The sequence below is a fragment of the Caloramator quimbayensis genome (assembly GCF_900167605.1).
Lineage (GTDB): Bacteria > Bacillota > Clostridia > Clostridiales > Caloramatoraceae > Caloramator_B > Caloramator_B quimbayensis.
The window spans coordinates 1-57,671 of record NZ_FUYH01000005.1 but is presented as its reverse complement, the minus strand read 5'-3'; the positions used below and the strand labels follow the sequence as shown (position 1 = coordinate 57,671).

The window sequence follows — 57,671 nt, the reverse complement described above, 5'->3', positions numbered from 1 at the left end:
TTAATCATTTATTGTACCAATAAAAGCTGTTAACAAGAGAAATAGTTCCTGAAAATCCTAATACGATTGCCCATTGAATGAGATTTAAATTTTGTGTATAAAATATCCTTTGAAGATAAGTATTATATACTACTAATATAAGCATAATCATAGAAGATGCAACAGCAAAAACAAGATATATATTTGTAAAAAAACCTATTTTAAATATAGAATGTCTCTCCGACCTGCATTCAAATACATGAAACAGCTGAGACATAACAAGTGTACACAATGCAATAGTTCTCGCTAATTTTATATTTCCTTGAAATAAATATAAACTCATTGAAAATGCAGCTACTGTACAAAAGCCTATCAATACCCCTCTAATAATTATTTTTTTCCAAAGGCCTTCAGAAAAAATGCTTTCATTTTTCCCTCGCGGTCTTTTTTCCATAACATCCTTTTCTCCCATTTCAAGGCTTAGTGCTATAGCAGGCAGTCCATCCGTTGCAAGATTTACAAGAAGTATTTGAATAGGTAGCAGCGGAATTGGAAGATATAGAAGGGATGATAAAAACATAGTAAGTACTTCACCTGTATTGCATGATAAAAGATATCTTATAAACTTCCTTATGTTATCATAAATAACTCTTCCTTCTTTAACCGCAGCAACTATAGTTGCAAAATTATCATCCATAAGTATCATTGAAGAGGCTTCCTTTGTTACGTCAGTACCAGTAATCCCCATAGAAACTCCAATATCCGCCTCTTTAATCGCTGGGGCATCATTTACTCCATCCCCTGTCATTGCAACACAGAATCCTTTTCTTTTATAAGCTTTTACGATTCTAAATTTGTGAGAAGGATTAACCCTTGCAAATACCCTTATTTTATTAATCATAGCATCAAGCTTTTTATCATCCATTTTATCAAGTTCTTCCCCTGTAATTACAAGTCCATCTTTATCTAATATTTTAAGCTCCGATGCAATAGCTTTTGCAGTAAGTTTATGATCTCCCGTTATCATAACTGGCGTTATACCTGCTATTTTGCATTCAATAACTGCATCTAACACTTCTTTTCTTGGAGGATCTATCATTCCAGCAAGTCCAATGAAAATCAGATTATCTTCCTTTGTATCGTTATTTTGGATTTTTTTATAGGCAAAGGCTATTACTCTTAAAGCTTCCTGTGCCATGTTATCGTTAACAGCTGTTATTTTCTTTCGAATATCCTCATTTAATTCTTTAATCTGACCATTTATTAAAATGCTACTGCATTTTTTTAGTATGCTCTCTAAAGCACCTTTAGCATACATATATCTTACTTTATTATCAAAACATATTATAGACATCATTTTTCTATCTGAATCAAAGGGATTTTCTTTTAATATTTTATATTTTTTCTCAAGGTTTTCTCTATTAACTTTAGCTTTTAATGCCATTACCAAAAGAGCTATTTCTGTTGGATCCCCCGAATATTTTATTCTTTTTTTATTATCATAGGTAATACTTGCATCATTGCACAAAACGCTGCACTCCAAAAGTTTGTTAAAATCCTCATCCATTAAAGGGTTTAGATGGATTCCATTATATGTAATGCTTCCAATGCTGTCATATCCATCACCTGTTACACTTAAAAGCCTTTCAGATACATAAATTTTCTTTACAGTCATTTTGTTTTGAGTTAAAGTTCCTGTTTTATCAGAACATATTACATTAGTACATCCTAAGGTTTCAACAGCAGGAAGTTTTCTAACCAATGCATTTCTTTTCATCATCCTTTGAACTCCAAGAGCTAAAGATACTGTAACAATAGCTGGCAGGCCCTCAGGTATAGCTGCAACCGCAAGGCTTACCCCTACAAGAAACATCTTATAAGCATCTTCTCCTCTTAAAATCCCTGTTATAGTAACAACTGCACATACTATTAAGCATCCATATACCAGCCATTCTCCAAGCTTATCGAGCTTCTGCTGAAGAGGAGTTTTTTCTGCTTCAATTTGCTGAAGCATGTCTGCTATTTTACCCATCTCAGTATCCATTCCCGTTGTAATTACCCTTGCTTTTCCTTTTCCATGGGTAACGTTGCAGCCCATATATAAAAGGTTTTCAGATGAAGGCTTTTTCTCTCCATAATGAGGTCTTTTTTCTGCTGAAACTGATTCACCTGTTAATATTGATTCATCGCTCCTAATATTATTACCTTCAAGTATTACACAATCTGCAGGTATTCTGTCTCCTGCTTCAACTTCTACTAAATCTCCTATTACAACTTCTCTTGCCTTAACTATAATTTTCTTTCCATCCCTGATTACCTTAGCTGTTGGAGATGCAAGTTCTCTTAATGACTCGAGAGATTTTTCCGTTCTGTATTCCTGAATAAATCCAAGAACAGCGTCCATAATAATTATAATAAGTATAGTTACAGCATCTGCAGTTTCTCCCATAAAAGCTGATATTATTGTTGCCGATAGTAGCACCCAGACTATAAAATCATTAAACTGCAATATAAATATTTTAATTGGGGAAACTTTTTTTCTTTTAACTATCTCATTATAGCCGTACTTTAAAAGCCTTTTTTTAACCTCTTTTGATGATAACCCATTCATAATATTTGTATTTTCACTGCTTTTTGAATCAAACACTCCCAAATATATCAACTCCTTTTTCAACCTATAAATATTTATATTTCAAAATCTTAATTACTATCACCATCAAATCATATTAATTTATAAATAAATTAATTACATAAGTTTTCATAATATTTCATTTTCTAACGTGCATATTTACTTTTTTAAGGTTTATAATATATAATCTTAAATATACTAATGAGGAGGTGAGTGTATTGCAGGACTTAATCTATGTGACAGGACATAAAAATCCCGATTCAGATTCAGTATGTTCAGCAATTGCCTACGCTGAGCTTAAAAGAAAGCTTGGCTTTAATGCATCGGCAGCTGTTCTTGGAGAATTAAACAGAGAAACTGAATTCATACTCGATTATTTTAAAGTATCAAAACCTGAATTATTAAACACAGTAAAAACTCAAGTATGCGACCTGAATATAGATAAAGCTATCATAATATCACCTGATGTATCAATAAAAACTGCTTGGATGCTTATGAAAAAAAATAACGTTAAAACTCTTGCTGTTGTTGATGATAATGAGAGATTAACAGGTATTGTAACATTATCAGATATTACCAAGAAATATATGGATATACTTGAAAACAGCATAATTTCTACAAGTCAAACGCCTCTTAGAAATATAATTGAAACTTTAAATGCAAAATTGATTACAGGAAGCAATGAAGATTTTAAAACAACTGGAAAAGTAGTCGTAGCTGCAATGGCACCTGAACAGATGAAACCTTTTGTAGATGCAGGAGATATTGTTATTTCTGGTAACAGAAGCGATAATCAGCTTACAGCAATAGAATACGGTGCCAACTGCATAATAGTTACAGGGGGCTGTGAAGTCGATAATGAAGTCATTGAATCTGCAAAGAAAAAAAGATGTATAATAATGACTACTCCTAACGATACATTTGCTACTGCAAGGCTAATAAATCAAAGTATTCCTGTTAAACATATTATGACAACTAACAATATAATTAGTTTTGATGTTGATGATTTTATAGATGAAATAAAGGACAAGATGCTTCAGACAAGATATAGAAGCTATCCCGTTGTAGATGAAAATAATAAAATTATTGGCTTTGTTTCAAGATATCATTTAATCTCTCAGAATAGGAAAAAAGTAATACTTATGGATCATAACGAAAAATCTCAATCAGTAAATGGAATCGATGAGGCTGAGGTACTTGAAATAATTGACCATCACAGAGTTGGAGACATACAGACAGGAAAACCTATATACTTTAGGAACGAGCCTGTTGGCAGTACTGCCACTATAGTTGCTAATATATACTTTGAAAATGGAATAAGGCCAACAAAAAGCATAGCTGGAATTTTATGTGCTGCTATAATATCCGATACTTTAAATTTTAAATCACCTACATGTACCTTTGTAGATAAGCTTACTGCTGAAAGGCTTTCAGAAATGTCAAGCATAAACATAGATGAATTTTCACTTAAAATGTTCAAGGCTGGTACTTCTCTTCAAGGTAAAATGCCTGAGGAAATCTTTAATCAGGATTTTAAAGAATATAACCTTGGTAAATACAGAATAGGCATAAGCCAAGTAAATACAATGGATACCGAAAATATATCTGAAATAAAGGAATCTCTAATTAAATATATGAATCAGATATGTAAAGATAAAAACTACAATCTTGTTATAATGATACTAACCGATATTATCAAAGAAGGTTCAGAGCTTTTATTTGTTGGAGAAAATAAAGAACTTATTTCAAAAGCCTTCAATATTCAAGCAAGCGGTAACAGTGTATATCTTCCTGACATAGTATCAAGAAAAAAACAGGTAGTACCTCCTTTGTCAACAGCTGCTGCTGAATAAAAACAAAATGCGCTTGTTTTTACTTTTTCAAGCGCATTTTTCTAATTCACATTAAAACTTTTACTATCAGTATCCATAAAATCTCCCCAAAAAATATTTAAAATTATAAATTTGACACCTTTACTGAAACAGGCTGTTCAAATATTCCACGTTTAACTTCAGTTGCAGTAATATGGCTTGCCTTTAGCTTTTCTGTAAGATAATTACATGCATCCCATGGGTTGATTTTATCTCCGCAGGTAAACACATCAACTGCTGCGTAGCCTAATTCCGGCCAAGTGTGTATAGTAAGATGTGATTCTGAAATAACCACAACTCCACTAACCCCCATAGGACTAAACTTGTGAAAAGCAACCTCTCTAATTTCCGCTCCTGATGAAAGCGCTGAATCGACCATAACTTTTTCAATAAGTTCTCTGTCGTTTAATATTTCGGAATCACATCCGTAGATTTCAGCAAGAATATGACGACCCAATGCGTTCATTCTAACTCTCAACCTCCCTTTAATCAGTGTTTTATTATATATATCAAATAAATTGTATCAAATTTGCCCAAAATGTCAAGTAAATTTATTAAAATCCAAAAAAAAATTAAAATAGAAATGAAACATGACATTTTTTCTTAAAATATCTCCATATTTTATATCAATATTATGCTCACTTAATGTTATAATATGCTTTTTATAAATAAAAAAACTCAATATTAAAAAATAATTTTACTTTTTAATATTGAGCTTAATTATTATATTAAGTTAAGATAAAATTCATATACTATTCTACATCTTTTAAAGATAAGCTGACCCTTTTAGATTCTAAATCTATACCTGTTACCTTTGCTTTTACAATTTGGCCTATTTTAACAGCATCCTGAGGTTTATTAATCCTTCTGTCGGAAAGGTTTGATATATGAATAAGCCCGTCTACGCCTGGAATTATTTCTGCAAAGGCTCCAAATTCAGCAAATCTAACTATCTTTACATCTATTACGTCCTCTGCTTTATATTTTTCAATAAACTCCTGCCAAGGCTCTTTTCCTGCTCTTTTAATGCTTCCAGTAACTTTCTTTTCTTCTGCGTTAACCTTAATTATTATAAGTTCAACTGTATCGCTTTCCTTTAATACGTCCTTAGGCGTTTTTATTCTCTTCCATGAAATCTCAGAAACAGGAACAAAAACATCTACATCTCCTACATTGACGAATGCTCCCACATCAATCATTGATTTTACTGTTCCTTTAAAAACCTGTCCTTCTTTTACCCTTTCAAAAAATTCACTTGCCCTTTTTTCTCTTTCCTGCTTTAACAAATCTCTTCTTGATACAACAAGCTCAACAGTATTTTTTCTTTCCTTTACATCTATAACCTTAACCGAAAGTTTTTTGCCTACATAGGACTTAATATCCTCATCCTTTACTAATCCTATCTGTGAAACAGGCATAAAAGCCTTTACATCTCCATATTGGCATTCAAGTCCTCCCTTGTTCTCTCTTATAACAGCAACATCTATATATTGACCCTTTTCTTTATATTCATAAAGTTTATCTATAAATTCCTGCTTTTCAAGGGGCTTTCTGCTTACTAAAACATTACCCTCTCCATCGTTCATCTTTATAACCTGAAGTTCAAAAGTATCTCCAACTTTGAACTTTTCTTTTAAATTAACTGGAAAGTTTGAAGCTTCTTCAACAGGGAGAACTGCGTCTGATTTATAACCTATATCGAAGAAAACCTCCTTATCATTTACAAGAAGTACTGTGCCGTTAACAATGCTGTCCTCATATACTTCTTCATATCCTGTAAAATATTCATCCATTTCATTTGGTTCATTTTTAACTATATTTTGCTTATCCACTTTTTTCTTCTCCTTTTCAATATTTATTTGTTGTTTATTATTAAAATTATTAATTTTATCAACAGCTTCTTTAATTACATAATCTGGAGTTGAAGCACCTGCAGTTATTCCTATACTGTTTACATCTTTAAAAAGATTCAAATCTATATCCTCAGCAGTCTCTGCAAAGATAGTAAGAGGGCAATTTTCTCTGCAGATTTCATAAAGCTTTTTAGTGTTTGAGCTTTCCTTTCCGCCTATTACAATCATTGCATCTACTTTCTTTGAAAGCTCTTTCGCCTCCTGCTGCCTTACCTGAGTTGCACTGCATATGGTATTAAAGATTAAAATTTCCTTTGAGATTTTAATTAAACTGCATACAATCTCCTGCCATTTTTCTTCATTAAAAGTAGTCTGAGCTACTATACAAACCTTTTCAAAGTTTTTTTGAATATTTATATCATCTAATGAATTTATAATGATTGCGCTGTTTTCACACCATCCATTAACTCCCTTAACTTCAGGATGTTCCTTATCTCCTATTATTATAATTTTATAACCTAAATCGTGCTTCTCTTGAACTATTTTATGTATATTTTTTACATAGGGACATGTTGCATCTACTATTTCTGCATTTAAAGCCATAAGCCTATTATAATCTTCCTTTGATATTCCATGGGATCTTATTATGACTTTACTTTGCTCATTTATTTCAGATATATCCTCTGCAACATCTACTCCCTTTGCTTTTAAATTCTCAATAACCTGACTGTTGTGTATAATTGGCCCTAACGTTACAGCTCTTTCACCCTTTAGAGCAACATCTTCGGCTTTTTGAACTGCATTTTGAACACCGAAGCAAAAGCCTGCACTTTTTGCAATTGTAATTTGCATATTATTCCCCCTTAAGTTCGTACAGTTTTTGTATGACCATTTGACTCAGCTCAAAATAGTCATCATTTGTCATCTTTTCTTTTTTATATTTTGTAAAATCAATAGGTTGTCCATATTGAACCTTAATCTTTGAAAACAACCTATAGCTTCCTGTAATAAGCGTTGGGATAACTGCCTTTCCAGATTTAATAGAAAGCATTGCTACTCCAGGATTTGCCTGACCAAATTTTCCTGTTTTCACTCTTGTTCCCTCAGGGAAAAGACCAACTATCTTTTTATCCTTTAAAAGTTTTAAAGTCATCTTTATAGCATTTAAATCAGCCTCTCCTCTTTTTACTGGATAAGCTCCTAATCCCTTTAATATTATCCTTACAAATGGGTTTTTAAAAAGTTCTTTTTTTGCCATGTATCTTACCTGCCTCGGGCATGTTATTCCAACTACAACAGGGTCTCCAAAGGCAAAATGATTAGGGCATATAATAACCCCTTCATCCTTAGGAATGTTTTCAGTTCCAACTACCTCAACTCTATAAATTAAATGAAATAAAATCCACATTAAATATTTGGCAAAATTATAAAAAATCATGCTTTCACTCCCACTTTTTTCACAATAGAAATAATTTCATTTACAACATCATCAATAGATTTAGATGTAGTATCAATTTCGACAGCATCATCAGCTTTTTTTAATGGATTTACTTCCCTTGTTGAATCTATTCTATCTCTGTTTTCAATATCCCTGCATATATCTTCAAATGTAACATCGTTACCCTTTTCAATCATTTCCTTATATCTTCTTTTAGCCCTTTCATCAACCGATGCAGTGAGAAATATTTTAATATTTGCATCTTTAAGTACGTTAGTTCCTATATCTCTTCCATCCATTATAACACTTTTTAATGAAGCCATATTTCTTTGAAGCTCAACTAACTTTCCCCTGACAAAAGGCATAGCCGCAACATCAGAAACTTTACTGCTAACCTCTATTTTTCTTATATCCTCCGAAACATCTTCTTCATCAAGATAAATTCTGCCATTTATAAAATCAATATGAGTTTCATTTAGGAGTTTTTTTATAGAATCGATATCCTCTAAACCTATACCTTTTCTTATTATTTTAAGAGTTATCGCTCTGTACATCGCTCCTGTATCTATATATTCAATATTTAATCTTTCAGCAACTATTTTTGAAATCGTGCTTTTTCCTGCTCCCGCAGGTCCATCAACGGCTATTACTATATTTTTCATAATACCCTCCATAAAATCACAATAATATATATTCAATGCAATTTAAAAAATTCCTTCATGTAAAATATAAAACTATAAATCCTTTCTTAAATCTTTTGCACCGTTTATATATATATGTTTAGCTTCTTCCTGCTTTATATCTTTATCTACGAACATTAAAACCCTTATACATTTTTCAAGACTTTTTTCTACATACATCTCCTGAAGGCACATAAGGCCTGCCCTTACTATTCCCATATTTCTCGCAGCCTCTGCAGGATAGGCAGAGGTTATATCCCTCGTACAGGAAAAAATTATAGAAATTATATTTTCTATTTTAATATCATTGGCATCAATAATTTTTTTAAGAAGGTCCTCTGTACAGCTTAAAACATCTTCTTTATTATCGTTTTCAATAGTTGTTGCTCCTCTTATGCAGTACATAACACACCTCCTAAGAATAAAATCCGGCACAATAACCTGTTGAAAAGGCTATCTGAAGATTAAACCCTCCGGTAAGTGCATCAACATCAAGTATCTCCCCAGCGAAGTACAGCCCCTTAACTATTTTAGATTCCATTGTTGAAGGATCAACTTCCTTAACGTCAACTCCTCCAGCTGTAATAATTGCCTCGTCAATAGGCCTTGTTCCAATTATAGTAATTTTAAATTCTTTTAACAATTTTACAAGATTTTTTCTCTCATCTTTAGTTATTGAGTTTACCTGTTTTTCTGGATTAATGCCTGAAAGATTTATAATAATTGGAATCAATTTAGATGGCAGAAGCTCATTTAATGAGTTCTTGAACTGCTTATTTTTAAAGTTTTCAAAGTCCCTTATTATCCTTTTATCTAATTCATTATGGTCTAAAGCTGGTTTTAAATCAATTAATATTTCAACTTTTTGAGGCAGTATATCTATAACCTTTCTGCTTGCAGACAAAATTATAGGTCCTGAAACTCCGAAATGAGTAAATAACATCTCTCCAAAGTCCTTATAAATAACTTTGTTTTTGTGTTTTACAGTAACTTCTACGTTTTTTAAAGAAAGTCCCATAAGTTCCTTAACCCATTCTTCTTCAGTTACAAGAGGAACAAGGGACGGTCTTATTTCCGTAATGTTATGGCCAAGCTTTTTAGCAAAATAATATCCATCTCCTGTTGATCCAGTTAAAGGATATGATTTTCCTCCTGTTGCAAGTATTACCGAATCGCACTTTATCTTTTCGCTGCCGTTTATTTCAACACCCCATACAGCACCTTTAAACTCAATTATATCAGTGACTTTAGTGCCCAGCATTATTTTTACGCCATTTTCATTAAGATACTTTTCAAAGCATTTAATAATATCGCTGGACTTATCAGACTGCGGGAAAACTCTTCCCCCTCTTTCAACTTTAAGCCTAACTCCGCTGTCTTCAACCATTTTCATCAAATCATAATTTGTAAAGGTATACAATGAGCTGTACATAAATCTCGAATTTGTAGTTATATTCTTGATAATTTCTTCAATGTCTTTATCAGTAGTCAGATTACATCTTCCTTTACCTGTAATAAAAAGTTTTTTGCCTAATTTTTCATTTTTCTCAATAAGAGTAACATCCTTACCTTTCATTGCTGCAATTATAGCTGCCATCATTCCAGCAGCTCCTCCGCCAATAACAACAACACGTTTCATAATTATATCTCCTTTAAATGGCATGTATCATTCATTAAAAGTATGTCATAACTGTCCCCATTATATTCAATTATATTTAAAGCCGTATTATCCTGCCTTATTTTATGCAGATTTGAAAGTTCCATCCCCAAAATATGTGCGATCATTACCTTAATCGTTATTCCATGAGATACAATCAATATATTTTTATCTTCGTTTTCTTCTATTATTTTATTTAGTTTTCCAATTGCCCTTATAATTATATCCGATACCCTTTCCGCATTTGGAATAATTGCAAGATGAGGGGTTTTTCTCCAAACGTTATATATATCATTATATTTTTCTTTTATCTCATCAAATCTTAGGCCTTCCCAATCTCCAAGATTTATTTCTCTAAACTCCCTGCATTTATTTACATTTCTATTATGTTCCTTTGAAATAATGCTCGCAGTCTTATATGCTCTAATCAAATCGCTTGAATAAACCAAATCTATTTTCTCTTTTTTTAGCCTTTTTGCTATTGCTTTTGCTTGCAGCAGTCCTTCCTCCGATAAAGGAATATCATTGCTGCATCCTTGAGAGCGCTGTTCTCTATTCCAAAGCGTTTCACCATGCCTTATTAAATATATTTTAGACATAATATTCCCTCCGCCATTATTGTAATCAACAATAATAAGAATAACATAATTTAACGCTATAAAAAAGAAAAAAAGCTTTATTTTGCTTAAAAAAGCATAAATAAAAAGAACCCTCAAAGAGGATTCTTTTTATTTTATTTTTATTAATAATTTCCCTGTGCATGCATAGCTTCAGCAACTTTAATAAATCCTGCGATGTTAGCACCAGCAACAAGGTTATATCCAAATCCATATTCTTCCGAAGCTTTCTTACAGTTATTGTATATATTAACCATTATCTGATGAAGCTTAGCATCTACTTCCTCTGCAGTCCATGAAAGTCTCATGCTGTTTTGTGACATTTCAAGAGCTGATGTTGCAACTCCTCCAGCATTTGCAGCCTTTGCAGGTCCAACAATAACTCCATTTTCAAGGAAGTATTGAACTGCTTCATTTGTACATGGCATGTTAGCTGCTTCACATACGAATTTAACTCCGTTTGCAACGATTTTCTTAGCATGTTCTAATGTAATATCGTTTTGAACAGCGCATGGTATTACTATATCAACCTTAACATCCCATGGTTTTTCTCCTGGGAAGAATTGAACGCCGTATTTATCAGCATAGTCTTTTACTCTTGCACCTTTGTTAATGTTGAGCATTTCAACAAGGTAATCTACCTTTTCACCTACAACTCCATCTGGATCATAGATGTATCCGTCTGGTCCTGAAAGGGTAACAACTTTTCCTCCAAGCTGTTCAACTTTCTTACAAACTCCCCAAGCAACATTACCAAAACCTGAAACTGCAACTGTCTTACCTTCAAAGCTCTGTCCTTCATGCTTTAACATTTCCTGACAGTAGTATGAAACTCCAAAACCTGTAGCTTCTGGTCTTATTAAGCTTCCTCCATAGGATAAGCCTTTTCCTGTTAATACTCCGTTTTCAAAGGCTCCTCTTATTCTTCTGTATTGTCCATATAAGTATCCTATTTCTCTTGCTCCAACGCCGATATCTCCTGCAGGAACGTCAACATCTGGACCTATATGTCTGTAGAGCTCTGTCATAAAGCTCTGGCAGAATCTCATTATTTCACCATCTGATTTTCCTCTTGGGTCAAAATCAGATCCTCCCTTACCTCCGCCTATTGGAAGGCCAGTAAGAGAATTCTTTAATATCTGTTCAAATCCGAGGAATTTTATAATTCCAATATAAACTGATGGATGGAATCTTAATCCTCCCTTATATGGTCCAATAGCTCCATTGAATTGAACTCTGAATCCACGGTTAACTTGAACTTTTCCTTCATCATCTACCCATGGAACTCTAAACATTATCTGTCTTTCCGGTTCGCAGAATCTTTCAAGAAGATTTTCCTCAATATATTCTGGATGTTTTTCTAAAACTGGAGTCAATGAGTTTAATACTTCTTCAACTGCCTGTAAAAATTCTGGTTCGTTTGGATTTCTCTTCTTTACCTTTTCGATTACTTGACTAATGTACTCAGACGGGGTAAGATTTTCCTTTGCCATAAAAAAGCCTCCTTAAAATAAAATAAAACAAAAATTACATTGACAACTTCATTATGAATTAAATATTTTAATTTTTCAACAATAAAAACCTATATTATTCAAGTTTTAATTCGAATTATCATTAGTTTGTTTCATTTTTCTCTATTTTATAATATTTTTTCTATATATTGAATAGTCTGATAATTATTTAACAACATTCAAATTTATATATCGTTGCTTCCTCTGGACCTATATGTATAAATGTTGTATTCTTCCCAAATGTTTTCAAGGGTTTTGAAGGTTTCTGATATATTCTCTTTTTCTCTTAATCCTACTGCAACAATCAAAGCATTAATAACGCTAAGCGGTGCAACTAATGAATCTACAAAGGATGCCATATTGCTTTGAGCTATTAAGGTAAGATCTGAATTCGATGCAAGGGGAGATAAAAGGCTGTCAGTTACTGCAACGACCTTTGCATTCTTGCTCTTTGCGAATTTAAGAGCCTCAACTGTTCTGCTTGAATACCTTGGAAAGCCTATTCCTATAACCATATCTCCTTCCCCTACTCTTAAGAGCTGCTCGAATATATCGCTTACACCATTCGACACAACCCTGACATTGTCAAGAATTAGTCCAAGATAAAAGCCTAAAAAGTCAGCAAGAGCCTGTGAACTTCTAAAACCAACTATGTAAATTCTCTTTGCGTTAAATATTTCATTAACAACCCTATCAAAGGTATTATTATTTATTTTTTCAAGGGTTGCTCTTATATTTTCCATATCTGCCTTTAATACACTTTTTAAAGCGTTTTCTTCGCTTATAAAATCGCTTGAAATTTCAATTCTCTGTACCGATGTCAGCTTGTTTTTAATTAGCTCCTGAAGAGCAACTTGAAGCTTAGGATACCCGCTAAAACCAAGTTCGTTTGCAAACCTTACTACCGTAGATTCACTAACCCCTACTGTATTTCCAAGTTTAGCAGCCGTCATAAAGGCTGCCTTATCATAATGTTTTAAAATATACTCAGCTATGAGCTTTTGCCCCTTACTCATCCTTGGAAATCTTACTTGAATTAACTTCATTAGATCATACTTATTGTTGTCCATATTTTCACACCCCAAAATAAAAATAAAGAATACTGCAAGTTTTTATTTTAAATATTTCATTTTGCAGCTTCATTTTAACACTTTTTTCACAATTTTGCAACATTACCTTCAATTTTATTTTGAGGCTGGTACTTCTCCATCATAAATAGAAATAACATCTTTTCCATTTTTCCTCGTAAGACCGAATATTATGCCTTTTTGTTTTAAATTTTTATTTAAAAAATCTACTATCTTATACATGTTTTCATATTCACTGAATTCCATAAGAGCTATAAGATTTAGACTTTCATGATTCTTTTCCATATATATGCCTCCTATATAAACCATTTAGAAACTTCTTTAATTATCTTAAAATTAGTTAAATCATAATGAAGAGGAGTTATCGTTACATAGCCTCTTTTTATATTATAAACATCTGTGTTCTCATCATCAATATCCTTTGGTGTTCCCTGAAGTTTATATCCAATTTCACCCTCCTTTGTAGGCGATTCAATATAACAATTTTGATATATCCTGTTTCCTAATTCACAAACTTTTATACCCTTAATTTCATTTTTCTCAATTGGCGGAACATTTATGTTGAGTACAACATCATTAAGTCTGTCATTAGAAGATTGTTTTAAAATTTTGTTTGTATACTCTGCTGCTAAACGGTACTTATCCTCACTAAAATTTAATTCTATATTTTCATCATATCCTAAAGACACAGCTATAGAAGGTATTTTATAAATAGCACCCTCAATAGCTGCAGATACCGTCCCAGAATAAATTACATCGGTTCCAAGATTATAGCCTAAATTTATTCCTGATATTATTTTATCAAACTTATAAGATGATATCTTATCGATTGCTATCTTAACGCAATCAGCAGGAGTACCGTCAACACTGAATGCCTTTGATTTAATACCATCTATTTTAACTTCCTTTATAACTATGGGTCTGTGAAGAGTGACTGAGTGACCACAGGCACTTCTTTGCTCACTCGGGGCTACCACTATAACTTCATTTTCTTTCTCAATCTCCTTAATTAGTTCATGAAGCCCTATTGAGTTTATTCCATCATCATTAGTAATTAGTATTCTCATATTTTTCCCTCCATTCATATCAATATTTATATTATATATTTACTTTTAATTTAACATACTAAATATATGACTGATTTATACTGAAAGGGTGCAAAAGATGATTCAAATCGACGATGCTGGAAGCGGAAGTCTTGTAGGAGGTACTGTTATTGGTATCATAAGGACTGAGACTTTAGATTTTTATTACGATATAATACCCGTTGAATTTTTTAAAACCCCTGAATTTGAAGAAAAAAAATATAAGGATTATTGCATTAAAATAATAGAAGAAGGGTTAAATGAGTTAAAAGTTTCAAAGGATGAAGAAATAGAAATCTGTCAGGGTTATATATTCGATAAAGCAAGAAATTATTTAAAGGAAAAGGGATATAAAGTCTTAAGCGTTAAAATATCTGAACCTCTTCAAAGTATAATTGAAGAAACCTTTATTGATTATGCAATTGGTCTTGGTATACCTCTCGACTATCTTCAATATACTAAATATCCCTTCCATTTTCACAGACTTTTAAAATGGGTTTTAGCAGATTTTAAAAAAAGGTCTGAAATCTGTAAAACCGGATGGAGCAGCTACAAAAAATACAGCTCTATAAAAACAGAGCATTACATCGATTATCTTTATAATTCAAACTTTAGATGTTTAAAATGCGGTGATATTATTGATGCTCCATGTAAAGTTTCCGTAATTAAATTCGTAACAAACAATGAATACTTTATATATCTTCACGAGAACTGCTATTCTTCTCAATAACGATAACAGATGGAGAATTGCTGTAACGATTTATAAATCCTATTTCCATAACCGCATAGTCCTTCGGATTTAAAGACTTTAAATAATTGAATATTTCATCCCTTTCCCTTCTCCCCTCCTCATGGGGATAAGCAACTATTGTTATTATTCCGCCTGTCATTAATAAATTTAATCCCTTTTTCAGGGCTTTTAATGTAGTTTCAGCCTTTGTTACGATATTTATGTCCCCCTTTGGAAGATAACCGAGGTTGAACATTACAGCCTTTACACTTTTATTTATATACCTATCCATGTTTTCATGTCCGTCATTTACAGCGATTACATTACTTATATTCAATCTACCAGCAGTTTCTTTAAAATTATCTACAGCGATTTTTTGTATATCAAAGGAATAAACGATACCTTTTTTTAAAATATTGCTTAAAAATATAGTATCGTTTCCATTTCCAAGGGTAGCATCTACAGCATTATCATATTCACACAACTTTTTTTCAACAAAAGATTGAGCCATTTGAGTAGCTTTTACTACAACGCTGAACATCTTATACCTCCTTTGGTAAAGTCAAATAGACCTTTGTACCCCCTTCTATTTCGCTTTCAATTTTAAAATGATAATTAAACCCATAAAGCATTTCTAATCTATCCTTGATATTTTTAAGGCCAAAGGATTTCATTAAAGCAACCTTTTCAAATTCTTCCCTCGACATCCCAACCCCCGTATCACAAATAATAAATTCTACTCTATCCTGATTGTCAAAAGCCTTAATATATATATCCCCTCCAATTGGTTTTGGAAAAATACCATGTTTTATTGAATTTTCAATTAGAGGCTGAAAAATCAATAAAGGAATTCTTATATTCATCATATCTTTAGGTATATCAATATGAAGCTCAGCCCTGCTTCCATATATAATATTCTCTATTGAAAAAAATAATACTAATAGATTTATTTCTTCCTCTAATAAAACAATTCCTTCTTTTATGTTTAAAATATATTTTAAATATACGTTGATTTTTATCAAAAGCTCCCTTACAGTTATGGAATCCTTATGACATAGATTGGAGGCTTCATTTAATGATTCAATTAAGAAATTGGAATATATTCTATCTTTAATAAGTTTAAAGTAGATATTAAAATCCCTGATTCTTTTCCTTTTTCTTATTTTTAATATAAAAGAGTTTTTATATATTAACTCTTTGTATTTATCTTTTATAAACTTTAATATACAATTAACTTTATTTATCAAAATACCACCCCCAAATCCTTCTGTTTAATATATAGTTAGAATTTATATATTTAATTACAAAAATTCAGGGGTATTGTTATATGTATAGTACTTTATAATGATTTAATATAATCGATTTCACTTTCTGTAAGATTTCTCCACTCTCCTTCTCTTAAATCTCCAAGGTTCAGCTTTCCTATTCTTATCCTTTTAAGTTTTATTACGGGATGACCTATTTTTTCGCACATTTTTCTAACTTGCCTGTTTCTTCCTTCATGAATTATTATTTGAAGGACGCTTTCCTTTTCCATTGATTTTATTATTTTAAGCTTTGAAGGAGAAGTAATATAATCATCTATTTTTAGACCTGCCTCAAAATTTTTTATCTCATCTTTTGTTGGAATTCCCTTTACTCTTGCTATATAAACCTTATCGATTTCCTTTGAAGGATGAGTCATTTTATAGGCTGCCTCACCATCGTTTGTAAGTATTAAAAGTCCTGAAGTGTCATAGTCGAGTCTTCCCACAGGATATATCCTTTCTTTTACTTTAACAATATCAAGAACCGTCTTTCTATTTTTTTCATCCTTTGCTGATGTTATTACTCCAACGGGTTTGTTCAGCATTATATAGATTTTCTCAGTCTCAGGCTTTATTGTTTTTCCATCAATCTTAACAACATCCTTTTCGTCATCTATTATAGTTATATCATTAACAGTAATACCGTTTACAGTAACCCTTCCCTGTAATATTATTTCTTCACATTTTCTCCTAGATGCAACTCCGCATCTTGCCATGTACTTTTGTAATCGTTCCTTCATTTTATACACCTCAACGCTATATTTCCTGTTTAAACATTATAATTCAATCTTTATATAAACACAATTATATATATATAAAGGTTTTAATAGTTTAAATTCTTTAAGAAAAATATTACAGATTTTAACACAACTAAAGATATAAATATAACAGAAAAGAAGAAACTGAAACTATAATATAACACTTTTTATATTAGAGCATATAATATATTGCAAGATTTTCAACAAAGTATTTCATTTTTGTACTCTTGTATACTTGAGATAAAAAATATTTATAAAATAACCAGTAATTTTATGCATTACTTTATCCTTGATTTATTTATATTTTAACTAAATATTGCAATAAAAATATAAAAAAATGTTCTTTATTTTTATATCTACTGCTGTTATAATTATTTCTGTAGTTTGAAATTTGCAATTTTTATTTTTAAATATTGCATTTAGGAGGAAAAACGATGAAAAAAGAATTCTCTTTAAGCAATGGCAAAGTTATGATAAACTTTACTGCAAAATATTGCGATACCCCTGAAAAGCTTTTAAACAGCGAAGGTTTTGAAAGGGTACTTAAAGCATACCTAAAAAAAATACAAAGAAAAAATAGTGCAGTTTATAAATACCTTTGTGAATCCTTTAAAGATTTAGATATTGAATCAACAAGTAAAGAGCTTATTACCGTTTTTAAGATGCTTGTAACATTAAACGTATCTGAAATAATAAACCTTAATTCTTCATATAAATCGCTCCTTACCCAAAAGGAAAACTTTACAGATATGATAGAAGGAATATATGGATTTTGGAGAAGGCTTGAAAGGTATACTATAATCTCAGATAACAAAACAAATGAAGGGCTTCAAAACGTAAGCTTTATAGATGCTAATTCTCAGTTCTCCACTTTAATACTAAATCTTTATAGAAAAATAAGCGAAAGCGTAAGCGGAGGAAAACCAAACGTATACAGGCAGCTTCCTGCAGGTGCAAACGCAGCACTCGTTCTTAGCCATTATGAGTGGTCCTGCCCTAAAGAATACGAAATTCTTAAGGAAATCCCCTTTATAGAAACAATATCCCTTGATCCTCCCTTTATAGCATATCCTAAAAAAAATACGAGGGAAGGTTTCTTTAACGAAGCAGACAAAAACCCATTGTCAGACTGTACAATAAATCCTGACCACTGGTTCTGCTATCCTGCAAAGGTTGGCAGCCTTTTATCCTATATATATTTTCATAGGGATTTTATGTCCCACGGAATATCCCTGTGCAATCTCTTTGAACTCGCTTCAAAGGAAGAATGTATAAACACAAAGCCTGATATAATCTATGTATTTGGAGCAAGGGATAATAGCGAAAACGTAAAAACTGTATTCTTTGATGACTTAAACAACGATATAATGATGGGTTATGTAAGCTACGGTGAAGCTATAGACTATTTTGGATACATGAAGAAGATGACGCTTACCCTTCACAACCTGATAATGATAAAAAGGGGCTATCTTCCAATACACGGTGCTATGGTGAGCATAACTCTAAAGAGCGGTAAACATGCAAATATAGTAATTATGGGAGACAGCGGTGCTGGAAAATCTGAAACCCTCGAGGCCTTCAGAAGTCTTGGTGAGGAATATATAAGCGATATGCTTGTTGTATTCGACGATATGGGAGTTTTAAAATTAAATGGAAGCGAAAAACCCCTCGCCTTTGGAACTGAAATAGGCGCATTCGTAAGGCTCGATGATTTAGACCCCGGATATGCTTTTAGAGAACTTGACAGAAGTATATTTATGAACCCCGATAAAGTAAATGCAAGACTTGTAATTCCAATAACAAGCTATAAGGATATTATGAGAGGATACCCAATAGATATGTTCCTTTATGCTAATAACTATGAGGATGTTGGAGATAACATGTCTCATCTTGAATTCTTCAGCGATATAAACAAAGCTATAAAAGTTTTTAAAGACGGGGCGAGGATGGCAAAAGGTACAACCTCCGAAAAAGGACTTGTTAAATCCTACTTTGCAAACCCTTTTGGTCCATACCAGAGGCAAAAGGAAACGGATATTCTTTTAGATGAATATTTTAATGCTTTCTTTAAAGCAGGCGTTAAAGTTGGACAGATTAAAACCTGCCTTGGAATCTCAGGAAAGGAAAAAACCGGTCCTAAAAACGCCGCTATAAAACTGTTTGAAGAAGTAAATAAGCTGTAAAAAATCAAAGTTCTGAAAAGTAAACTTAACTACTGCTTAACTGCTTCATTATCAGGTACGGTTAGTATGAAAAAGTCTCTGTCTTAATAGAATGAAACTACTTAAGGCAGAGACTTTTTATTTTAAAAAGCTTTGACATATGTTAACATGGCAATTTTATCTCAAAAACACTTCCCTCTCCAAGTTTACTTATAACTTTTATCTCACCACCATGAAGTTTTATTATCTCTTTTGCAATAGAAAGCCCAAGACCACCTGTACCTTTTTCCTTTGCTCTGTAAAATCTTTCAAATATATAGGGCAGATGCTCTTTTTCAATTCCTTCTCCATCATCTTTTATTGTAATTGAAGTTTTATTTTCACTTTTTAGACTTATCTCTATTAAGCCGTCATCCTTTGTATGCTTTATTGAATTTGATATGATATTTAATATAGCCCTTTCAAGGTATTCCATATCCCCATTTATAAAAACATCTTCTCCAGATAGATTTATCCTTCTATTACCCTTTATTATCTTAACCTTATCAACAATGTCTTTTAATAAATCATAAAGATTAAAATTTTGAAAGTTTAATTTTATGCTTTTAGATTCAATTTTAGAAAGCTCTAAGTTCTCATTAACGAGTCTGTTTAATTTTCCCACTTCTTCTATTATATCCTCAATATATTGCTTTTTTTCATCTTCAGGCACAATATCATCATATAGTGCCTCTGCATATCCCTTTATGATTCCAAGAGGAGTTCTGAATTCATGGGTTACATTTGCAATAAAATCCCTTCTTAATTTTTCCGTTTTTGTTAAATTTTCTGACATAACATTTATTGTATTTGAAAGCTCCTCTATCTCATCATTAGTAGCTATATTTAACCTTACATCATAGTTCCCTTCCGATATTTTTTTTGCTGCATTTTTTATATCTAAAATAGGTTTAGTAAATTTATTGCTTAATATATAAGCCCCTAAAAAGGAGATAAGTATTGCAATAAACAAAAGATATGTAAATTGTTTTGATATATTTTCTACTGTACTTTTTATTTCAACTGTCGGAATATGAATAAATATAGCAGCTACAGTGCCATTTACTTTCGCAGGATAGCCAAGGGATATTATTTTGCTTTGACGAAGCATTACCTCGTCGGTTCTATAAATTACCTGTCCTTTTAATACTAATTCCAAATTGCTTTTCTCTATATTCATTATTTTTCCAGTCATACCCATCATATGAGAATAATCTTTATAAATTATATTTCCTCTATCATCATATATGGATACTCTTGCGTTTAAGTTACTTGAAATTCTATCTATTTGCGATGATAGCTCCTTAGGATTTAAAAGGTTTTTTTCAATTATTTGTGCATAGGAAATAAGTTTATCCTTTTCGGTATTAGAATAGTATCTGTTTAATATGCTGCTTTGAAGAAGAATATTAAATAGAAGGAGCAATATCATAAGAAGACTAATATATATAAATAATTTAAGTCTTATTCCCTTCATTTTTTCACCTCAAATTTATATCCAAAACCTCTTACAGTTTGAATATAATCCCTAAAATCGCCAAGTTTTTCTCTTATATTTTTTATATGGGTATCTACCGTTCTAAGATCTCCAAAGTATTCATATCCCCAAACAGCATCTAATATCTGTTCCCTTGAAATAGCCGCATTTTTATGCTCATAAAGATATAAAAGAAGATCGAACTCTTTTAAAGTTAAGTCTATAGTCTTTCCATTAATCTTAACTTCTCTTGCTGATTTATCTATAGAAATTTCATTTTCCTCATCGCTTTTTTTAACCCTCTTTAATATAGCACGGGTTCTTGCAACTATTTCCCTTGGGCTTGCAGGCTTTACTACATAATCATCAACACCAAGGTCAAAGCCAAATATTTTATCTTCCTCTTCCCCCCTTGCAGTCAGCATTATAACAGGAACATCGCTTATCTTCCTTATATTCCTTAAAACACTCCATCCATCAAATTTTGGAAGCATAACATCAAGTATTATGAGGGAATGTATTAGGTGTGAAAACACATTTAAAGCTTCTTCTCCATCCCTTGCCTCATCAACTGCATAGCCTTCCTTTTCAAGATATAATTTTAAAACACGTCTTAATTTATCTTCATCTTCAACAATAAGAATTTTGCTCATAAAACCACCGCCTTGTATTTTTACCTATATATTAAAATAAAATTTAGAAAAAATAAATGAGCTTCACAAAATCTACACAAAAATCCCATAAAATAATCACACTAAAAAATTATAATCAAAATATAAAATAAAAATATTCAGGAGGTTGATTTTATGAATATGAGAAAAATTGCATTAGGTGTTTTAGTAGCTGGAGTAGTCTCAACAACAACTGCTTTTGCCTATGCATCAACAAGCCCAGTTGATATTGTATCGAAACTTACAGGTAAGTCAGTAGAGACACTATATACAGAAAGGTCTCAAGGTAAAACCTACGGTACAATAGCAAAGGAAGCAGGGAAACTCGAAGAGTTTAAAGCCGAAATGCTTAAAAACAAAAAAGAAATATTAGATAAGAGAGTAAAAGATGGTACTTTAACTCAAGAAAAGGCCGATGAAATTTTAAACGCAATAAAAAATAATATGGCAAACTGTGATGGAACAGGCTCACAAAGAATAGGTCAAAAATACGGTGTGGGATTCGGAGGAGGCCAAGGCAAAGGGCTTGGTAGAGGAACTTGTAACGGATTAGGAAGAGGATACAATAAGTAAAAGTTTTAGGCATTAGCAAAATTGCTAATGCCTAAATTTCTTTAAAAGAGTCTAATTCTATATACAATCCATTTATTTATTATTTTTTTCATTCCAGATTTTTTTAGCAACGAATATAATAATGCTAAGTGCAAACAATATCATAAGCCCAAAAACAAAGGTTTTAACGCTTCCTGTAAGCATTCCTCCCACATAAGAATAAACTATTGTAGCTGGAAGCTGTCCTATTCCTGTTGCAATAAAAAAGGACCAAAAATCCATGGTTGTAAGGCCTGCTGCATAGCTTACTATATCAAAGCTTACAAAGGGGAGAAGCCTTGCCACAAGGACTGCATATTTACCGTATTTTTCAAAAAAAACATCAACGCTATCAAGGGCAAATCTACTCGTTAACTTTTCAACTGCATCCCTTCCGTAAAATTTTGCAATATAAAAACAAAGGGTTGCTCCTGCCATTGCACTTGACCAAGATAATATTGCACCTTTAACCCATCCAAACAAGGCTGCATTGGCAAAGGTTATAATAAAGGCTGGCAGGGGGGCTGCTATTGATTGAAAAACCATAAGCAAAAAGGAAACAATAGGAGCCCATATTCCAAAGGATAAAATATACTCCTTTACAGCATCTACATTAAATGTGCTCAATATTAAAACAGCATGCTTAACTGCCTTTTGAAGTGAGGGGACAAGCAAAAAAATTAATACAGCAATAAATAAAATCAATATTTTAATAAAAATATTCTTTTCCTTCATTAATTCAACCCCATTTTATATGTTTTTAATATTGCACCAGCTCTTAATTAATATATCATTAAACATCTTCAAATCCTTAATTTTTAATGGAATTTTTACAGAATATCCCTTATCTTCATCACTTTTTATATTTATAAATCCATTTTTTAATTCCTCTAATTGAGGATATATATCAAAAGTTTTAGTCTCATAAAGCTCTGGATTAGTTATATAAAGTGCTGCTGCACAATCCCAGTTGCAAAATCCCTTAAATCCAAAGCTTTTATAGATTAATTCATACCATCCCTTAATATTTTCATTAATAAAATCTATTACTTTATTCCCCTTTATATTAATTAACCTTTCTATTTCTTCTTCACCAAACAGGGCCTGAAGGCATGTATTACCTGTTAAAATAGTAATATCTGCATTAGAAGTTAAAAGGCTAAAAGAGGCATTATAATCGCAGGATAGATTTAACTCATCGATTTTAACGCCAGAAATTATTAAAGGCTCAATAACCCCGCCCATTATAACTATATTTTTAAGATTTTTATAAAACTCATTATCATATAGATATGCTTCATATAAATTAGTCATTGAACCTGTTGCAAGAAGTGTTATTTCACCTTTGTTTTTTCTTGCCATATTTGCAAGATATATTGCAGCGTCAGATACCTTATCACAAACTGTATCATTCCCTTTACAAACCGGTACATTTTTTATGCCTAAAGTGTTAAACATTCTAACTGTATTATCATAAACTTCCTTTGTTGAGCTGTTTCCATGGGTTAAAGTAACTCCCTCCAGTATAACATCTTCACAGCCTAAAAGATATAATAAAGTAAGTCCGTCATCAACATCTTTTCCACAAAGTCCCATAGTATTGTCGCAGTCATAAATTATTCTGTGCATAATATAACCTCCATAAAACTGTTAACATAGTTTATTATCTATAAACACTATATATGCGGCAATACATATTGGTTTTTTAAATAATTAACATTTATACTATTTAAAAATCAAATAATGATATATCAAATAACTAAATTTATATTATAATTTTAATACTAAAAATAAAAAGCATGGTGTTAAATATGGTATCTATAATAATCCCAGTATTAAACGAAGAAAAAAATATTGAAAAAATATTAATGCAGCTAAATAATTTAAAAGTTTTAAAGGAAATTATAGTAGTTGACGGGGGAAGCACGGATAACACTGTTTTAATAGCTTCAAAATATGCAAAGGTTATATCCTCCCCAAAGGGAAGAGCTAAACAGATGAATAATGGTGCCTTAATTTCAAAGGGGGAAATACTCTGGTTTTTACACTGTGATTCAAAAATATCAGAAAGGTCAATCGAAAGCATTGAAAAAGCAATAAGTAAAGGTTATGACGGAGGATGTTTATCTTTATATTTTTATGATTACAGCTCCCCTTTCTTAAAATATATTTCCTGCACATCAAACTTAAGAGCAAAGTATTTAAAGCTTTATTTTGGAGATCAAGGGATATTTATTAAAAAAAGTATATTTGAAGGTATTGGAGGCTATAAAGATATACCATTGATGGAAGACTTTGAGCTGTCCATAAGGCTTAAAAAAACTGCAAAAACTGTTGTATTAAAAGAAAAGATAGGAACCTCAGCAAGAAGATTTATTGAGGGAGGATGTTTTAAAACCTTCTTATTAATGCAGTATATAAAGCTTTTATATATTTTAAATGTACCAATAGAAAAAATCGCATCTATATATAAAGATATAAGATAAGGAGAATAAAATGGGAAAAAAATATAATATGCTATGTGATGATATAGCTAAAGATATTAAAAATAAATGCATTGACTGCAAATTATGCATGAATGGCTGTCCTATGCTGAATGAATACTGTACATCACCTTTTAGTTTATTTAAGGACATTTCTGTAGATAAACCCTTAAATGCAGAAATTCCCTTTTCATGTACACAGTGCGGCTACTGTTTTAATGTTTGTCCCTCTAAAATTCCCCTTGATAAAATATTTTTATCCTTAAGAAGTACACTTTGTGAGGATAATAAAGGCATTCCCCCTGTTAAAGGATACAGCACAATAAAGTATCATCAGAAAAATAGTTTTTCAAAAATCTTTACTGCATCAAATTCACTAAATAAAAAATTTAATAATTTATTTCTCCCTGGCTGCAGCCTATCATCATATAGTCCTGAACTTATAATTAAAACCTACAACTATTTAAAAAAAGTTTATAATAACGATATAGGTATATTATTAAAGTGCTGTGGAAATCCTACCCATTCTATGGGGCAAAAGGAGCTTTTCAATAAATATTATTCCCTTTTGATTAAAGATATAGAAAGTATGGGGGCAAAAAATATAATAACTGCCTGTCCCTCATGCTATAATACAATATTAGAAAACAGCAAAGATTTAAAAGCAATATCTCTTTGGGAAGTTATATCCCAAAATGGAATTAAAGATTTCAAAAAGGCAGAGGGTATTGAAACTTTTGCCCTTCATGATCCTTGTCCTACAAGAGGCTGCCCTCAAATACACGAAGCTGTAAGAGATATACTGTTAAATTTAGGCTATAAATATGAAGAGTTTTCCTACTCTAAAGATAAAACTCTATGCTGTGGAAGCGGAGGAATGATAGGAGTAACTAATAAAGATTTGTTTAAAAAGCAGGTTTTAAAAAGAGCTTCAATGGCACGCTCTAAAATAATACTATCCTACTGTGCAACCTGTGTTAATTCTTTTGCTTTATCTGATAAAAAAACAATTCATATTCTCGATTTGATTTTTTATGACGGAAAAGAAAAAATAAAATATAATTTAAAGCCCATTAGCCCACTTAAGGGATGGAAAAACAGGTTTAAATGTAAAAATCTTATTTTAAATGGACTAAAAGGGAAGGAAGATTAAAATATGAATGAAAAAAAGAAGAAGTTAATATATTCAGCAGCTTTTATATTGTTATTATCTTCAGTATTTATATTAAACAAATTAGATGTATTTACTATTAAATCACCACAGAAGTTTAAAGAGTATATAATCTCCTTTGGTATGCTATCTCCAATTATTTATATAATACTATTTACATTAGTTCCTCTAACCCTTTTTCCCGATTCTATTCTTGCTATTGCCTCAGGACTTGTATTTGGACTTTATAAGGGCTTTATTTTAACAATGATAGGGGCACTTTGCGGTGCAACACTTTCCTTTTATATATCAAGACTTCTTGGAAAAGAGGCACTTAAAAAAATTATTACAAAGGAAATTAATTATTTTGAAGAGGGGCTAAGCAGAAACGGTTTTTTTATAATATTAGTTCTAAGGCTTATTCCTCTTTTGCCCTTTGATGTTATAAGTTATGGTGCGGGGCTTTCAAAAATAAAATATAAGGATTTTATTTTTGCAACATTAATAGGAATAATACCCGGTGCTTATATATATGTAAATCTTGGAGAAAAATCCTCATCTCCTATGTCAATCGAATTTTATATTTCTATAGCACTGCTTCTAATTCTATTTATTTCATCATATTTTATAAAAAAGAAAATAGATGTTGAAAAGCTTAAAGTTAAAATGAGAGCTTAAAAATTATTTTATAAGGTGAGACTTTGTCTCACCTTATAATCATAAAAATCGTGCTATTTCTTCATCTAATATTTTCTTTCTTTTTTTCCAGTCTGGCATAAAAATATTCAGCATGTTGTAAAATTTTTCATCATGGTTTGTATATATAAAATGTATTAATTCATGTAAAATCACATATTCAATACAATATTTTGGAGCTTTAATCAAATCAAAATTAATTATAATTTTATTTGAGTTTTTTAAACAAGATCCCCATCTTGCTTTCATTTTTCTTATTTCAATTATAGGCTTTTCTACATTATACTTTGAGAAGCTCAGATATTGTTTATTTAAAATTTCATTATAAAAAAATACAGCTCTCTCTTTAAACCAGTTGTTTAACAACCTTTCTTTTCTTTTTGTATTTAATATATCTTTGACATAAAGATATATAAATCCTTTTTCGAATTTAACAAATTCTTTTTCACTATATTCTACTCTTAACCTATATTGCCTTCCAAGATACTTATAGCTTTCCCCACTTACTAACTCTTTTATTGAATTTCCTTCTGGCAGAACTTCCTTAAAATATTCTTTTCTTTTTATTATCCAACCTGCTTTTCTTTTAACAAAATTTAAAATATATTCTAAAGGAACTTCATTACTTGCTGATACAATTACATCCATATTAGGCTGTATATTAAGATTTATATTTTTTACATTTTTTCTCTGCACTTTAAAATCGATATTTTTTTCTCCAAATTTTATTGAATATTCTTCCATTTTTATCACCCTATTTAATATCTCCTTAAAGCAACATTTTTTACCTTTTCAATTATTTCATCAATTTTATCAAAGCTTAAGTATAAACCTTTTTCTTTTGAAAAATCATACAACATATCATCAATTTCTTGCTCTATTTTTTTATGAACTTCAACATTATCATACCAATCAACTTTTGTATTATCACTTATTATCTTATCAATCTTTAAAGCAAGTTGTCCTAAATCATCCTCTTTTATTATAAATTCTTGATTTTTATTAATAACATCATCAGCAACTCCATAAAACGCTTGTGCATTTGAATTATTTTTAATTATTTCAGGATAATTATAACCAGACTCTCCCTTTCTAAAATCTTTTACTATCTCTTCCATTTTTGATAAATATTCAGCTTCATTAATTCTATGCTTTTTATATTCTTCAATAGCTTCTTCAATTCTCTCTGAGAATTTCTTATAATATGCAGGATTATCATTCCATTTTTCTGAAATAGTTTTCGATAATCGAGTCCTAATAGCATCTGCCTTAGCTCTTGGAGTTTTTAATCTTTCTAATTCTTCATTAAAGTTTTTTTCATCAAGAATATTAACTGGATTAGTAATTCTTATTATTTCTTCTGCAGATATATAATTATCCATCAGATTTTGCATCTTAAGCTCATATTCTTTAAAATCTACAGTATCGCTATATCTTAATTTAACACTCCTTCTCAGCTCTTGATAGAACTTAAATTCTAATTTATATTTATCAATCTCATCTTTAGGTAATGCTTTATAAACTTGCTCTGATTCAAGAGCAATACCTAAATATCTTCCAAAATTACTCAATGTTGAATAAAAGTGCTCCCTTAATTCATCATTTGAAAGTAAAACCTCATATTCTTCAACATCATGCTTATTTTTTACAGAAATAAATATATTAATAAGTTCAGTATAATAATGTCTTAAAGTTCCGATTATGCTAATAACATCATAAATAGCACCTTTTAAATCTTGAGGATCAAAATTTTCAAGTCCTGCACCAGAATACATTTCCATAGCTTCGTCTAATTTTTGTAAAAGACCTCTATAATCAATTATTAGTCCATAGTCTTTTCCTTCATATAATCTATTAACCCTTGCAATAGCTTGAAGCAAAGTGTGTTCTTTCATAGGCTTATCAATATATAAAACAGTTGCTCTTGGAGCATCAAATCCTGTTAATAGTTTATCTACAACAATTAAAAGATCTAAATCATCTCCATTAACAAATTGATTCTTAATTAAATCTTCATACTTTTCCTCATCCCCATATAAATCCATCATTTTTCTCCAAAAATTAAGAACCTTATCCTTAGACTCATCATCTACTATTTCATAGCCTTCACGCTGGTCAGGTGGTGATATGACAACTGCGCAGTTTAAATCTCCAAGCTCTTCAAATGCTTCTAAATATCTAATAGCTTCAATTTTACTATTAGTTGCAAGCATAGCTTTAAACTGCGAACCCTTAGTCTTGTAATTAAGCATAAAGTGTTCATTAATGTCAAAAGCTATCATCTTGAGTCTTTGGTCAGAAGATGCAATCCTTTCAAATTGACTCCATTTCTTCATAACCTCTTCCTTTTGTTTATCATTTAAGTTTTTTGTTATCATCTCCAATCTCTTATCTATAGCTTTTCTGTTAACCGTCTGTTCTACCATTTTTCCTTCATACAATAAAGGAACGATAGCCTTATCTTTTACTCCATCTGCTATAGTATAGCTATGAATCAATTTTCCAAATTTGATAATAGTGTTTTTTTCTTTCTTCATAAGTGGGGTCCCAGTAAATGCTAAATAGCATGCATTGGGAAACACAGTTTTCATTTTTAAATGTAATTCACCATATTGCGTCCTATGCGATTCATCAATTAAAACAAAAACATCCTTTGTTTTAATCGGTTCAATTTCTTTAGAAGCAGTATCAAATTTATTAACAAGTGTAGTAACAATATCAGCAGCATTATCCCTTATCAAGTTTACTAAATGAGAGCCTGAAGTTGCTCTTATTGCCTTTAATCTTGTATGGTTAAATGTTTTATGGATTTGTTTGTCAAGATCAATTCTATCAGTAACCACAATCACTTTTGGATGTATACTACTAAGTTCCGAAAGAATATATTTAGAAAGCATTACCATGGTTAAAGATTTCCCAGAACCTTGAGTATGCCAAACAACCCCACCTTGTCTATGACCTTCTTCGTTTACTTCATTTATAGTTTTAATTATTTCTTTAATTGCAAAATATTGCTGATATCTACATATTTTTTTTACATCTTTATCGAAAATGATAAAATATTTAATTATTTCTAAGAGCCTATCCGGACTAAATAAAGCAACTATATTTTTATCTTGATACGTTGGAAGCCTGTCTGTTATCACTTTGCTTAATCTGCTTTGTAACCAAACCTCATCTTGCTCAGTCCAAACTGTCCAAAACTTTTTTGGAGTTCCACATGTAGCATATTTTGTGTCATTCTTATTAGTTGCCATCAAAACCTGAGTATATTTAAACAATTGAGGTATGTTTCCTTTGGTTTGATTTCTAATCATCTGGCTTATACCTTGCTCAATTGATATAGAAGATTTTTTACATTCAATAACACCAAATGGAATACCATTTACAAATAAAACTATATCGGGTCTTAAATTTCCACGTCCGTCTTCCCTTTCCACTACAAATTCTTCAACAACATGAAAATCATTTTTATATATATTATCCCAATCAATATACTTTAAAGTAAAAGAACGTTTTGTTCCGTCCGGTAATATTTCCTCATAGCTTCTTCCAAGCATAAAAGTATCATATATTTTTTCATTTGTTTTTATAAGTCCATCTGATAAGGGCTCATCTATATCTTTTATTGCCTTTTCTATATTTATTTCGCTAAATTTATAGGCTACTCCTTTATATTCATATGAATTAATTTCCATAAGCTTTTTTCTCAAAACATCTTTCAATAGAACATTATATAAATTTCCCCTTATACATTCAGCTTCATTAGGTTTTATTTCAATATAACCCAATCTTTTCAAAACTTCTATAGCTGGAATTTGACTTATAAATCTCTCATCACATTCATTCAAAACTGGCATACAATCCCCCCATTATAATTTAGTTAACCCTAATAATTCCAGTAAGCAATAGCTGCATAAGGCCTTCCTTTTGCTTCTTTAGTGCCTCAAGTTCTTTCTCCAAAAGCTCAATTTCCTTATCGGCTTTTGATAAAATATTTGCAATAGCTTGTTTTTCTTCTTCTGATTTAGGAATAATAACTTTTATTTTCTTTAGCATAGATTCTGAAATTTCTTTTTGTCCTGTACCTCCAACAATGCTTTCAATTTTTTTATAAAATCTTTCATTAGATAAATAATAAAAGTAAAATTCTAATATACCTTTTTTAGCACATAAACTACTTATTGCGTTTGAGGCAATAAATCCAGTCATTCCTTCAGGAACAATACCTATTCCGCCATTATGAAAATTCTGCCTTCCTATGAGTAATTCTTTGGGTTCTCTAACAAAATAAGGTCGCCCCTTTTCAGTAATATTAGGTTTTTTATTTGTAGCTTCAATCCCCTTAACATGCAATTTAACTGTTAATAAATAATAATTCTCTGGATTTTTCACAGGTTCTTTTTTTATAAAACTAAGAGCTTTTCCTAATTCAACTTTTATCCAATCATCATTAAACCCAGGAAATCTCACCTTTCCAGAAAGCAAATTCTGCATCAAACCTTTTTTGTATTCTTTTTTATATTCGATAAGCTTTTCCTTTAATTCAATTGCCTTATCCCAAGTTGAAAGTATTTGTGCAATTTTTTGTTGTTCTACTAAACATGTATAAGGTATTTCTATTAACAAAAAATTATCCTTAGAAATGTTCTTCATACTATTACTAGTTCCAGTAGCAATATTTTTTATTTGTTTTTTAATTTTTTCACTTATAAGTAAGTTTACAAGCCATTTACCTTCAACTTTTTCCTTATAAGTAGTCTGCCACAATCTATCTGGTATAAACAAATTTTTATAGTTTTCATCAACATAGCCCACTTCTCCAACAAGATCTGGTGTATTCATTCTACTTATTAAAATTGAGCCTTTCTGAGGATTCAATTTTGCTCTGCTTAATTCTGAATCAATAATTTTTTTATTTTCACTAGGATAAAACTTACCATTTGCTATACAACTCGTTTTTAAAATTCCAAATGAATTATGATTACTTTTAATATCTTCTGAATTAACACTAACACCAGCATCGAGAGATTTGATAATTTTTTTTAACTTAATGTTCTCCCAATCTTTAGGGATAATGCCTACGCTTGTTTTTTTATACCCCTCAGGAACTTCACCTCTTTTTATCTTTTCTAATCTTACTCTAATTTCTTCCTTCACTTAATTCACCACCCGTCAATCTTTTTATGGCTTAATTCTTTTAATTTTTAACTTTTTCGTCTCCTCTTTTTCTATCTGCTTTACACTTTTTTGTGGAGTAGGTAAATCCTCAGGCATTGTTCCTCCAAGTTCCTTTATTGTTTTTCTGACCTTTGCACCTACTTCGTAATGAATTCTGTTAGCATTATTTTTCCCCTTTATATTTTCTCTTTTTAATTTTTCTTCCGTTTGGGTTGCTCTAAATAGATTAGCCGCTAATTCTGTGCTTCCCATATGATCGAGAATTTGCTGATTCTTCTTTAAGCCCTTTCTTTTGTGTATATCTTGAGCGGTAAGTCCTCCATAAAGTCCCATGTAACCATGGTTCTGGAATATAGCATAATCCAAGTTTGTTTCAACACCTGCATTTCTTGCTGCCTCAACAAGCTTTTTATTGTGTTCCTTTAACTCATTTCTAATAGCAAGCCTCTTTTTATCTTCAGTCATTGATTCAAAATCTTCTTGAAGTTCTTGTTGTCTTGTTTTTATTGCAAAATATGTTTGCCCAAGTGCAACAACTTCCTTATTTGGATCGGCATTTTGAACTATTAAATAACAAGCATATCTCGAAAGCATATATTCTTCAACTTGCCTTTTTGCACCAGATCCCAGTTCAACCATTTTTCCCACACGGGAAAAATGGTCCAATGGCTCATAACAACTGTTTTTACAAGCCTCTATAGCCTTTTCAATTACATTTAAAAATTTATCCCATCTTTTATAGCCCAATATTTCAGCTAAATCCCTTGCATACCAAAATTCTGAGCCATATTCATTTATGTTTTTGATTTTTTCAAAAACCCTTTCATTATATTTTTCAATTTTACTCATATTTTACCCACCTTTTATAATCCAAGTTCTTTTACATATTTCTCCATTTGTTCTTCTATTTCTTTTAATTCTGATTTAATTTTCTCTATATTGTTCTTTACTGCACTCATATCAACAAATTCCTCTTCTTCAAATGTATCAACATATCTTGGTATGTTTAAATTGTAGTCATTTTCTCTTATTTCATCTTTAGTGGCAACATATGAATATTTCTCTATCGTTTCGTATCTTCCATATGTTTCAACTATTTTTTGAATATCTTCTTCTCTTAATTTATTTTGATTTTTTCCTTTTTCGTAATTTCCTTCGCCTGATGCATCAATAAACAATACGTTATCTCTATTTCTATTCTTTTTTATAACTAAAATACAAGCTGGTATCCCTGTTCCATAGAATAGATTTTCGGGTAATCCTATAACTGCATCCAAAAGGTTGTGTTCTATAATCTCTTTTCTTATTTTTGCTTCACTTGCTCCTCTAAATAATACTCCATGAGGCAAGATTACTGCCATCCTTCCTTCATCCGCAAGTGAATGTATCATGTGAAGAACAAAGGCATAATCACCCTTAGATGATGGTGGAACGCCCCATTCAAATCTTCTATAAGGATCAAGGCTTGCTTCCATTTTAAATTTGTTTTCCTCTCCATTTGTATTTCCAGCAAAACCTATCGCCCATTTGTCTAATGAAAATGGAGGATTTGCAACAACTACTTGAAAAGTCATTAATTGTCCTTCATCATCTAAATGTAAAGGATTTGACAAGGTGTCACCCCATTCAATTTTTGCATCATCAATCTTATGAAGAAACATATTCATCCTACAAAGTGAATGAGTCTGACCATTTCTTTCTTGTCCATAAACTGCTACCTTTTTGCTTGCAACTTGGTTAACGACTTTTATAAGCAGTGAACCTGAACCACATGTTGGGTCATAAATTCTGTCATTTTCTTTTGGTTTTACTAATCTTGCAAGAAGTTCTGAAACCATTGTTGGAGTAAAAAATTCTCCTCCTTTTTTTCCTGCATCACTTGCAAATTTTTCAATCAAAAATTGATAAGCATCACCTATAATATCATCTTCGCCAAGACTTGAAGGTCTTAGATCTAACTTATTAAAATCTTCAAGCAGCTGTTTTAGCATTGCGTTTCTTTCTTTTGTTTTACCGAGAACAGATTCAGAATTGAAGTCTATGTTTCTAAATACCCCTCTCAATTTACCTGAGTTCTCTGTTTCTAAGTGTTCTAATGCCTTGTTTATTGTGCTCCCAATTTCCACATCATTTCTCTTGTTATATAAATATTCAAACGTGCAAATTTCATCCAAAATGAATCTATCTCTTAATAAAGCTCTTCGCACTCTCTCTTCATTTCCCTCATACTTTTTCATATATTCCTCATAATGTTCTTTATATGTATCGCTTAGATACTTAATAAATAGCATAACAAGAATATAATCTTTGTAAATACTTGAATCTATTTTCCCTCTAAAAGTATCACAAGCCTGCCATAAAATTTGATTTATATGTTCACCTGTGGTTTTCACTTCCATATTAAATACCCCCTAATTTTTGTGTAAAATTTTTTTAATTATTGCACTGTAATAAGCATCCTTTTCTTTTGCAAGCTCTTTTATCAGATTTTGTTCTTTGATATATAAATTTCTCAAATTTAATATATCTTGCTGATTTTTTTTACTTAATTGTTGTATACAAATATCATTTAATACATTTTTGTTTGTACTCGGAATAATTGTTCCTGTTTGAGATTTTAATAATTCTTTTTTAACTTTTTCTGTATTCAAATACCATGCTACATATTCTGGAATAAAAATATCATTTTTTAGTTTAATTATTGCAAAGTATGAAGGAACTAATAATCCTTTATGTTCTTCGTTAATATAAACAGCTGTGTATGGGAAACTAAGTCTTATTAAAATATCATCTTTCTGTGTAAAATATATTGACTCTAATATTTCATTACTTTCAAAAGCATCAAAGAATTCATTATTGAACAATCCACTATCGTCAACATTCTTAACTGTTATCAAATTATAAACTTTTTTAATTTCATGTTTTATTTTTGCCTTTTTTCTTGTTAATACTAATCCCGTTTTAATCTCAGAGATTTGTCCAAGTAACATTTTACACCTCCTTGTTATTCTAATTGTTAAATATATTATATAACCATATAATCAAAAGCACAATATATATGTTATATAATATATTTAACAATTCATATAAACTAATCAATCACATACTTACTATCAAAAATGACAAGTATTTTTAAATTCATACACAGCTTTTTTATGTGTTACATACTTATATCACCTATAGTGATACACAAAAATAAAATGCTAGGAACTTCCTAGCATTTTATTTATTAAGATTGTTAATATCTGCAAAGCAAATACTATTTCAAATACCATTACAAAGTATACATAAGCTATCATGTTTTTAAAGAAACTAAAATTTATTATTAATAGAAGAAAAATCCCTATTATTATAGCCATCACATTATTAAATGAAACAGCTTCTTTTATAAGCCTCCTGCTCTTTAATAAACTAAGCAGTAAAAGTATTACAATCAAAGCAATTATTATACTTTGTATTTTAAGGCTTAAGGGTGAATATATGCCCTCTTTATATTTATAGCTCATATAAATAATATGATGATTAACTCCTGCTTTTTTATCTGACAGATAGCTTAATATAAATAATGCAAAAATCAAAAGTAATTGTATTGAATTGATTAAAACATTAATTATTTTTTTTATATTATTTCTTCGGTTCTCCAGTTTCAAAGGCATTGTTCTTATTACTCCATTCTATCCATCCATTACTGTAAATTGCAACATTATCAAGTCCTAATACATTTACATAAGTCATAATCTCTGAAACTCTCCAGCCGCTTCCACAGTAAATAGATAGATGTTTGCTTGTATCTATTCCTGCACTCTTCCAGAGATTTAGTATCTCATTTCCATTTCTCATAGTTCCATCTATGTTTCTATAGTATTGAAGGGAATTTGAATCTCCAATACCTGCATAGCCGTATACAGCGCCAGGTATACGTCCTTTTTTATGATGGTAGCTGTATCCTGAGCTCTTTCCTATATATTCATCCCATGTTCTGTTGTCAACAAGCATAAACTCATTAGGCTTTTTCATTCCTGCTTTAACTTCATCTATTGTATCTATAAGCTCTGGTCTTCCTGGAATAGGAGCTCCAAAATCGCTTACAGGGGTTGGCTTATTGCTCTTTGTTTCAACTTCATAGCCTGCAAGTTTCCAAGATAGAAGACCTCCATTTAATACTCTGACATCTTTTACTCCTATGTATCTTAAAACTACTGCAACACGATATGCTGCCATTGGATTTTCACCAGTTACAATAACTGTATCATCCTTTGTAAAGCCGTAGTCAACAGCAAATTTAGATAGCTGTTTATCACTTGCAAGCATCCATGCCGGAGGCGGTTCAACGTTATCTGTATTTATATGGAAGCTTGTTGGAACATGGCCGTTAGAATAGGAATCCTTCTCCTCTCCCCAACTTGCCTCAACAATTTTAATAGTTCCTGCATTTTCAAAGGTTTCAGGTTTTTTACCGTCTATAATATCCTTTACAACAGCAGCTGGAACGATTAAATGATAATTCTTAAACTGCTCAAGTGGAAGAGAATCATCTTCAGCCCACTGCTTTATATCATAGTAGTATAGATTCTTATATCCCTTATCGCTTAAATATTTTGCAACTTCCTCGGCATCCTTACCGTTTGCATCATATAAAACTATGTTTTTGTCAGCTAATATATTCTTTGTTTTTAATGCTCCATCTAATGTCTTATCCTTATCCTTTGCATCAACCTTAAGCCAGTTAGCTGAAAAATCTACTGCATTAGGAATGTGCCCTCCTCTTTTAACGCCGTCGAGTTTCCAGCCGTTAAATGCATCATTAACTCTTGTATCAACCATTACATAGCTGCTGTCATTTAACTTGCTTTTTACATCATCTGTTTTTAAAATTTTCATAAGTCCGCTCTGTGTAGTCTGAGCCTGGTTTTGGCTTGGTGTTTTATTCTCACTTTCCTTTTTAGTACATGAAACTGCTGAAAATAAAACAATTAAAATTACAATTAATAATGATAAAGATTTTTTAATGTTTTTTGCCATTTTATCACCTCGATATTTATTTTGTTCAACGACAAAATTATAATGTATAATATAAGGTGAATTCTAATAGATATATTATATACTTTGTCCATGAATCATTTAAAATTTCTATATATTCTCAAAGTCTATATTTTCTTTTAAAATTTTTTTCATAAAATCAATATCAAGATAGCTTTTAATCTTTTTAAAAGTATCTTCGTTTTTTATTTCTTTATCAGGTTTTAAATATTCTAAATAGGCATAAGCACACCAAGATAGTGCTCTAAGATAAAGATAAGGCTGATATAGATATACCCTATCTTTAATATCCTTATAGCCCGTTCTTTCAATATAAAATTCAAAAAAATTATTTTTTTCTTCCTCGCTTAATATGTAATCAGCCTTCCAAAGGGTTGTTGTTATAGCAAGGAATTGAGTGATATCCTGACAGGGATCGCTTATTACAGGCTTTTCCCAATCTATAAGGTAGCTCTTATCAACTCCTATAATAAAATTATTTGAGTTAACCTCAGTATTATTAATAACATGAAGTTTATTATCTTTAAAATATTTTTCCTTATGACTATTTTTTTCTGCCCAGTCTAAAAACTCATTAAAAAATTGCTTTAATTTGTCATCAATAAGTGAAGATGTAAAGAATTCATTTAAAAGCCTTTGTGCTTCTTTTATTCTCTCCGCAAACAAATTTTTTTCAATTATAAAATTTTCTCTCATTGTTTCATCAATTTTTAAAGTATGAATTTTAGAAAATATATGTGCTGCTTTTTCTAAATCGTATTTATATTGCAAAGGTCTTCCTTCTAAAAATTCCATTATAAGTATTCCATAGTCTAATTTCAACTTACTATCATCAACAAAATAAACCTTAGGCGTAACACTACTTTTTTCTAAAGCTTTCAGGGCATTATATTCATATCTTATCTGATTTTCTATTTCAAGCTGGCTTTTAGTGTTTATTCTGAAAACGTATTTATTGGCTTTATCTTTAATTGTAAAGTTTATGTTGTATTCACCCTGTGCAAGAAATTCAAGCTGAAAATCTTGACTTAAATCTATTTTAAAATCTTTTCTGTTTTCTTTTATATATCTATAAACATCGTTAAAAATCTTATCTTTAAGCATTTATATTACCCCAATCTTTTCTAAAAATTTACCTGTGTTATAAGGATAAGGCTGACCTTCTTTTTTACAATTACTAATATTTTCAGCAAGATAGCTTAAATCTTCATAGGTGTCTATATCTCTGTTTTTTTCAGCAACTTTTACACTTAAATTATTGTTTTTAGCAATACTTATAGTTCTTTCAAATACACTTTCGCCTCCCCATTTTATAACATCATCAAAAAGGTTTCTATATACCCTTTTCATTCCTAAAAGATAGTACCCTCCATCAAAGGTAGGACCTATCACAACATCATTATTATAAAGAGCCTTAAAAGCATCAATTATATGATTATATTTTACCATTGGTATATCTGAGCCCATAAGTATTACTCTGTCATAATTTTTACTTAGAACATATTCAAAGGCATATTTCATCCTCTCCCCAAGGCCTATACCCTTTTGTGGAAAAGAAACAACATAAGAAGGAATTATATCCTCTATTATTTTAAATTTTTCCTCAGGGGTATAAGTAATAAATATGTCTGCATAATTTTTAATATAATCAAAAAGGCTTATAATATCCTTTAAAAAATTAAACTGAAGATTTGCACATTCCTTTTCAGATAACTTCCCTATAAGCCTTGTTTTAGTTTCACCCTCAATTGGTACTCTTGTCATAAGTATAAAAGCATCCATATTTTCCTCCATAAATTTTTATCTTCAATTGCTTATTATATCAACGAAAAATAAAAATGCATAGTAAAAATAAGGCAGCTATCATTTCAGCTACCTTATTTTTACATTTTATTCAAATATTTTTTAATTGCTTCATCAACTATTTTAGCTCTCTCATCCCATGAGTTATTCTTTGCAAATTCCTTTCTTTTTATTTTTATATCCTCATTATTTTCATCTATCAATTTCTTAACTATTCTGCCAAACATAACATACTCTCTCGATTTTATAGTATTTATAAATTCACATCCCGCAGCTTCTGCAAAATCTGTTGCTATAACTATTTTTCCTGCACTTAGATATTCATACATTTTTATAGGGTTGCAGCCATTGGTCATGCTCGTAACCTTAAAGGGAATAAAACAAATATCAAAATACTGAAGATAATTGATAAGCTTATCATAGGGCTTTTTCCCTAAGTAATACACATTAGGAAGCCTTACAGGGAATCTGCTCATATTGAAAAGAGAACCTATAAATATAAAATCTATATCCGGATTGCAGGCTGCTGTATTGTATACAAAGGCCCAGTTTATCCATGTTGCTATTGCTCCATAATATCCAACTATGATGTTATTGTTTCTTGGCATATCAAAAGGTTTTTCAGAAAATATTTCTGCTGCTTTGCTGAAATATTCATAATCAGTTCCATTTTGACATAAAAATACATTATCCTTATAGAGCTTATTATCATTATAAAGCTTTTTAGATGATGCAAATATGATATCAGATTTCCTTCTTAAAATATCAAGACCGCTTTGCCAGCTCTCAAACTCATCGCTGGTCTCATCTATAGCATCGAATACCAATAATTTATTTGGATACTGCTCCAAATATGAAGCAAAGGGAGGATAGGTTATCCAAAGAATAGGCATTTTATCTAATTTGCTTATTTTGTAGGGATTTATTTTACTACAAACAAAAAAATCCTGAAAAATTTCCTTTAAATAACCTGTTCTTTCTTCTGGATTATAATTGCAAAAAATAATTCTATAACCTATTTTATTTAAAGCCTTAAAAAGCTGCTGAGGTCTTTGATAAGATAAATAATAATTAATTGTTGGCGGATATAATATAGTTTCCAACGCAATCACATCCTTAACCTTTTAATATATAATATTTAACAGGTTAAGGATGTGACAATAAATATTAAAAATTATTATTTTGCAACCTTAATAGATTTATCTCCGATATTTCATTTTTATTAAAAGCTGAAATTACAAATTCAAATTCAAATTCCTCGAACTCACATCTGTATTTTTTCAACTGGTTTTGGCCGCAGGAATTGCTTCCTAAACCATTTTGTTTATAATCTATATTTAAAACTATATAATCTCTTTTTATAAGTTCATTACAGTGTTTAGCTTTTTCTAAATCTTTATCATCATAATACATAGCACTAAAACTAAATTCTTTTTTTGTATTTATCATTAAGCTGTTTCCCCAATAATCCGATAAATTTACCCACCTGCAGCCGCCTCTTGATGCATTTTCCTGAGGATAAGGATAATCGACAAACAATTCATCAACTGTTTTTTCATATATTCCATAAAGAGCACTATCTTTAGAATCAGGATAATTGGGATGAGGGCCTCTTCCTTCCCATCTAACTTTATTTAAATTTCTATTTATCTTCATTTTAAAGCCTATTCTTGGGATCATAACAGGTGCACATTCCTTTTTTCCCGAAGGAACACCTTTTACTTTAATTTTTATACTGCCATCCGGCAAAAATTTATATTCATATCTGCATTTATAATACCATGGTGAATTTGTCGTTCCATAAGTCTTATTAACTATAAATTTTAAATCATCATCACATTCAATGCTGTCAACTCTAAATTTAATATCGTTTAAGAAATATTTATTATAATAATCCTCAAGCAAATACATATCGTTATCAATAGGAGCTCGCCATAAGTTTAAATCAGGACCATCTTCCAATAATACTTCTCCATCTTTTTTAATATACTTTATTTTTCCTAAAACTTTATCAAAACAAATTACTTTATCATTTGAATTAAAATATGCTAACATATTTGTATCTTTTTTAATAATTCCTAAATTTAATTTGTTTAAAGATTTCATACCGTTATAAATAAAAAATTCATCCTTACCTAATTCTAAACCTATATTAGCCCATTTTTTATTTTTATTTAATACTAAAGAAAATATTATACTGTAACTACTGTTCCTTTCGGTTATATCTAATATTTTATCTATCTTTATCTCCCTTTGCTCATTAGGATTTATTCCTTTAATATCTATTTGAGAACTATACCATATATCATTATCTTTATAAATCGTATAAACTAAATCGAAATCATCTAAAGTAATAAAATCATATAGATTTTTTATTTTAAACAAACCTTTTTTAACATCAATTTGTTCAATTTTAACGGGCTGTACAATCTTTTTATATTCTAATAGACCTGGACTTACCTCACCGTTTGCCATAACAAACCCATCCATGCAGAAATTTTTATTATTCGGCTCATCATTAAAATCCCCACCGTATTTATAATATACATTTTCTGAAGAATCAACAGCTTTAATACCATGATCCTTCCATTCCCAAACAAAGGCACCCTGAAAATTTTCATTTTCATAAATGTACTCTTGATATTCTTTTAAATTTCCAGGACCGTTTCCCATTGCATGAGCATATTCACATAATATAAAGGGTTTATTAAATTTTTTAATAGCTTCCTCTAAAGCCATCCTCTCTTTTGTTTCTATCCATGTATACATACAGGAATACACATCGGCTACCTTGCATTCCCTATCACCTTCATAATGCAAAAGTCTTGTTTTATCAAGCTCTCTTACCTTGTCTGCCATAGCAGTTATATTGCTTCCAAAGGATGATTCATTGCCTAAAGACCACATTATAATACAAGGATGATTTTTATCTCTTTGAACTGTCCTTTCCATCCTGCTTACAGCCGCTTTTTCCCATTTTGAATCGTTTATAAAACTTTCAAACATATCATTTAGTTCAAATCCATGGCACTCAAAATCATTTTCACCAATTACATACATACCATATTCATCACATAAATCATAAAACTCTGGTGAATTTGGATAATGCGAAGTTCTTATTGCATTGATATTATGCTGCTTCATTAAAATAATGTCCTTTTCAATATCATCCTTTGAAACATATCTTCCTGTTTCACTGTTAAAATCATGTCTGTTAACTCCCTTTAATTTTATGGCAGCACCATTTATTAAAAATACATTATCCTTCAGCTCAATTTTTCTAAAACCAATCCTTAATGATATAATCTGAGTATCACTTTCATCTTTTTTTAATATAATTAAAATTTTATAAAGATTAGGTTCCTCCGCTGACCACTTTTTTATTCCTTTAATTTTTCCTTCAAAATAAATATCATTACATTGAGCAATCTGATTTTCTTTATATATTAAATTATCATCAAAATCATAAATTTCATAATCTAAGCTATATCCTTTAAGATTCTGTATTAATTTCGTTGATACTTTTATTATCCCATCTTTATAATCAGAATCAGTATCTGCAATAACAAATACATCTTCAATACCATTAATCGGTTCGCATATAATCTCAACGTCCCTAAATATACCGCTGAGCCACCACATATCCTGATCCTCAAGATAGCTTCCATCAGACCATTGATATACCCTTACTACAATAGTATTTTCTCCTATTCTGATATAATCAGAAATATCAAATTCAGAAGTTAATCTTGAGCCCTTGCTATATCCTATTTCTTTTCCATTAATCCATACATGGAAAGCTGAATCTACACCATTAAATCTTAAAATAATCTTTTTTCCCAAAAAACTTTCATCGATATAAAAATTTCTTCTATATATACCTGTTGGGTTCATAGTAGGTACATAAGGAGGATTTAACGTGAAAGGATAATATAAGTCTGTATAATGAGGACTTTTAAAGCCCTGAAGCTGCCAATGTCCTGGCACCCTGATTTTGCACCAATTTGAACTGTCAAAATCTTCATCATAAAAACCTTCTGGAGAATATTCTGGAGCATCAGTATAATAAAAATCCCATATTCCATTTAAAAGCTTATATCCCATGGAAAGTTTTTTTTCAAATGTAAGAGCTGCTTCCTTGTCAAGATATGAATAAAAATAGGCTCTTGGGCTTAATCTGTTTATACTATCTATATTAATATTTTCCCATACTTTCATAATATTTTCTCCTTTCAGGCATCAAATTCTTCTGCAAATAATAAAAATATGCTGCTTGTCCATGCAAATGCACTATCTCTTTGCCCTTTTCCAGTAATTGGGCTAAAATTTTCTTCCATATAGCTTTCATTAACCATATTTAAAAAAGAAAGTTTTATTTTGTTTGAAAGGTCAAAATAACCTGTTTCATTAAGAGCTTCTGCAATTAAATATACTATAGGTGCCCAGACAGCACCCCTCCAATATCCATCTTCATTAAAATCTTTACTTTTAAGGCTTTCTGTAGCAACACCAAAATTAGTAATAAAATTCTTATTAATATTATCAACTATAGCATTTAAAATATTTTTAGGAAGCCTGTTCCCAAGAACTACAGGCAAAAGGAGCTGAAGACTGTCGGTTATAACTTTATTATGATTTTCATCAAGGGCATAAAACTTGTTATCTGCCCACATATTTATTGTTTCAGCAAATATTTTCTTATACATTTTGTACCAAAAATCTGCTTCCTGCTGTTTCCCCAATAAATCCGCCATTTTATATAAAAATTCACACTGAACAGCAATATAAGCATTTAAATCCGGTGCTTCAATTGGGACATCTTTCTTAAAAATAGTAGAATTATCCCAGCCGCTCTCATTTCCATGATTATACTGATAAATTAAATCTTTATCGTCATCTCTATTATTCATCCACCAAAGCGTCCATTTTTTCAAAGGTATATAAAATTCCCTAATATCGTCATATTTAATCTTATTTTTTTCCATAAGTTTATTAAGTATATAGCCTAATATTGGAGGTTTACAAAAATTACTGCAATAAAATCTGTCATTTGCAAAATCAGGAATATGTCCATCTTCACTTTGCAGCTCAAAAAATATCCTTATTTGATTTAAAGCTAAATCATAATGTTTATCTATTAAATAAATTGTATTAAAACAATTATCCCAGCTCCAAATATTTGTCATATAATTTTTTGACATATAAATTGCATCATATTTTAAAAAACCCCTTTGGGAAACGATATTGTTCCAAAGAATATAAGATGCAATTTCGCCACCTCGCTCATATTTCCCATATTTAATATCCGATATAAAACTTTTATACTCTTTTTTTGTATTATTAACTGCACTGTCAAATTCTTCAATATTATTTAAGTTGCAGTTTCCTTCCCATATTTTAATTTCAAAATAATCCTGTGGATAAATCGTAAGTTCAGGAAACTTACAGTTTAGTCCTGTCCAATTCTGTTTTAAAGTTTCCCTACCGCAGATAATTTTTATTTTTATTACGATGCCCTTTGAAGATGCATTAAATTCGTAATATCCATTTCTTTTTACAATATAATCATATCCTTTTGTTATAAATTTTAACTTTAATGGTAAACCTGTGCCTTTTATCCTTATGGAATTGATTTCATCAAAGCAAACCCTGCATAAAGAATTATCATTTTTAATATCCAGTTCAAAGCCGTCACAAATTAAATCATATTCATCATTTTGAGGAATTAACTGAAATACCTCTCCAAATTCTTCATCTCCCCCTGATATGTGCCTTAAACATATTCCTTCCTCTCCCTTTGAAAAAACGAAATACGAACCCGCTCTTGAAAAAGATATCTTATCTAAATTAATCTGCATCTTTTAGCTCCTTTCATCACTCTTTAGTTGAACCAAGCATTACTCCCTTAACAAAATACTTTTGAATAAATGGATAAACACAAACTATTGGAAGGGTTGAAACTATTATAGTACAGTATTTAATTAAAGTTTTATATGCCTCAGCCTGAATAAACTGGGCCGATGTTCTTGGCAAATTGTTCATCATCTCTCTTGTTTCATTGGAAATAAGTATTTCTCTTAAAATAAGCTGTAGTGGGAATTTAGTTCTATCCCTTAAAAATATCATTGCATTAAACCATGAATTCCAATGACCTACTGCATAAAAAAGAGCTATGACAGCAAGTGTAGCCTTAGATAATGGTATTATTATTTTAAAAAGTATTGTAAAATCATTCGCACCGTCAAGCTTTGCTGATTCTATAAGACTTTCTGGGACGCTGTTAAACGCTGTTCTTAAAATAATAAGATTCCATATAGATAAAGCCGATGGGAAAATAAGTGCCCATCTAGTATTTATAAGCCCCAATCTTTGAACCTGAAGATAAAAAGGTATAAGCCCTCCGCTGAAAAACATAGGAATTGTTATCATTATCATAAGAAATTTATGACACATTAAATTTTTTCTTGAAATTACATAAGCCGACATTGCAGTTAAAAGCATATTTACAAAAGTTCCAGCAATAACATAAAAAAGAGTATTAAAAAATCCTGTCCTTATGCTTGGATTCTGAAAAACAAGCTTATATCCATTTAAAGTAAATCCAAGAGGCTTTAACAAAATTCCTTTATGTTTCATAAGCTGATAGGGATCGCTTAAAGAACACATCAAAACATAATAAAGGGGATAAGCACATATAATAACTAATATGCTTAAAAAAATAATATTAACAACATCAAAAGTTCTTTCCGAAACACTTTTTTTATAAACCATATAATCACCTTACCATAAACTTATTTCTGATATTTTTTTGCTGAATTTATTAGCAAAATATATTAGAGTAAATCCTATTGCTGATTCTATAAGCCCAACCGCAGTACTAAAACTATAATTTGCACCCAGTATTCCTTTTCTGTAAACATAGCTTGATATTACATCGGAAGTTGTATAGGTTAATGGATTATAAAGAAGTATTATTTTTTCATATCCAACACTCATAAGGCCTCCAATATTTAATATGAGCATAATAACGATTGTTGGTGCAATACTTGGAAGCGTAATATGAACAAGCTGCTGCCACCTGTTAGCACCATCTATCATAGCCGCTTCATAAAGGCTTGGATTTATATTTGTCAAAGCTGCAAGATATATAATGCTATCCCAACCCATGCTTTGCCATATACCTGAACTTATATATATTGTTCTGAACCACTCCGGTTTTGTAAGCCAATTAACAGGTGTAACTCCAAATTTAGATAATATAAAATTGAGCAAACCATCCGTTGCTGTAAAATCAATTATCAAACCACATATAACAACTAAAGATATAAAATGAGGAAGATAGGTTATCGTTTGAACTGCTTTTTTAAATTTATTAATCCTTACTTCATTTATTAATAAGGCAAGTATTATAGGTGCAGGGAAACCCCAAAGCAAAGAATATAAACTTATAAGAGCGGTATTTTTAAAAGTTCTTCCAAAATAAATGCTCTTAAAAAAATTGTAAAAATGTTTAAATCCAACCCATTTACTTCCCATAATTCCCAGTCTTGGACTAAAATCCTTAAATGCAATTATAATTCCATACATAGGTATATAGCAGAAAAGTATAAAATAAACAATCATAGGAAGCGCCATTAAATAAATATATTTATTCATTGAAAAATCTTTTTTTAATTTTTTAAAAAAGCTCTCTTCCTTAACAGTTAAAGCTTTTCCAATTTCAACGCTCTTCATAAAATCTCTCCTTTACAAATATGCATTGAAGAAGGAATTCCTTCTTCAATGCACAAACATTACTTTATCTTTCTATTATAATATCTGTTAAGTGCGTTCTGCTGTATCTGTATCATTTGATCAATACCCATACTTTTTATCTGTTTTACATAATCATCGAACTTGCTTAAAGGTTCTTTTCCCATTATAAATTTTAATATCATTTCATCTTTGTATGTTTCTATATCACTCATTGTGTTTGAATATTGTTCCTCTTCTTCAGCAGTTAAGGTTGTGGGTGGAAGAACATAATCATCATCTGCTTTTGTCCACGTATCCATAGCTGCTAAATCGAATTTAGTAAACTCTGGTATAGCCTTGTAATCTCTAAGATATGGTCCAACATCGAGCTTCCATTTATTAACAACTGTCCAGTAATCAAATCCTTCTGGATTTTTAAGCATTAAATCCGTAAATTTAGGTTTTCCATTTTCTATAGTATAGCTTTTTCCTTCTATTCCATAGTTAAAAAGCATATATCCTTCTTTGCTGTAAGCATAATCAAACCATTTTACAATTCTTGCTGGATCTTTACATGAAGATGTAATAACCGCTTCATATCCACCGTTTCTATTATTCACTACTCGGTAATGTACAGTATCTCCTTTTTTTAACGCAGGAATTAATGCAGGAACAAATTCAGCTTTAGGATTTGTAGATTTAATTGCAGGAATGTATTGATCAACCAATCCATATTCAGTAATAAATGCTGCTGCCTTTCCTGATGTTATAAGTGCCTCTCTGCTCTTTCTATCTCTTGTAGCAAAGTCCTTGTCGATTAATCCTTCTTGATACCATTTATTCATTAAAGTAAGATATTCTTTAAATCCAGGTTCTATTGGACCATATTTTACATCATTTCCTTTTTTATAGAATCCAGGGCCAATATCAAATGCACTAACAAAAGTTCCATATCCGTCAACTCCTTTTTTGTTTATAACAAGAGGAGCCTCAATTTTTTTCTTCTCTTTAATCTGCCTTAAAACATTTTCCCACTCCTCTATGGTTTCCGGCTGTTTTAATCCTAATTCATCAAGCAAATCTTTTCTTATAACCGGTCCCCACCAAGCAGGTTCATTTCTATCCTCTCCAATTAATGCAAAGCAGTAAATATTTCCGCTGTCGGTTGTAACTTGTCTTGCAAGTTCAGGATCCTCATCTAATAATTTTTTATAATTTGGAGCATACTTTTCAATCAACTCATTTAATCTTAAATAAACACCATCGGATATAGCTTTGTCTATTCCGCCTTTATATTCACCAGCATAATTTTGAATTACATCAGGAAGTTCTTTAGAATTTATCATTATGTTGAATTGTTCTTGTTCCTGCCCTTCTGCTGGATGAATAAATTCAATGTGAACATTTGTTCTATTTTCAAGTTCTTTATACATTTCGCTTTCATTTAAACTTTTAATATATTGATTTGGGGTAAATGGAACCCAGTACTTAATTGATATTTTTTCATTTGAAGATGAGCTATCTGTCTTTTCTACTGTCTTTTTAGCACATCCGGAAAAACTAAAAACAACTGTCGTCAAAACAAGCATAACCGTCATCATTTTTTTAATTTTCATAAAAATCCCCCCACTTTTTTGTTTTGCAATGTCAATATTCTCAAAATTCAACTTAGAGTTTTTCATTTTTTTGAATTGACATTACATTCAATTAATTATATTTTAGTAAAATTTTTAGTAAAATACAATATGTTTTTTTACTTATTTTATTGAAAATTTTAAATAATAAGTTATAATAAATTTGAGAGGTGAAATTATGGCAACTATTAAAGATATAGCAGAAAAAGCAGGCGTATCGCTTTCTACCGTTTCAAGAGTTTTAAATTATGATGAAACTTTAAGCGTACCTGATTCATTAAGAAAAAAAATATTTGAAATCGCAGAGGAATTGAATTACAAAAAAGAAAAAATAAAGCGAACAAAATCTTCAATGCTCAAAGTATGCATTTTACGTGGTTACTCAGATATAATTGAACTCGAAGATACATATTATCTATCTTTAAGAGTATTAATTGAAAAAAAACTGCGTGAAAAAAACATAGAATATATAATACAAGATAAAAAAAATATAGATTTTTCTTTAAAATCCTTCGATGGCATTTTTGCACTTGGAATATTTTCAGATAAAGAAGTAAACCTTCTTAAATCAATTCATAGTAATATTGTTTTTATTGATATGTCTCTTGATGATTATGATTTCGACTCAGTTGTTGTAGATATGAAAAAATCAGTTAAAGACGTATTCAATTACTTTTTATCTTTAAATCATAGTAAAATTGGTTTTATTGGGGGAAAAGATATATTAGATGATGAAGAATGCATTGACTGGCGTGAAAAATTCTTTATAGATTTTAGTAAAAAATACGGGATTTATAATGAAAATTTTATCCGCATAGGAAATTTTACCCCTTCAAGCGGTTATACTTTAACAAAGGAAATTTTATCAAAAAATATACATCCAACAGCATTATTTATTGCTAACGATTCAATGGCAATTGGAGCTTATAGGGCTATTTCAGAGTCAGGTTTATCTATACCTAATGATATAAGCATAGTTGGATTTAATGACATTCCAACCTCTCAATATCTTTTTCCTCCTTTAACTACAGTAAGAATATTTACTAATTTATTAGTCGATACCGCAATAGAGCTTTTAATAGAAAGAATAAAAAACAATAGAAAAATTAGCAAAAAAATAATAATACCTACTGAATTAATAATTCGAGATAGCTGCAAAAAAATATAAAGTCCCATTTATTATATCGTGGGGCTTTATATTTTAAAAACTATTTTTCTTTAATCAACTATTATCTTCATAAGATGCATCTTTTTAGCTGCAGGTTTTATATAACTTGTATTTATAGCATCATAGGTATGCTGTGTAATAAGAGGAATTCTCCTCCCTCCATTATATGTGAAGGCGGTTATTATAGCAGAATGATAAATAACTCCTCTATAGTTCTCATATTGAATTACATCCCCAAGCTCAAGAATATCTAAATCATCAACCTCTAAAGCCTTAAGACCTTTAAGTTTTAGCTGGTATCTTGATTTTAAGCACCAGTAAAGGGAATTTGCTACGGCCCAGGTAACTGACCAAGTATCATCATAAACATTTTGTGTACTCTTAGAATTATACCACCAGGCCCACTCTATAGAATAATCCAAAGGTGCACCTCCAGCTTTAAGGCACTGTGAAATAAAATTAGTACAGTCTCCTCCACCATCAGCATGACCTTCAAAATACCTGTACTTAGGATTTGGATTTACTCCATAAGTATAGGCATACCTTACAGCATCAAACCTCGAATATAAATTATTTCTAAAAAAATAATTCATAAATACGCTCCTTAAAAAGAACTTTTATAAATAATATTCTTTTTAAGAAAAAAAGATAACATTTCAATTTATGTTCTATTTATAATTTTTCATATTCATTTAAGAATTTTCAACCTGTTGCTGCTATTAAAGCATTTAACCACAATTATATTCCCTATTAGATTTAAAACTTGACTGGGGTATTATATGATAATTGCCATTCACAGGGTTTTTTATTATTGAAACATCTATTCCGTATACCTTTTTAATAAGCTTCTCATTTAAAACTTCCTGAGGCTTTCCCATATTTTCAATATTCCCATCCTTCATAACAACTACATAATCGCTGTATTCACAGGCAGTATTCAAATCATGAAGAACACAAAGTATAGTTATACCATAATTTATATTAAGCTGTTTTAGAGTATCCATAATCTCAATCTGATGGTGTATATCAAGGTGTGCTGTAGGCTCATCTAAAAGAAGTATCTTCCCCTGCTGTGCAAGGGCTCTTGCAATTATTACCCTCTGTCTTTCCCCTCCGCTTAAAAGGTTAATATTTTTATCCTTAATATTAAAAGTATTTGTTGCCTTCATAGCCCAAAGGGCTATATCTATATCCTTCTTTTTTTCTCCTTCAAACCTTTTAACATAAGGGTATCTGCCCATAAGCACAACATCAAAGGCTGTAAATGTACAGGAACTATCTATCTGCTGAGGCACATAGGATACTATTTTAGCAAAATCTGTACCTTTAAAATCATTTACATCCTTTCCTTCAATAAATATAACATCTTCCTTTGGCATTAAATTTCTTGATATGTGCCTTAAAAGAGTAGTTTTCCCAGAGCCGTTAGGACCTATTATGCTATAAAAAAGCCCGCTTTTAAAACTGCATGAGATATTTTTAAGTATCTCATTTGAAAGTGCAGTATAGCTTAAATTTTTAATTTCTAAAGCTTTATCATTTTTCACTGTATCACCTTCTTTTTGTCTTTATAAAGAAGATATATAAAATATGGTGCCCCGAAAAATGAGGTTATAACTCCAACGGGAATTTCAGCAGGAGAAAGCAGACTTCTTGACAGTATATCACAAAGAACCATAAAGGATGCTCCCCAAAGAAGTGTTAATGGAAGTGCTTTTTTATAGTCAGGCCCTATTATAATCTTTACAATATGTGGCATAATAAGTCCTACAAATCCAATTATTCCGCTCACTGAAACACAAGTTGCAACTATTAAAGAAGAAATTATAAACATAAGATTTTTAACCCTTTCCACTTCCACTCCAAGGCTTGATGCAGTTTCCTCTCCAGTTGTAATAATATTTAAATCCCTTGCAAAAGAATATATTATTAGACCTGATGGAATAGTAATAACCATAAGAAGTAAAACATTTTTATAATTAGCTCCTGCAAGGCTTCCTAATGTCCAAAACACTATTTTTTCAACCTGATTTCTATCCAAAACCATAATAAAGGATATTATTGAAGATAGGAAAAAATTCATGGCAACACCAGAGAGCAGAAGGTTTGTATTTGAAGCCCTGTTCCCAACCTTTGCAATATTATATACAACAAATGTAGTTAAAATCGCCCCAGCAAAGGCACAACCTGCTATGCTGCTAAGTCCTAAAAAGGTCTTTTCAATACCTAATACTATTGCAATTGCTGCACCTAATGCAGAACCTGAGGATGTTCCGAGAACAAAGGGATCTGCCATTGGATTTTTAAATATACCCTGATATACAAGCCCTACCATAGAAAGTCCCATTCCTATAAAACAGGCAAGAAGTGCTCTCGGAATGCGAATATTAAATATTATTATTTCATTTGTTTTTAATATTTTACTTCCATTTATTAATTCAAACCTTGATAATAACGTTTTAAAAACATCTAAAACCGATATTTTTACTGTACCTATCGCTGCTGCAAAAGCTATTAAAACAATTAAAACCGCAAAGGATACAAAAACTATAAATCTGTACCGGCTTTTATTTATAACCATAGTTCTCCCTCTTTTGCTGTGTTTATTAAGAGGCTGCCGCTAAGGGATTAAATCATACAACATACTGAATCTACTCTATTACATAAAATTCCTTAGCAACAGCCCCTTTTTCTATTTAAAAAGTTCTGGATGTATAAGCTTTGCAAGTTCCTCAAGTCCCTGTGCAAGCCTTGGTCCTTGTCTATCAAGCATATTATTATCTATTTCAAGAAGCTTTCCTTCTTTAACAGCTCTTAAATCCTTATATCCAGCAGTAGTGGATATACCTGTTTTTGTATCAAAATACTTTGAGCATATTATAATATCAGGATCGTTTTTAACTATCTTCTCTAAGCTGTATGCCCAGCCCTCTGCATCCTCTCCTATGTTTGTACCTCCAGCCATTTTAATAGCTTCATCAATAAAAGTTCCCTTACCGGCAGTATAGTCTCCAAATTTACCATAGCTTATAACATAATACACTTTAGGCTTTGGAGCATCTTTAACTTTTGCTGTGATTTCCTCAACCTTTTTCTTCATATCGCTTATTATCTTTTCTGCAGCTTCCTTTTCTCCTATAACCTGCCCAACCTTATCAATAGTTTCATAGGCTCCATCGAAAGTTTCAGCACCATTTAAAATAACTACTTTAATGTTGAGCTGCTCAAGCTTTTCAAGGCTTTCCTTTTTAAAATGGCTTGAAGCTATAACTATATCAGGCTTTAATGATACAATTTTTTCTATATTAGGCTCCATAAGGCTTCCTATTGATTCAACACTGCTAATATCCTGAGGATAATCACAGTAGTCAGTTCTTCCAACAAGCCTATCCTTTGCATTAAGTGCTGCTATTATTTCAGTTATATTAGGTGCAACAGAGACTATTCTTTCAGGCTTTTTATCAATTGTAACCTGCCTACTATATGAATCAGTAATTGTTAAAGGATATGAAACTGCCTGTTTTTTCTGCTCCTCAGGCTTATTTGAATTTGCTCCTGTGCAGGATGCAAATAAGAATGTAAACAATATTAAAATGCCTAATAATAAATTTTTTACTTTTATGTTTCTCATTTTCATTCCCCCATCTTAAAATTTATTTTTTAGGATTCAATCCCTTTTCTTGCCATGACACCCTTAGTATAATAATGCTTAATCTCCCTCATCTCAGTTACAAGGTCAGCTGCATCTATTATCTCCTGCGGTGCATATCTTCCTGTTAATATCAATTCTGTCTTTTCAGCTTTTAATTTTATTAATTCTAATACCTCTTCAACGCTTACAAGCTTAAAAAACATCGCTATGTTTATTTCATCAAGAACAACAACATCATATTCACCGCATTTTAAAACTTCCTTGCATTTTTCAAGTCCTAATCTTGCAGCTTCAAAATCCTCCTTTGAAGGTTCATTCCTTATAAAGCAGCCCCTTCCAAACTGCTCAATCTCTAAGCCTGGCAAAAGCTTTACCGCCTTAAGCTCACTGTATTCCATTCCTTTAACAAACTGTCCTATAAAAACCTTCTTTCCGGCGCAAATTGCTCTAAGGCAAAGTCCAAAGGCAGCTGTGGTTTTGCCTTTGCCGTTTCCTGTATAAACCTGTACATAACCCTTTTCCATTTTAAACCTTCTTTCTATTAGTTATTAATCAAATTTTTAATGTTTGATATGCAGTTTATTCCTTTAATAAACATAAAATCATCATCATAGGAAATAATATTTGCAGCTGCATAATCTATTTTAAATTTATAAAAATAGTCCCTGCTTTTAAAAACCTCTGATAATATACATCTTATAACCCCTCCATGGGTTACAATAAGTATTCTTTTGTTATTTTTATCGACGCTTCTTAAAAAATCGCAGGCTCTTTCAAACACATCCATAAGGCTCTCGCCATTTATGAATCTATAGTTTAAATAATCTGTGTTCCATTTTTCATATTCTTTAGGGTATTTCTTTTCTATATCCTTATAGCTCAAGCCCTCAAATATTCCAAAGTCAATCTCCCTCAGCCTATCGTCAATAATATAATCAAATCCGAGAATTTTTACCGTTTGAAGTGCTCTTATCATAGGGCTTGCGTATATACAGTCAAAATCTATATCCTTAATATGGAGTTTTAAGTTTTCAACTTCCTTTATTCCCCTAATGCTAAGACCTGTGTCAGTTGAGCCTCCAAAGCATCCTTTTTCATTGACATCAGTTCTTCCATGCCTTATCAATACTATATCCATAGCATCACCACTAAAAATATAAAAATACAAATAACTTCTAAAATCTCACAGGCAGCACCATATACATCCCCTGTTAACCCTCCTATAACCTTATAGGAATATTTCATAATTATTAGAGAAGAAACCATACTGCAAAATAAAGCTATTAAAAATAAATTTCCTTTTATTAAATATCCTATTGCTGAAAATATTATAAGGCTTATGAAAAAGTATTTTCGCGACTCACTATTTGTAAACATGCTCCCAAGACCATTTTGTCTAACCGTTTTTCCAAAACTAAAAAGCATTGAAATACCCAATCTTGCCAATCCGCAGGATAAAATAATAACCTTTATAACGTCATGATTTAAACTTTTTATCAAAACATATTTTGATAAAAGAACAAATACTATTGCTATAACTCCAAAACTTCCTATACGGCTATCCTTCATTATCTCAAGTATTCTATTCCTGTCCCTTCCTGAGAAAAAACCATCAGCAGTATCAGATAAGCCGTCTAAATGCAGTCCTCCTGTAACAAAAACTATTGCAAATACTGCCCCGAGGGATGCTACATCTTTATTTATAAAGCTTAAAAGATAATAAACTATCCCTGAAATTGTACCTATAATCATGCCTATAAAAGGGAAAAACAGCGTTCCCTTTGTTATTGTATCTTTGTCCATATCAATATTTTTATTTATAGGAAGCCTTGTTAAAAATTGAAGCATTAAAATAAAGGATTTTACCATCATTTTAATCTCAAAGGAATTCCGCAGGTTACGATATAAACTTCATCGCATACTTTAGCTATCCTTTGATTTATCCTCCCTATAATATCTCTATAAACCCTTGCAATATGGTTTTCAGGAACTATTGAATCTCCAACTTCATTTGTCACCATAATAAGATTTCCATCTATTATTCTTATTTTTTCTATAAGTTTTATTATTTCATTAAATGCAGCATCCTCAATTTGACTTTGAAGGTTTTGAGGAATTTTTTCAAAATCCTTTGACATATCAAACATTATATTAGATGTCATAACAGTTATGCAGTCGAGAAGATAGTTTTTGCAATGAGTTACAGCATCACAAAGGTTATAGCATCCTTCAAAGGTCTTCCAAGTTAAAGGTCTTGATTTTCTATGAAGCTCTATCCTATCCTTCATTTCTTCATCAGTAATTCGAGATGTTGCAATATATGTTACATCATCTTCATCTTTATAAAAGGATTCTGCAAAACTGCTCTTTCCGCTCCTTGCCCCTCCGGTTATAAGTATTATTCTTGCCATTTTATCACCTTATATCAACTAAAAAATCGCTGTTTATCATTGCATCCTCAAAGGTTCCCATCTTATTTATTATTTCAAGAGCTGCTTCTATTATGTTAAAAGCAAGGGGGCATCCTGAACCTTCCCCAAGACGCATTTTAAGATTTAGCATAGGCTCAAGATTTAGCTCTTTCATCATGTAAACGGCACCAGGCTCTGCTGAAAGGTGGGATGGAAACATATAATCCCTTGATATTGGGTTAAGTTTATATGCACAAAGTGCTGCAGCCGAGGATATAAATCCATCTATAACTATAGGCACTCTGTTTTTAGCAGCACCTAAAAAGCATCCGCAAAGCCCTGCTATATCAAATCCACCAACCTTTGATATTACATCTATTACATCATCTTTATCGGGTTTATTTACCTCTATTGATTTTTTCACAACCCTTTTTTTATTCTCATACTGCTCTAAAGTAAGACCTGCCCCTTTCCCAACTATTATATCTGAGTCTATATCAGATAGAACGCTTAAAATAGCTGCACTGGTTGTAGTATTTCCAATTCCAAGCTCTCCTGTACCTAAAAGGTCATAACCTTCTTTAACAAGATTATCAACAATTTCGATACCTGTCTCTATAGCCTTTATTGCCTGTTCCCTTGTCATTGCCGGCCCTTTTAACATATTATTTGTACCATAGTCAATTTTTTTATTAATTATTTTTAAATCGTTAAAATCAGCCTTAACTCCTATATCAACAACAGTAGTATCGGATTTTGCAAAGTTTGAAAGTACACTGACACCCATTATGCCCTTTGTTGCATTGTTTGTAAGTATAGCTGTAATATATTGAGGACAGGCACTAACTCCCTCCTCAACTACTCCGTTATCGGCACACATTATTATTATGTTCTTCTTTTTTATTTCATTATGTACTTTTCCTGTAATTCCAGCCATTTTAGATGCAATATCTTCAAGATATCCAAGGCTTCCTATAGGCTTTGCAAGGTTATCAAGCCTTTTTACAGCTTCCTTTACAGAATCTTCATATAAAGGCTCAATTTGTTTTAAAGTAGAATTTAATAGTTCCATAATACCCTCCTAACAAAAAAGCACCCAGTGGGGGTGCATAACTTATAAAAGCCCTCACCAAAGGTGAAGGCATATATACTTTCTAAGCCTTTCCTTCCCACCGAAGTAATTAGCAGTATCAAGGCAGGTCTCCTGGCTGACGGGTCATCCTCCTTCCTCCTTCCCGAAAAATCAGTGGATAGGAATTCGTCTCCGTATACAGTAGCGGGGGCTGCAGCGGATTTTCACCGCTTTCCCTTTTAAACTTTAAGTACCATTGATACATATTAACTTTTCAGACAACTTTAATATACCATTATTTTATAAATTATACAATAGAAAAAATGAATTTATAAAATGTATACAAATATATTCAAAAAAATTACAAATAGATTATAATCTATCCATTTATAGAAGATAAAATAGTAATTATATTAAAGAGATTCAGTTTGTCACTTGCGGTGGCACTTTTACAAAAGCCTTTCTTTAAATATTCCATCTAAAAATAAATTTTTTACTCTTTTTTCTACTATATTATCATCGGTTGTATAAAGATTAAGTTCCTTCATCCTTTCAAAGTATGATGCACCTGCAAAGGTATATCTCTTTTTTAATCCCTCTATGTTTTCCTTCATGCTGTTTTCAAAGCTTATTATATCTCCAACACATAGTGATGTTGGAAGAATTACTGTTTTAAGCCCAAGCCCCCATCTTACTGCATTATAACCTGCAAGGGTTCCCGTAACTATAGCCTCACCTTGCCTTCCTATTTTGCGACAATACATTTCTATAACGAAAAATATTCTTACCTTCCCGATGCAACAGTTGGAGAAAAGATTAGAAAGATAAGATTAATAAAAAATATGTCTCAAGAAGAACTATGTAGCAAATCTGGTATTAGAAGAGGGACCTTAGATACTTTTGAATTTAATGAAGCTTATCCTTCCCCTATTACATTAATTAGAATTGCCAAAGCACTAAATGAACCTATAGAATATTTTTTTGATAACTACTATAAGTTTGTATTTATTCAAAGTGAAATCTTAAAAAAATGGAGGAATAAAAACAAGCTTTCCATAAGAAGTGCTGCAAAGGTTTTGGATATTAACGAAAAAACACTATGGCAATGGGAAAATAATATTTGTTATATGAATAGAGTTACTTATGAAAAAGTTAAGCATATTATATTAAACGAATAATAGAAATATGCCCTCGATAAAATTTTTTCGATTTTTTATATTTATATCTTTCTATAATTCCCTAAAAGCATTGATAATACTGGATTTTTATACTTTAACCAACTAAAGCATACTACCTTTATCTAAAACTATTGTGGGAAAAGTGTGGGAATAAAATATGCTTAAAATGTAGTTATTTATTATGTTTATAAATTGTTTTCTGTTTTATATATAGAACTCAACTATAGTAAAAACCACCCGCTCCAAAAGCTCTCGCTTTCAGACGGTGGAGGAGGAAGATTCCTGCAAAAAGAAAAAGCCTAAGGGGGTTATAACCCTGAAATTCT

At 30.9% G+C, this 57,671-nt stretch carries 54 protein-coding genes and 1 riboswitch; of the genes, 9 read left to right on the top strand and 45 right to left on the bottom strand.

Features of this window, described 5'->3' with window-relative positions:
• Positions 1–4 precede the first annotated feature (4 nt).
• Positions 5–2,590 carry a calcium-translocating P-type ATPase, SERCA-type gene (locus B5D15_RS04260; protein WP_078695991.1) on the bottom strand — a complete coding sequence of 862 codons (2,586 nt, stop codon included), beginning with the start codon at positions 2,588–2,590 and terminating at the stop codon, positions 5–7.
• Positions 2,591–2,826: 236 nt separating this feature from the next.
• Between B5D15_RS04260 and B5D15_RS04255 the strand changes: the two genes are divergently transcribed.
• Positions 2,827–4,461, top strand: coding sequence for a putative manganese-dependent inorganic diphosphatase (locus B5D15_RS04255; RefSeq protein WP_078695878.1), 1,635 nt, complete (start codon positions 2,827–2,829; stop codon positions 4,459–4,461).
• Between the two features lie 103 nt (positions 4,462–4,564).
• On the opposite strand, the gene speD is transcribed toward B5D15_RS04255, so the two are convergent.
• The 11 genes from speD to surE all read right to left on the bottom strand — a co-directional run bounded on the left by speD (position 4,565) and on the right by surE (position 14,390).
• The gene (gene speD / locus B5D15_RS04250) at positions 4,565–4,945 is read right to left on the bottom strand and encodes an adenosylmethionine decarboxylase (protein WP_078695877.1); all 381 of its coding nucleotides are present in this window, start codon (positions 4,943–4,945) and stop codon (positions 4,565–4,567) included.
• 286 nt (positions 4,946–5,231) lie between these two features.
• Positions 5,232–7,184, bottom strand: a complete 1,953-nt coding sequence (locus B5D15_RS04245; protein ID WP_078695876.1) for a bifunctional 4-hydroxy-3-methylbut-2-enyl diphosphate reductase/30S ribosomal protein S1 — start codon at positions 7,182–7,184, stop codon at positions 5,232–5,234.
• A gap of 1 nt (position 7,185) precedes the next feature.
• A complete protein-coding gene (locus tag B5D15_RS04240) occupies positions 7,186–7,770 on the bottom strand; it encodes a lysophospholipid acyltransferase family protein (RefSeq protein WP_078695875.1) in 585 nt (194 codons plus the stop codon).
• Positions 7,767–8,432: a (d)CMP kinase gene (cmk, locus tag B5D15_RS04235; RefSeq protein ID WP_078695874.1), complete on the bottom strand. Its 666-nt coding sequence runs from the start codon at positions 8,430–8,432 to the stop codon at positions 7,767–7,769. Before cmk ends, B5D15_RS04240 begins: the two co-directional genes overlap by 4 nt.
• A 72-nt stretch (positions 8,433–8,504) precedes the next feature.
• Positions 8,505–8,855 carry a chorismate mutase gene (gene aroH, locus B5D15_RS04230; protein ID WP_078695873.1) on the bottom strand — a complete coding sequence of 117 codons (351 nt, stop codon included), beginning with the start codon at positions 8,853–8,855 and terminating at the stop codon, positions 8,505–8,507.
• A gap of 10 nt (positions 8,856–8,865) precedes the next feature.
• Complete coding sequence (locus B5D15_RS04225) at positions 8,866–10,089, bottom strand: BaiN/RdsA family NAD(P)/FAD-dependent oxidoreductase (RefSeq protein WP_078695872.1); 1,224 nt, start codon at positions 10,087–10,089, stop codon at positions 8,866–8,868.
• Between the two features lie 2 nt (positions 10,090–10,091).
• Positions 10,092–10,706 carry a histidine phosphatase family protein gene (locus B5D15_RS04220; protein WP_207651447.1) on the bottom strand — a complete coding sequence of 205 codons (615 nt, stop codon included), beginning with the start codon at positions 10,704–10,706 and terminating at the stop codon, positions 10,092–10,094.
• A 143-nt stretch (positions 10,707–10,849) separates the two neighbouring features.
• Positions 10,850–12,217, bottom strand: coding sequence for an NADP-specific glutamate dehydrogenase (gdhA, locus tag B5D15_RS04215; RefSeq protein WP_078695871.1), 1,368 nt, complete (start codon positions 12,215–12,217; stop codon positions 10,850–10,852).
• A 203-nt stretch (positions 12,218–12,420) separates the two neighbouring features.
• Positions 12,421–13,305 carry a MurR/RpiR family transcriptional regulator gene (locus B5D15_RS04210; RefSeq protein WP_078695870.1) on the bottom strand — a complete coding sequence of 295 codons (885 nt, stop codon included), beginning with the start codon at positions 13,303–13,305 and terminating at the stop codon, positions 12,421–12,423.
• Positions 13,306–13,419: 114 nt separating this feature from the next.
• The gene (locus tag B5D15_RS04205) at positions 13,420–13,608 is read right to left on the bottom strand and encodes a YpmA family protein (RefSeq protein ID WP_078695869.1); all 189 of its coding nucleotides are present in this window, start codon (positions 13,606–13,608) and stop codon (positions 13,420–13,422) included.
• Between the two features lie 11 nt (positions 13,609–13,619).
• Complete coding sequence (surE, locus tag B5D15_RS04200) at positions 13,620–14,390, bottom strand: 5'/3'-nucleotidase SurE (protein ID WP_078695868.1); 771 nt, start codon at positions 14,388–14,390, stop codon at positions 13,620–13,622.
• 97 nt (positions 14,391–14,487) lie between these two features.
• Here surE and B5D15_RS04195 point away from each other — a divergent pair, with 97 nt between their 5' ends.
• On the top strand, positions 14,488–15,138 hold the full coding sequence (locus B5D15_RS04195; protein ID WP_078695867.1) for a hypothetical protein: 651 nt from the start codon (positions 14,488–14,490) through the stop codon (positions 15,136–15,138).
• Here the strand turns inward: B5D15_RS04195 and mnmM are convergent.
• From mnmM to B5D15_RS04180, 3 genes are all read right to left on the bottom strand, one after another.
• A complete protein-coding gene (gene mnmM / locus B5D15_RS04190; RefSeq protein WP_078695866.1) occupies positions 15,101–15,679 on the bottom strand; it encodes a tRNA 5-(aminomethyl)-2-thiouridylate-methyltransferase MnmM in 579 nt (192 codons plus the stop codon). The genes B5D15_RS04195 and mnmM overlap by 38 nt on opposite strands.
• Before the next feature lies 1 nt (position 15,680).
• Positions 15,681–16,385 carry a sensor histidine kinase gene (locus B5D15_RS04185; RefSeq protein ID WP_078695865.1) on the bottom strand — a complete coding sequence of 235 codons (705 nt, stop codon included), beginning with the start codon at positions 16,383–16,385 and terminating at the stop codon, positions 15,681–15,683.
• A 92-nt stretch (positions 16,386–16,477) separates the two neighbouring features.
• Entirely contained in the window at positions 16,478–17,185 is a 708-nt protein-coding gene (locus B5D15_RS04180) for a pseudouridine synthase (protein WP_078695864.1), read from the bottom strand.
• Between the two features lie 452 nt (positions 17,186–17,637).
• Between B5D15_RS04180 and B5D15_RS04175 the strand changes: the two genes are divergently transcribed.
• On the top strand, positions 17,638–19,386 hold the full coding sequence (locus B5D15_RS04175; protein WP_078695863.1) for a phosphoenolpyruvate carboxykinase (ATP): 1,749 nt from the start codon (positions 17,638–17,640) through the stop codon (positions 19,384–19,386).
• A gap of 142 nt (positions 19,387–19,528) precedes the next feature.
• Here B5D15_RS04175 and B5D15_RS04170 read toward each other — a convergent pair whose 3' ends face one another.
• Together B5D15_RS04170 and B5D15_RS04165 are read right to left on the bottom strand one after the other, a co-directional pair.
• Complete coding sequence (locus B5D15_RS04170) at positions 19,529–20,881, bottom strand: sensor histidine kinase (protein ID WP_078695862.1); 1,353 nt, start codon at positions 20,879–20,881, stop codon at positions 19,529–19,531.
• Positions 20,878–21,534 carry a response regulator transcription factor gene (locus B5D15_RS04165; protein ID WP_078695861.1) on the bottom strand — a complete coding sequence of 219 codons (657 nt, stop codon included), beginning with the start codon at positions 21,532–21,534 and terminating at the stop codon, positions 20,878–20,880. Before B5D15_RS04165 ends, B5D15_RS04170 begins: the two co-directional genes overlap by 4 nt.
• A gap of 153 nt (positions 21,535–21,687) precedes the next feature.
• Between B5D15_RS04165 and B5D15_RS04160 the strand changes: the two genes are divergently transcribed.
• Positions 21,688–22,125, top strand: coding sequence for a DUF2680 domain-containing protein (locus B5D15_RS04160; RefSeq protein WP_078695860.1), 438 nt, complete (start codon positions 21,688–21,690; stop codon positions 22,123–22,125).
• Positions 22,126–22,197: 72 nt separating this feature from the next.
• Here the strand turns inward: B5D15_RS04160 and B5D15_RS04155 are convergent, their stop codons facing one another.
• Positions 22,198–22,878 carry a TVP38/TMEM64 family protein gene (locus tag B5D15_RS04155; RefSeq protein ID WP_078695859.1) on the bottom strand — a complete coding sequence of 227 codons (681 nt, stop codon included), beginning with the start codon at positions 22,876–22,878 and terminating at the stop codon, positions 22,198–22,200.
• Positions 22,879–22,893: 15 nt separating this feature from the next.
• Complete coding sequence (locus tag B5D15_RS04150; protein WP_078695858.1) at positions 22,894–23,772, bottom strand: nucleoside hydrolase; 879 nt, start codon at positions 23,770–23,772, stop codon at positions 22,894–22,896.
• A gap of 182 nt (positions 23,773–23,954) precedes the next feature.
• On the opposite strand from B5D15_RS04150, the gene B5D15_RS04145 reads away from it, so the two are divergent.
• The 3 genes from B5D15_RS04145 to B5D15_RS04135 are packed head-to-tail and all read left to right on the top strand — an operon-like array spanning position 23,955 to position 26,454.
• Positions 23,955–24,629, top strand: a complete 675-nt coding sequence (locus B5D15_RS04145; RefSeq protein WP_078695857.1) for a TIGR04283 family arsenosugar biosynthesis glycosyltransferase — start codon at positions 23,955–23,957, stop codon at positions 24,627–24,629.
• A gap of 10 nt (positions 24,630–24,639) precedes the next feature.
• Positions 24,640–25,779: a (Fe-S)-binding protein gene (locus tag B5D15_RS04140; protein ID WP_078695856.1), complete on the top strand. Its 1,140-nt coding sequence runs from the start codon at positions 24,640–24,642 to the stop codon at positions 25,777–25,779.
• Positions 25,780–25,782: 3 nt separating this feature from the next.
• Positions 25,783–26,454: a TVP38/TMEM64 family protein gene (locus B5D15_RS04135; RefSeq protein WP_078695855.1), complete on the top strand. Its 672-nt coding sequence runs from the start codon at positions 25,783–25,785 to the stop codon at positions 26,452–26,454.
• A 39-nt stretch (positions 26,455–26,493) separates the two neighbouring features.
• On the opposite strand, the gene B5D15_RS04130 is transcribed toward B5D15_RS04135, so the two are convergent.
• From B5D15_RS04130 to B5D15_RS04055, 16 genes are all read right to left on the bottom strand, one after another.
• A complete protein-coding gene (locus tag B5D15_RS04130) occupies positions 26,494–27,216 on the bottom strand; it encodes a M48 family metallopeptidase (RefSeq protein WP_078695854.1) in 723 nt (240 codons plus the stop codon).
• 14 nt (positions 27,217–27,230) lie between these two features.
• A complete protein-coding gene (locus B5D15_RS04125; RefSeq protein ID WP_078695853.1) occupies positions 27,231–30,332 on the bottom strand; it encodes a type I restriction endonuclease subunit R in 3,102 nt (1,033 codons plus the stop codon).
• 19 nt (positions 30,333–30,351) lie between these two features.
• Entirely contained in the window at positions 30,352–31,632 is a 1,281-nt protein-coding gene (locus B5D15_RS04120) for a restriction endonuclease subunit S (RefSeq protein ID WP_078695852.1), read from the bottom strand.
• 24 nt (positions 31,633–31,656) lie between these two features.
• The gene (gene dinD, locus B5D15_RS04115; RefSeq protein ID WP_078695851.1) at positions 31,657–32,502 is read right to left on the bottom strand and encodes a DNA damage-inducible protein D; all 846 of its coding nucleotides are present in this window, start codon (positions 32,500–32,502) and stop codon (positions 31,657–31,659) included.
• Between the two features lie 14 nt (positions 32,503–32,516).
• Complete coding sequence (locus B5D15_RS04110; RefSeq protein WP_078695850.1) at positions 32,517–34,052, bottom strand: type I restriction-modification system subunit M; 1,536 nt, start codon at positions 34,050–34,052, stop codon at positions 32,517–32,519.
• 12 nt (positions 34,053–34,064) lie between these two features.
• The gene (locus B5D15_RS04105) at positions 34,065–34,643 is read right to left on the bottom strand and encodes a restriction endonuclease subunit S domain-containing protein (RefSeq protein ID WP_078695849.1); all 579 of its coding nucleotides are present in this window, start codon (positions 34,641–34,643) and stop codon (positions 34,065–34,067) included.
• Positions 34,644–34,856: 213 nt separating this feature from the next.
• Positions 34,857–35,231 (bottom strand): hypothetical protein, encoded by a 375-nt coding sequence (locus B5D15_RS15375; protein ID WP_179122188.1) that lies wholly within the window; start codon positions 35,229–35,231, stop codon positions 34,857–34,859.
• 46 nt (positions 35,232–35,277) lie between these two features.
• Positions 35,278–36,675 carry a rhodanese-like domain-containing protein gene (locus B5D15_RS04095; protein ID WP_078695847.1) on the bottom strand — a complete coding sequence of 466 codons (1,398 nt, stop codon included), beginning with the start codon at positions 36,673–36,675 and terminating at the stop codon, positions 35,278–35,280.
• A 108-nt stretch (positions 36,676–36,783) separates the two neighbouring features.
• Positions 36,784–37,797, bottom strand: coding sequence for a phosphotransferase (locus B5D15_RS04090; protein ID WP_078695846.1), 1,014 nt, complete (start codon positions 37,795–37,797; stop codon positions 36,784–36,786).
• Positions 37,798–38,475: a TIGR04282 family arsenosugar biosynthesis glycosyltransferase gene (locus B5D15_RS04085; RefSeq protein ID WP_179122187.1), complete on the bottom strand. Its 678-nt coding sequence runs from the start codon at positions 38,473–38,475 to the stop codon at positions 37,798–37,800.
• Positions 38,476–38,576: 101 nt separating this feature from the next.
• On the bottom strand, positions 38,577–39,599 hold the full coding sequence (locus tag B5D15_RS04080; protein ID WP_078695844.1) for a glycosyltransferase family protein: 1,023 nt from the start codon (positions 39,597–39,599) through the stop codon (positions 38,577–38,579).
• A gap of 64 nt (positions 39,600–39,663) precedes the next feature.
• Positions 39,664–42,714 carry a beta-galactosidase subunit alpha gene (gene ebgA / locus B5D15_RS04075; protein WP_078695843.1) on the bottom strand — a complete coding sequence of 1,017 codons (3,051 nt, stop codon included), beginning with the start codon at positions 42,712–42,714 and terminating at the stop codon, positions 39,664–39,666.
• A 14-nt stretch (positions 42,715–42,728) separates the two neighbouring features.
• Positions 42,729–44,354 carry an amylo-alpha-1,6-glucosidase gene (locus B5D15_RS04070; RefSeq protein WP_078695842.1) on the bottom strand — a complete coding sequence of 542 codons (1,626 nt, stop codon included), beginning with the start codon at positions 44,352–44,354 and terminating at the stop codon, positions 42,729–42,731.
• A gap of 16 nt (positions 44,355–44,370) precedes the next feature.
• Positions 44,371–45,267, bottom strand: coding sequence for a carbohydrate ABC transporter permease (locus B5D15_RS04065; RefSeq protein ID WP_078695841.1), 897 nt, complete (start codon positions 45,265–45,267; stop codon positions 44,371–44,373).
• Positions 45,268–45,276: 9 nt separating this feature from the next.
• Entirely contained in the window at positions 45,277–46,230 is a 954-nt protein-coding gene (locus B5D15_RS04060) for an ABC transporter permease (RefSeq protein ID WP_078695840.1), read from the bottom strand.
• A 59-nt stretch (positions 46,231–46,289) separates the two neighbouring features.
• A complete protein-coding gene (locus B5D15_RS04055) occupies positions 46,290–47,846 on the bottom strand; it encodes an extracellular solute-binding protein (RefSeq protein ID WP_179122186.1) in 1,557 nt (518 codons plus the stop codon).
• A gap of 196 nt (positions 47,847–48,042) precedes the next feature.
• On the opposite strand from B5D15_RS04055, the gene B5D15_RS04050 reads away from it, so the two are divergent.
• On the top strand, positions 48,043–49,032 hold the full coding sequence (locus B5D15_RS04050) for a LacI family DNA-binding transcriptional regulator (protein WP_078695838.1): 990 nt from the start codon (positions 48,043–48,045) through the stop codon (positions 49,030–49,032).
• 50 nt (positions 49,033–49,082) lie between these two features.
• On the opposite strand, the gene B5D15_RS04045 is transcribed toward B5D15_RS04050, so the two are convergent.
• The 10 genes from B5D15_RS04045 to B5D15_RS04000 all read right to left on the bottom strand — a co-directional run bounded on the left by B5D15_RS04045 (position 49,083) and on the right by B5D15_RS04000 (position 56,931).
• Positions 49,083–49,625 carry an amidase domain-containing protein gene (locus tag B5D15_RS04045; protein WP_078695837.1) on the bottom strand — a complete coding sequence of 181 codons (543 nt, stop codon included), beginning with the start codon at positions 49,623–49,625 and terminating at the stop codon, positions 49,083–49,085.
• A 135-nt stretch (positions 49,626–49,760) separates the two neighbouring features.
• Entirely contained in the window at positions 49,761–50,579 is an 819-nt protein-coding gene (locus B5D15_RS04040) for an ABC transporter ATP-binding protein (protein ID WP_078695836.1), read from the bottom strand.
• On the bottom strand, positions 50,576–51,613 hold the full coding sequence (locus tag B5D15_RS04035) for a FecCD family ABC transporter permease (RefSeq protein ID WP_078695835.1): 1,038 nt from the start codon (positions 51,611–51,613) through the stop codon (positions 50,576–50,578). Before B5D15_RS04035 ends, B5D15_RS04040 begins: the two co-directional genes overlap by 4 nt.
• Positions 51,614–51,724: 111 nt before the next feature.
• Positions 51,725–52,663, bottom strand: a complete 939-nt coding sequence (locus B5D15_RS04030; RefSeq protein WP_078695834.1) for an ABC transporter substrate-binding protein — start codon at positions 52,661–52,663, stop codon at positions 51,725–51,727.
• A 29-nt stretch (positions 52,664–52,692) separates the two neighbouring features.
• A complete protein-coding gene (gene cobO / locus B5D15_RS04025) occupies positions 52,693–53,208 on the bottom strand; it encodes a cob(I)yrinic acid a,c-diamide adenosyltransferase (protein ID WP_078695833.1) in 516 nt (171 codons plus the stop codon).
• Positions 53,209–53,225: 17 nt separating this feature from the next.
• Entirely contained in the window at positions 53,226–53,822 is a 597-nt protein-coding gene (locus tag B5D15_RS04020) for a histidine phosphatase family protein (RefSeq protein ID WP_078695832.1), read from the bottom strand.
• Positions 53,813–54,556 carry an adenosylcobinamide-GDP ribazoletransferase gene (cobS, locus tag B5D15_RS04015; protein WP_242948687.1) on the bottom strand — a complete coding sequence of 248 codons (744 nt, stop codon included), beginning with the start codon at positions 54,554–54,556 and terminating at the stop codon, positions 53,813–53,815. Before cobS ends, B5D15_RS04020 begins: the two co-directional genes overlap by 10 nt.
• Positions 54,553–55,095, bottom strand: a complete 543-nt coding sequence (gene cobU, locus B5D15_RS04010; protein ID WP_078695830.1) for a bifunctional adenosylcobinamide kinase/adenosylcobinamide-phosphate guanylyltransferase — start codon at positions 55,093–55,095, stop codon at positions 54,553–54,555. The genes cobS and cobU overlap by 4 nt, the downstream gene beginning before the upstream one ends.
• Before the next feature lie 4 nt (positions 55,096–55,099).
• Positions 55,100–56,167, bottom strand: coding sequence for a nicotinate-nucleotide--dimethylbenzimidazole phosphoribosyltransferase (cobT, locus tag B5D15_RS04005; RefSeq protein ID WP_078695829.1), 1,068 nt, complete (start codon positions 56,165–56,167; stop codon positions 55,100–55,102).
• A 105-nt stretch (positions 56,168–56,272) separates the two neighbouring features.
• Positions 56,273–56,441, bottom strand: a riboswitch (cobalamin riboswitch).
• Positions 56,442–56,616: 175 nt separating this feature from the next.
• Positions 56,617–56,931 (bottom strand): hypothetical protein, encoded by a 315-nt coding sequence (locus B5D15_RS04000; protein WP_179122185.1) that lies wholly within the window; start codon positions 56,929–56,931, stop codon positions 56,617–56,619.
• Here B5D15_RS04000 and B5D15_RS03995 point away from each other — a divergent pair.
• Positions 56,905–57,345, top strand: a complete 441-nt coding sequence (locus B5D15_RS03995; protein ID WP_078695828.1) for a helix-turn-helix transcriptional regulator — start codon at positions 56,905–56,907, stop codon at positions 57,343–57,345. The two genes, B5D15_RS04000 and B5D15_RS03995, sit on opposite strands and share 27 nt — an antisense overlap.
• The last annotated feature ends 326 nt before the right edge of the window (positions 57,346–57,671 follow it).

Excerpts from the sequence above, each read along its gene's own strand:
- dinD (WP_078695851.1), bottom strand. The coding sequence starts at position 32,502 with ATGAGTAAAATTGAAAAATATAATGAAAGGGTTTTTGAAAAAATCAAA.
- aroH (WP_078695873.1), bottom strand. The coding sequence starts at position 8,855 with ATGTACTGCATAAGAGGAGCAACAACTATTGAAAACGATAATAAAGAA.
- ebgA (WP_078695843.1), bottom strand. The coding sequence starts at position 42,714 with ATGAAAGTATGGGAAAATATTAATATAGATAGTATAAACAGATTAAGC.
- B5D15_RS04045 (WP_078695837.1), bottom strand. The coding sequence starts at position 49,625 with ATGAATTATTTTTTTAGAAATAATTTATATTCGAGGTTTGATGCTGTA.
- cmk (WP_078695874.1), bottom strand. The coding sequence starts at position 8,432 with ATGAAAAATATAGTAATAGCCGTTGATGGACCTGCGGGAGCAGGAAAA.
- B5D15_RS04170 (WP_078695862.1), bottom strand. The coding sequence starts at position 20,881 with ATGAAGGGAATAAGACTTAAATTATTTATATATATTAGTCTTCTTATG.
- B5D15_RS04165 (WP_078695861.1), bottom strand. The coding sequence starts at position 21,534 with ATGAGCAAAATTCTTATTGTTGAAGATGAAGATAAATTAAGACGTGTT.
- B5D15_RS04135 (WP_078695855.1), top strand. The coding sequence starts at position 25,783 with ATGAATGAAAAAAAGAAGAAGTTAATATATTCAGCAGCTTTTATATTG.
- cobU (WP_078695830.1), bottom strand. The coding sequence starts at position 55,095 with ATGGCAAGAATAATACTTATAACCGGAGGGGCAAGGAGCGGAAAGAGC.
- B5D15_RS04175 (WP_078695863.1), top strand. The coding sequence starts at position 17,638 with ATGAAAAAAGAATTCTCTTTAAGCAATGGCAAAGTTATGATAAACTTT.
- gdhA (WP_078695871.1), bottom strand. The coding sequence starts at position 12,217 with ATGGCAAAGGAAAATCTTACCCCGTCTGAGTACATTAGTCAAGTAATC.
- cobT (WP_078695829.1), bottom strand. The coding sequence starts at position 56,167 with ATGGAACTATTAAATTCTACTTTAAAACAAATTGAGCCTTTATATGAA.
- B5D15_RS04095 (WP_078695847.1), bottom strand. The coding sequence starts at position 36,675 with ATGGCAAAAAACATTAAAAAATCTTTATCATTATTAATTGTAATTTTA.
- B5D15_RS04110 (WP_078695850.1), bottom strand. The coding sequence starts at position 34,052 with ATGGAAGTGAAAACCACAGGTGAACATATAAATCAAATTTTATGGCAG.
- B5D15_RS04240 (WP_078695875.1), bottom strand. The coding sequence starts at position 7,770 with ATGATTTTTTATAATTTTGCCAAATATTTAATGTGGATTTTATTTCAT.
- B5D15_RS04065 (WP_078695841.1), bottom strand. The coding sequence starts at position 45,267 with ATGGTTTATAAAAAAAGTGTTTCGGAAAGAACTTTTGATGTTGTTAAT.
- B5D15_RS04210 (WP_078695870.1), bottom strand. The coding sequence starts at position 13,305 with ATGGACAACAATAAGTATGATCTAATGAAGTTAATTCAAGTAAGATTT.
- B5D15_RS04125 (WP_078695853.1), bottom strand. The coding sequence starts at position 30,332 with ATGCCAGTTTTGAATGAATGTGATGAGAGATTTATAAGTCAAATTCCA.
- B5D15_RS04050 (WP_078695838.1), top strand. The coding sequence starts at position 48,043 with ATGGCAACTATTAAAGATATAGCAGAAAAAGCAGGCGTATCGCTTTCT.
- speD (WP_078695877.1), bottom strand. The coding sequence starts at position 4,945 with ATGAACGCATTGGGTCGTCATATTCTTGCTGAAATCTACGGATGTGAT.
- B5D15_RS04130 (WP_078695854.1), bottom strand. The coding sequence starts at position 27,216 with ATGGAAGAATATTCAATAAAATTTGGAGAAAAAAATATCGATTTTAAA.
- B5D15_RS04145 (WP_078695857.1), top strand. The coding sequence starts at position 23,955 with ATGGTATCTATAATAATCCCAGTATTAAACGAAGAAAAAAATATTGAA.
- B5D15_RS04205 (WP_078695869.1), bottom strand. The coding sequence starts at position 13,608 with ATGGAAAAGAATCATGAAAGTCTAAATCTTATAGCTCTTATGGAATTC.
- B5D15_RS04140 (WP_078695856.1), top strand. The coding sequence starts at position 24,640 with ATGGGAAAAAAATATAATATGCTATGTGATGATATAGCTAAAGATATT.
- cobO (WP_078695833.1), bottom strand. The coding sequence starts at position 53,208 with ATGGAAAAGGGTTATGTACAGGTTTATACAGGAAACGGCAAAGGCAAA.
- B5D15_RS04020 (WP_078695832.1), bottom strand. The coding sequence starts at position 53,822 with ATGGATATAGTATTGATAAGGCATGGAAGAACTGATGTCAATGAAAAA.
- B5D15_RS04180 (WP_078695864.1), bottom strand. The coding sequence starts at position 17,185 with ATGAAGGAACGATTACAAAAGTACATGGCAAGATGCGGAGTTGCATCT.
- surE (WP_078695868.1), bottom strand. The coding sequence starts at position 14,390 with ATGAGAATACTAATTACTAATGATGATGGAATAAACTCAATAGGGCTT.
- B5D15_RS04000 (WP_179122185.1), bottom strand. The coding sequence starts at position 56,931 with ATGTATTGTCGCAAAATAGGAAGGCAAGGTGAGGCTATAGTTACGGGA.
- B5D15_RS04245 (WP_078695876.1), bottom strand. The coding sequence starts at position 7,184 with ATGCAAATTACAATTGCAAAAAGTGCAGGCTTTTGCTTCGGTGTTCAA.
- B5D15_RS04155 (WP_078695859.1), bottom strand. The coding sequence starts at position 22,878 with ATGAAGGAAAAGAATATTTTTATTAAAATATTGATTTTATTTATTGCT.
- B5D15_RS04035 (WP_078695835.1), bottom strand. The coding sequence starts at position 51,613 with ATGGTTATAAATAAAAGCCGGTACAGATTTATAGTTTTTGTATCCTTT.
- B5D15_RS04220 (WP_207651447.1), bottom strand. The coding sequence starts at position 10,706 with ATGTCTAAAATATATTTAATAAGGCATGGTGAAACGCTTTGGAATAGA.
- mnmM (WP_078695866.1), bottom strand. The coding sequence starts at position 15,679 with ATGTTCAGCGTTGTAGTAAAAGCTACTCAAATGGCTCAATCTTTTGTT.
- B5D15_RS04105 (WP_078695849.1), bottom strand. The coding sequence starts at position 34,643 with ATGTTACTTGGACAAATCTCTGAGATTAAAACGGGATTAGTATTAACA.
- B5D15_RS04030 (WP_078695834.1), bottom strand. The coding sequence starts at position 52,663 with ATGAGAAACATAAAAGTAAAAAATTTATTATTAGGCATTTTAATATTG.
- B5D15_RS04150 (WP_078695858.1), bottom strand. The coding sequence starts at position 23,772 with ATGCACAGAATAATTTATGACTGCGACAATACTATGGGACTTTGTGGA.
- B5D15_RS04260 (WP_078695991.1), bottom strand. The coding sequence starts at position 2,590 with ATGAATGGGTTATCATCAAAAGAGGTTAAAAAAAGGCTTTTAAAGTAC.
- B5D15_RS04085 (WP_179122187.1), bottom strand. The coding sequence starts at position 38,475 with ATGGATGCTTTTATACTTATGACAAGAGTACCAATTGAGGGTGAAACT.
- B5D15_RS04160 (WP_078695860.1), top strand. The coding sequence starts at position 21,688 with ATGAATATGAGAAAAATTGCATTAGGTGTTTTAGTAGCTGGAGTAGTC.
- B5D15_RS04060 (WP_078695840.1), bottom strand. The coding sequence starts at position 46,230 with ATGAAGAGCGTTGAAATTGGAAAAGCTTTAACTGTTAAGGAAGAGAGC.
- B5D15_RS04195 (WP_078695867.1), top strand. The coding sequence starts at position 14,488 with ATGATTCAAATCGACGATGCTGGAAGCGGAAGTCTTGTAGGAGGTACT.
- cobS (WP_242948687.1), bottom strand. The coding sequence starts at position 54,556 with ATGATGGTAAAATCCTTTATTTTAATGCTTCAATTTTTAACAAGGCTT.
- B5D15_RS04225 (WP_078695872.1), bottom strand. The coding sequence starts at position 10,089 with ATGAAACGTGTTGTTGTTATTGGCGGAGGAGCTGCTGGAATGATGGCA.
- B5D15_RS04090 (WP_078695846.1), bottom strand. The coding sequence starts at position 37,797 with ATGCTTAAAGATAAGATTTTTAACGATGTTTATAGATATATAAAAGAA.
- B5D15_RS04055 (WP_179122186.1), bottom strand. The coding sequence starts at position 47,846 with ATGAAAATTAAAAAAATGATGACGGTTATGCTTGTTTTGACGACAGTT.
- B5D15_RS04070 (WP_078695842.1), bottom strand. The coding sequence starts at position 44,354 with ATGCAGATTAATTTAGATAAGATATCTTTTTCAAGAGCGGGTTCGTAT.